At 57.9% G+C, this 57,115-nt stretch carries 50 protein-coding genes (1 of these 50 cut by a window edge); 22 read left to right on the top strand and 28 right to left on the bottom strand.

Going from position 1 to position 57,115, the window contains the following annotated elements:
• Window positions 1–43: 43 nt before the first annotated feature.
• Window positions 44–253, bottom strand: coding sequence for a DUF1471 domain-containing protein (locus ACR6A7_RS15635; RefSeq protein ID WP_434125912.1), 210 nt, complete (start codon window positions 251–253; stop codon window positions 44–46).
• A gap of 249 nt (window positions 254–502) precedes the next feature.
• On the opposite strand from ACR6A7_RS15635, the gene ACR6A7_RS15640 reads away from it, so the two are divergent.
• Complete coding sequence (locus tag ACR6A7_RS15640) at window positions 503–997, top strand: Hsp20 family protein (protein WP_434125913.1); 495 nt, start codon at window positions 503–505, stop codon at window positions 995–997.
• An 80-nt stretch (window positions 998–1,077) separates the two neighbouring features.
• Window positions 1,078–1,374 (top strand): hypothetical protein, encoded by a 297-nt coding sequence (locus tag ACR6A7_RS15645; RefSeq protein ID WP_434125914.1) that lies wholly within the window; start codon window positions 1,078–1,080, stop codon window positions 1,372–1,374.
• A gap of 275 nt (window positions 1,375–1,649) precedes the next feature.
• On the opposite strand, the gene ACR6A7_RS15650 is transcribed toward ACR6A7_RS15645, so the two are convergent.
• The 3 genes from ACR6A7_RS15650 to ACR6A7_RS15660 are packed head-to-tail and all read right to left on the bottom strand — an operon-like array spanning window position 1,650 to window position 5,570.
• On the bottom strand, window positions 1,650–3,278 hold the full coding sequence (locus ACR6A7_RS15650) for an MFS transporter (RefSeq protein ID WP_434125915.1): 1,629 nt from the start codon (window positions 3,276–3,278) through the stop codon (window positions 1,650–1,652).
• A complete protein-coding gene (locus ACR6A7_RS15655; RefSeq protein WP_434125917.1) occupies window positions 3,265–3,687 on the bottom strand; it encodes a DoxX family protein in 423 nt (140 codons plus the stop codon). Before ACR6A7_RS15655 ends, ACR6A7_RS15650 begins: the two co-directional genes overlap by 14 nt.
• 5 nt (window positions 3,688–3,692) lie before the next feature.
• Window positions 3,693–5,570, bottom strand: coding sequence for an amidohydrolase (locus ACR6A7_RS15660; protein WP_434125919.1), 1,878 nt, complete (start codon window positions 5,568–5,570; stop codon window positions 3,693–3,695).
• Between the two features lie 336 nt (window positions 5,571–5,906).
• Between ACR6A7_RS15660 and ACR6A7_RS15665 the strand changes: the two genes are divergently transcribed.
• From ACR6A7_RS15665 to ACR6A7_RS15685, 5 genes are read left to right on the top strand one after another with little or no spacing between them, the layout of a single operon-like run.
• On the top strand, window positions 5,907–6,599 hold the full coding sequence (locus tag ACR6A7_RS15665; protein WP_033755763.1) for a hydrolase: 693 nt from the start codon (window positions 5,907–5,909) through the stop codon (window positions 6,597–6,599).
• A 58-nt stretch (window positions 6,600–6,657) separates the two neighbouring features.
• Window positions 6,658–6,909 (top strand): DUF1427 family protein, encoded by a 252-nt coding sequence (locus ACR6A7_RS15670; protein ID WP_434125920.1) that lies wholly within the window; start codon window positions 6,658–6,660, stop codon window positions 6,907–6,909.
• A 2-nt stretch (window positions 6,910–6,911) separates the two neighbouring features.
• Window positions 6,912–7,166 carry a DUF1427 family protein gene (locus tag ACR6A7_RS15675; protein ID WP_312058407.1) on the top strand — a complete coding sequence of 85 codons (255 nt, stop codon included), beginning with the start codon at window positions 6,912–6,914 and terminating at the stop codon, window positions 7,164–7,166.
• Window positions 7,167–7,210: 44 nt separating this feature from the next.
• Complete coding sequence (locus tag ACR6A7_RS15680; RefSeq protein ID WP_434125921.1) at window positions 7,211–7,597, top strand: response regulator; 387 nt, start codon at window positions 7,211–7,213, stop codon at window positions 7,595–7,597.
• Entirely contained in the window at window positions 7,594–13,158 is a 5,565-nt protein-coding gene (locus ACR6A7_RS15685; protein WP_434125922.1) for a trifunctional serine/threonine-protein kinase/ATP-binding protein/sensor histidine kinase, read from the top strand. The genes ACR6A7_RS15680 and ACR6A7_RS15685 overlap by 4 nt, the downstream gene beginning before the upstream one ends.
• 65 nt (window positions 13,159–13,223) lie before the next feature.
• Here ACR6A7_RS15685 and ACR6A7_RS15690 read toward each other — a convergent pair whose 3' ends face one another.
• Window positions 13,224–13,838: a response regulator transcription factor gene (locus ACR6A7_RS15690; RefSeq protein ID WP_434125924.1), complete on the bottom strand. Its 615-nt coding sequence runs from the start codon at window positions 13,836–13,838 to the stop codon at window positions 13,224–13,226.
• A 1,267-nt stretch (window positions 13,839–15,105) separates the two neighbouring features.
• Here ACR6A7_RS15690 and ACR6A7_RS15695 point away from each other — a divergent pair.
• Window positions 15,106–15,693, top strand: coding sequence for a helix-turn-helix domain-containing protein (locus ACR6A7_RS15695; RefSeq protein ID WP_434125926.1), 588 nt, complete (start codon window positions 15,106–15,108; stop codon window positions 15,691–15,693).
• A 220-nt stretch (window positions 15,694–15,913) separates the two neighbouring features.
• Here ACR6A7_RS15695 and ACR6A7_RS15700 read toward each other — a convergent pair whose 3' ends face one another.
• Entirely contained in the window at window positions 15,914–16,384 is a 471-nt protein-coding gene (locus ACR6A7_RS15700) for a hypothetical protein (RefSeq protein WP_434126077.1), read from the bottom strand.
• Window positions 16,385–16,878: 494 nt separating this feature from the next.
• Between ACR6A7_RS15700 and ACR6A7_RS15705 the strand changes: the two genes are divergently transcribed.
• Window positions 16,879–18,378 (top strand): PTS transporter subunit EIIC, encoded by a 1,500-nt coding sequence (locus ACR6A7_RS15705; RefSeq protein WP_434125928.1) that lies wholly within the window; start codon window positions 16,879–16,881, stop codon window positions 18,376–18,378.
• Window positions 18,379–18,450: 72 nt separating this feature from the next.
• The gene (locus ACR6A7_RS15710) at window positions 18,451–19,467 is read left to right on the top strand and encodes a LacI family DNA-binding transcriptional regulator (protein ID WP_434125930.1); all 1,017 of its coding nucleotides are present in this window, start codon (window positions 18,451–18,453) and stop codon (window positions 19,465–19,467) included.
• Window positions 19,468–19,635: 168 nt separating this feature from the next.
• On the opposite strand, the gene ACR6A7_RS15715 is transcribed toward ACR6A7_RS15710, so the two are convergent.
• The 4 genes from ACR6A7_RS15715 to ACR6A7_RS15730 all read right to left on the bottom strand — a co-directional run bounded on the left by ACR6A7_RS15715 (window position 19,636) and on the right by ACR6A7_RS15730 (window position 23,766).
• The gene (locus ACR6A7_RS15715) at window positions 19,636–20,643 is read right to left on the bottom strand and encodes an alpha/beta hydrolase (protein WP_434125931.1); all 1,008 of its coding nucleotides are present in this window, start codon (window positions 20,641–20,643) and stop codon (window positions 19,636–19,638) included.
• Window positions 20,644–20,834: 191 nt separating this feature from the next.
• On the bottom strand, window positions 20,835–21,311 hold the full coding sequence (locus ACR6A7_RS15720; RefSeq protein WP_434125933.1) for a nuclear transport factor 2 family protein: 477 nt from the start codon (window positions 21,309–21,311) through the stop codon (window positions 20,835–20,837).
• 1,554 nt (window positions 21,312–22,865) lie between these two features.
• Window positions 22,866–23,441 (bottom strand): TetR/AcrR family transcriptional regulator, encoded by a 576-nt coding sequence (locus ACR6A7_RS15725; RefSeq protein WP_434125934.1) that lies wholly within the window; start codon window positions 23,439–23,441, stop codon window positions 22,866–22,868.
• A 151-nt stretch (window positions 23,442–23,592) separates the two neighbouring features.
• On the bottom strand, window positions 23,593–23,766 hold the full coding sequence (locus ACR6A7_RS15730) for a hypothetical protein (RefSeq protein ID WP_434125935.1): 174 nt from the start codon (window positions 23,764–23,766) through the stop codon (window positions 23,593–23,595).
• A gap of 37 nt (window positions 23,767–23,803) precedes the next feature.
• On the opposite strand from ACR6A7_RS15730, the gene ACR6A7_RS15735 reads away from it, so the two are divergent.
• On the top strand, window positions 23,804–24,022 hold the full coding sequence (locus ACR6A7_RS15735; RefSeq protein WP_434126079.1) for a thiamine pyrophosphate-dependent enzyme: 219 nt from the start codon (window positions 23,804–23,806) through the stop codon (window positions 24,020–24,022).
• Here the strand turns inward: ACR6A7_RS15735 and ACR6A7_RS15740 are convergent.
• The 4 genes from ACR6A7_RS15740 to ACR6A7_RS15755 all read right to left on the bottom strand — a co-directional run bounded on the left by ACR6A7_RS15740 (window position 23,950) and on the right by ACR6A7_RS15755 (window position 27,265).
• Window positions 23,950–24,786, bottom strand: a complete 837-nt coding sequence (locus ACR6A7_RS15740; protein WP_434125937.1) for an alpha/beta fold hydrolase — start codon at window positions 24,784–24,786, stop codon at window positions 23,950–23,952. The two genes, ACR6A7_RS15735 and ACR6A7_RS15740, sit on opposite strands and share 73 nt — an antisense overlap.
• A 701-nt stretch (window positions 24,787–25,487) precedes the next feature.
• Window positions 25,488–25,712 carry a hypothetical protein gene (locus ACR6A7_RS15745; protein WP_434125938.1) on the bottom strand — a complete coding sequence of 75 codons (225 nt, stop codon included), beginning with the start codon at window positions 25,710–25,712 and terminating at the stop codon, window positions 25,488–25,490.
• A 162-nt stretch (window positions 25,713–25,874) separates the two neighbouring features.
• A complete protein-coding gene (locus tag ACR6A7_RS15750; protein WP_434126081.1) occupies window positions 25,875–26,045 on the bottom strand; it encodes a DUF2256 domain-containing protein in 171 nt (56 codons plus the stop codon).
• Window positions 26,045–27,265, bottom strand: a complete 1,221-nt coding sequence (locus ACR6A7_RS15755) for an MFS transporter (protein ID WP_434125939.1) — start codon at window positions 27,263–27,265, stop codon at window positions 26,045–26,047. The genes ACR6A7_RS15750 and ACR6A7_RS15755 overlap by 1 nt, the downstream gene beginning before the upstream one ends.
• 451 nt (window positions 27,266–27,716) lie before the next feature.
• Here ACR6A7_RS15755 and ACR6A7_RS15760 point away from each other — a divergent pair, with 451 nt between their 5' ends.
• Window positions 27,717–28,856 carry a glycosyltransferase family 4 protein gene (locus ACR6A7_RS15760; protein ID WP_434125940.1) on the top strand — a complete coding sequence of 380 codons (1,140 nt, stop codon included), beginning with the start codon at window positions 27,717–27,719 and terminating at the stop codon, window positions 28,854–28,856.
• A 21-nt stretch (window positions 28,857–28,877) separates the two neighbouring features.
• Here the strand turns inward: ACR6A7_RS15760 and ACR6A7_RS15765 are convergent, their stop codons facing one another.
• The 4 genes from ACR6A7_RS15765 to ACR6A7_RS15780 form a co-directional block, all read right to left on the bottom strand.
• A complete protein-coding gene (locus tag ACR6A7_RS15765) occupies window positions 28,878–29,525 on the bottom strand; it encodes a DUF1109 domain-containing protein (protein ID WP_434125942.1) in 648 nt (215 codons plus the stop codon).
• On the bottom strand, window positions 29,512–30,066 hold the full coding sequence (locus tag ACR6A7_RS15770) for a sigma-70 family RNA polymerase sigma factor (RefSeq protein WP_434125944.1): 555 nt from the start codon (window positions 30,064–30,066) through the stop codon (window positions 29,512–29,514). Before ACR6A7_RS15770 ends, ACR6A7_RS15765 begins: the two co-directional genes overlap by 14 nt.
• A gap of 61 nt (window positions 30,067–30,127) precedes the next feature.
• Window positions 30,128–31,366, bottom strand: coding sequence for a protein-disulfide reductase DsbD family protein (locus ACR6A7_RS15775; RefSeq protein ID WP_434125946.1), 1,239 nt, complete (start codon window positions 31,364–31,366; stop codon window positions 30,128–30,130).
• Between the two features lie 23 nt (window positions 31,367–31,389).
• The gene (locus ACR6A7_RS15780) at window positions 31,390–31,953 is read right to left on the bottom strand and encodes a peroxiredoxin (RefSeq protein WP_434125948.1); all 564 of its coding nucleotides are present in this window, start codon (window positions 31,951–31,953) and stop codon (window positions 31,390–31,392) included.
• A gap of 208 nt (window positions 31,954–32,161) precedes the next feature.
• Here ACR6A7_RS15780 and ACR6A7_RS15785 point away from each other — a divergent pair, with 208 nt between their 5' ends.
• Window positions 32,162–33,088: an Rpn family recombination-promoting nuclease/putative transposase gene (locus tag ACR6A7_RS15785; protein WP_434125950.1), complete on the top strand. Its 927-nt coding sequence runs from the start codon at window positions 32,162–32,164 to the stop codon at window positions 33,086–33,088.
• A gap of 179 nt (window positions 33,089–33,267) precedes the next feature.
• On the opposite strand, the gene ACR6A7_RS15790 is transcribed toward ACR6A7_RS15785, so the two are convergent.
• Entirely contained in the window at window positions 33,268–33,861 is a 594-nt protein-coding gene (locus ACR6A7_RS15790) for an NUDIX hydrolase (RefSeq protein ID WP_434125951.1), read from the bottom strand.
• A gap of 80 nt (window positions 33,862–33,941) precedes the next feature.
• Between ACR6A7_RS15790 and ACR6A7_RS15795 the strand changes: the two genes are divergently transcribed.
• The gene (locus ACR6A7_RS15795; protein ID WP_434125952.1) at window positions 33,942–34,691 is read left to right on the top strand and encodes a DeoR/GlpR family DNA-binding transcription regulator; all 750 of its coding nucleotides are present in this window, start codon (window positions 33,942–33,944) and stop codon (window positions 34,689–34,691) included.
• Window positions 34,692–34,760: 69 nt separating this feature from the next.
• Here ACR6A7_RS15795 and ACR6A7_RS15800 read toward each other — a convergent pair whose 3' ends face one another.
• The 3 genes from ACR6A7_RS15800 to rluF all read right to left on the bottom strand — a co-directional run bounded on the left by ACR6A7_RS15800 (window position 34,761) and on the right by rluF (window position 37,286).
• Window positions 34,761–35,441 (bottom strand): type 1 glutamine amidotransferase domain-containing protein, encoded by a 681-nt coding sequence (locus ACR6A7_RS15800; protein WP_434125953.1) that lies wholly within the window; start codon window positions 35,439–35,441, stop codon window positions 34,761–34,763.
• A 95-nt stretch (window positions 35,442–35,536) separates the two neighbouring features.
• Window positions 35,537–36,142, bottom strand: coding sequence for a TetR/AcrR family transcriptional regulator (locus ACR6A7_RS15805; RefSeq protein WP_434125955.1), 606 nt, complete (start codon window positions 36,140–36,142; stop codon window positions 35,537–35,539).
• Between the two features lie 268 nt (window positions 36,143–36,410).
• Window positions 36,411–37,286: a 23S rRNA pseudouridine(2604) synthase RluF gene (rluF, locus tag ACR6A7_RS15810; protein ID WP_434125956.1), complete on the bottom strand. Its 876-nt coding sequence runs from the start codon at window positions 37,284–37,286 to the stop codon at window positions 36,411–36,413.
• 238 nt (window positions 37,287–37,524) lie between these two features.
• On the opposite strand from rluF, the gene ACR6A7_RS15815 reads away from it, so the two are divergent.
• The 5 genes from ACR6A7_RS15815 to ACR6A7_RS15835 all read left to right on the top strand — a co-directional run bounded on the left by ACR6A7_RS15815 (window position 37,525) and on the right by ACR6A7_RS15835 (window position 43,833).
• Window positions 37,525–38,967: a purine-cytosine permease family protein gene (locus ACR6A7_RS15815; protein WP_434125958.1), complete on the top strand. Its 1,443-nt coding sequence runs from the start codon at window positions 37,525–37,527 to the stop codon at window positions 38,965–38,967.
• 508 nt (window positions 38,968–39,475) lie between these two features.
• On the top strand, window positions 39,476–40,162 hold the full coding sequence (locus ACR6A7_RS15820) for a DUF1120 domain-containing protein (protein WP_434125959.1): 687 nt from the start codon (window positions 39,476–39,478) through the stop codon (window positions 40,160–40,162).
• Window positions 40,163–40,217: 55 nt separating this feature from the next.
• Entirely contained in the window at window positions 40,218–40,907 is a 690-nt protein-coding gene (locus tag ACR6A7_RS15825) for a fimbria/pilus chaperone family protein (protein WP_434125961.1), read from the top strand.
• Window positions 40,908–41,002: 95 nt separating this feature from the next.
• Window positions 41,003–43,288: a fimbria/pilus outer membrane usher protein gene (locus tag ACR6A7_RS15830; protein ID WP_434125962.1), complete on the top strand. Its 2,286-nt coding sequence runs from the start codon at window positions 41,003–41,005 to the stop codon at window positions 43,286–43,288.
• Complete coding sequence (locus tag ACR6A7_RS15835; protein ID WP_434125963.1) at window positions 43,285–43,833, top strand: DUF1120 domain-containing protein; 549 nt, start codon at window positions 43,285–43,287, stop codon at window positions 43,831–43,833. The genes ACR6A7_RS15830 and ACR6A7_RS15835 overlap by 4 nt, the downstream gene beginning before the upstream one ends.
• Window positions 43,834–43,845: 12 nt before the next feature.
• Here ACR6A7_RS15835 and malT read toward each other — a convergent pair whose 3' ends face one another.
• Window positions 43,846–46,548, bottom strand: a complete 2,703-nt coding sequence (malT, locus tag ACR6A7_RS15840; RefSeq protein ID WP_434125964.1) for an HTH-type transcriptional regulator MalT — start codon at window positions 46,546–46,548, stop codon at window positions 43,846–43,848.
• Between the two features lie 280 nt (window positions 46,549–46,828).
• Here malT and malP point away from each other — a divergent pair, with 280 nt between their 5' ends.
• Window positions 46,829–49,231, top strand: a complete 2,403-nt coding sequence (gene malP / locus ACR6A7_RS15845) for a maltodextrin phosphorylase (protein WP_434125965.1) — start codon at window positions 46,829–46,831, stop codon at window positions 49,229–49,231.
• Window positions 49,232–49,239: 8 nt separating this feature from the next.
• A complete protein-coding gene (malQ, locus tag ACR6A7_RS15850) occupies window positions 49,240–51,315 on the top strand; it encodes a 4-alpha-glucanotransferase (RefSeq protein ID WP_434125967.1) in 2,076 nt (691 codons plus the stop codon).
• A 65-nt stretch (window positions 51,316–51,380) separates the two neighbouring features.
• Here malQ and ACR6A7_RS15855 read toward each other — a convergent pair whose 3' ends face one another.
• The 5 genes from ACR6A7_RS15855 to malK form a co-directional block, all read right to left on the bottom strand.
• Window positions 51,381–51,797 (bottom strand): type II toxin-antitoxin system VapC family toxin, encoded by a 417-nt coding sequence (locus ACR6A7_RS15855; RefSeq protein ID WP_434125969.1) that lies wholly within the window; start codon window positions 51,795–51,797, stop codon window positions 51,381–51,383.
• Window positions 51,794–52,024, bottom strand: coding sequence for a type II toxin-antitoxin system VapB family antitoxin (gene vapB / locus ACR6A7_RS15860; RefSeq protein ID WP_048782087.1), 231 nt, complete (start codon window positions 52,022–52,024; stop codon window positions 51,794–51,796). Before vapB ends, ACR6A7_RS15855 begins: the two co-directional genes overlap by 4 nt.
• 143 nt (window positions 52,025–52,167) lie before the next feature.
• Entirely contained in the window at window positions 52,168–53,082 is a 915-nt protein-coding gene (gene malM, locus ACR6A7_RS15865) for a maltose operon protein MalM (RefSeq protein WP_434125970.1), read from the bottom strand.
• A gap of 117 nt (window positions 53,083–53,199) precedes the next feature.
• Complete coding sequence (locus ACR6A7_RS15870; protein ID WP_434125971.1) at window positions 53,200–54,501, bottom strand: maltoporin; 1,302 nt, start codon at window positions 54,499–54,501, stop codon at window positions 53,200–53,202.
• A 41-nt stretch (window positions 54,502–54,542) separates the two neighbouring features.
• Complete coding sequence (malK, locus tag ACR6A7_RS15875; RefSeq protein ID WP_434125972.1) at window positions 54,543–55,652, bottom strand: maltose/maltodextrin ABC transporter ATP-binding protein MalK; 1,110 nt, start codon at window positions 55,650–55,652, stop codon at window positions 54,543–54,545.
• Window positions 55,653–56,014: 362 nt separating this feature from the next.
• Between malK and malE the strand changes: the two genes are divergently transcribed.
• Window positions 56,015–57,115 carry the 5' portion of a maltose/maltodextrin ABC transporter substrate-binding protein MalE gene (gene malE / locus ACR6A7_RS15880; protein WP_434125974.1) on the top strand. The gene runs 90 nt beyond the window's last position, so 1,101 of the gene's 1,191 nt are visible here — the first part of the coding sequence; the start codon lies at window positions 56,015–56,017; its stop codon lies beyond the right edge, outside the window.

Below are 57,115 nucleotides of genomic sequence, written 5' to 3' on the forward strand. Positions count from 1 at the left end.
GGGGCCGCCCACAGGCGGCCCCTTTTCTCTGTTTTCAGCGCCGTTATTTGGTCAGGCGAGCGGTCATATGCACCTGGTTGCCTGCGTAGGCTTCGGTGATGCTGTAACCGGTGCCAGCCAGTTTAGCCTGCGCGGCGATCTGCGCTTCGGCACCGTCCAGCGTGGAGGCGGTAGCGGTAACCGTTTGGGCAAAGCTGGCAGAAGAAAGCAGGGCGAAAAGGGCAACAGCAACGAAATTTTTGATGGTTTTCATGGTCGATTCCTCAGAGATATTTTTAAGTTATGAGGCGTTCTGCCTCGATGGAATGGATAATAGAGATTCCATCGGAAGGTGAAAATCCCTGTTTGTTGCTGGATAAAGTCAAAAAATTTGATGATTAAAAATTATGCAGAAAGCCTCTTGAAAATTTTCCCGGAAACTCTATAACTGTCACTGAACAGGCGAGACGCCTGTTTCCCCGATGAGCTTTTGAATGAACGACTAATTCAGGAGGTTATCACTATGGCTTCACGTACTTTCCCCGTATTTCCTTTACTCAGCGACGCCCTGTTTTCCGATCGCTTCAGCCGCATTGACCGCCTCTTTAGCCAGCTGACCGGCGATACGCCCGTTGCCGTCACGCCCCCTTACAACCTCAGGCAGCTCGACGATGAGCGCTATGCGCTTACCCTGAGCGTGCCCGGCTGGAAAGAGAGCGAGCTGGAGATCGAAGTCGCGGGCGGCCGCCTGACGGTGACCGGCCGGAAAGAGGCGCGCGCCGAAAGCGAGGCGAACGCGGACGGCGATCGCAGCGACGGCGGCTGGCTGCACCGCGGCATCAGCCGCACCGATTTCCGCCTCAGCTACAGCGTGCCGGAGCATATGAAAGTGACCGAGGCGCGACTGCAGGATGGGCTGCTCAGCGTCGGTCTGCATCTGGCGATCCCGGAAAGCGAAAAACCGCGCCGCATACCCATTGCGCACCATACAGCAGGCGTGATTGAACATCAGGCGTAAGCGCAGCCTGACCGTACCGGGGAGGGCGCCGGTTGCGTCGCCCTCCGCTATGCATCTATCTGGAGAGCAGGAGGTGTGTCATGAACCGCATTATCGTGCCGGCAGACAGGCAGCTTTACCCGTCCGTCGCGGATGAGAGCGTGATGGCGGTCAGGATGAAGCTGGGCAATTCGCGGCTGCAGGTCAATTATCAGCGCGTGCCGGGCGGCATCATGCCGGTGGTGGCCGCTGATTTTTTCAATGAGAAAGGCAAACTCTACACGCTGCACTACCATCTGCCTCCCGATACGCCAGAGCGAACCGATCGCCGCATTTCGCTGCTGATGCGGCTGATTGAAAAAGAGGTGGGCCAGGCACCAGTGGCGGCAGCCTGCTGAGACCGGCCTTGCGCGGTTTTACCTGACAGCGAAACAGGGGGAGAAAATGCTGACCGCCTTACTGGTCAATGCGTCCTTTACGTCGACGCTTCTGGTTATGACGGCGTTTGCGCTGAAAGATATCGATAAGTGACAGCGTGTTATGCGCCGGTTTAAAGCCGCTCCGCATTAACGCGGGGCGGCTTTTGTCGGGGCGGAAAACGCCTTAACGCACGCCAGCGTGCTTTTAGTTGTGCTCAGGGCCTTTTCCCTGCGAGGGTGAATGAAAAAAGCCGTTATTCAGGCGCCACCAGATAGCGTGCGACCGGCATCTGTTCGCCCTGATGGAAGGCATAAACGCGGTTCTCGATTTTCTTATCGTTCATGGTGTAGCGCTCAAGCTGACGCAGATGCTCCATCCAGGATCCCACCACAAAGGTTTCGACGAAGATGCCCGGCTGAAGAATGTCTTCATAGACCGCCCAGTTGATGGCGCCGCCGCGACGGCGCACGCGCCTCATATCCTGCATACAGACCGTAAAGGCGTGAGCGTCCCCCTGGCGGATCTGGTACTCGTAGCTGACGCGCACCGGACCGCGGTCGTGATGGATCGCCAGCGTCGGGACCGGCTCGGCGATCTCGCTGACGTCGAGATTGAGGTCGGGATCCTGATCAAGCCGCCAGCGCAGGACCGTCAGGCAGGCCAGCGCCATGCCCAGGGTGGCGACGCAGAGCGAAACCGGGATGCCGTAGCGCGACGCCAGCTGTCCCCAGATGGCGCTGCCCACGGTCATTGAGCCGAAGAACACGGTGAGATAGACCGCCAGCGCGCGCGCTTTCACCCAGCGTGCCGCGCTGCGCTGCGCGCCCAGGTTAAGCGTTGAGAGCACGGCAATCCAGGCGAAGCCGGTGAAGAACTCAAAAGCGTTCAGCAGCCAGAAGTGGCGCACAAAGGCGAGCGCCAGCATGGTGGCGGCGAACATCAGGCTCGCCAGCACCATCAGCCGATCGGGGTTGAAGCGTTTACGCAGCCGCGGCAGCAGCACCGCGCCGCTGATGGCGCCCACGCCGATAAAGGCCAGCATAATGCCGTAGCCGCCTGGACCCAGCCCCAGCTCGCGGCGTGCCACCAGCGGCAGCAGCGCCCAGCCGGCGCTGCCGAATACGAAGAAGGCGACGGTGCGCACCAGCACGTTGCGCAGCACGGGCGCAGCGTGCACGTAGCGCAGACCGGCGCGCACCGCTGAAAAGAAGTGTTCCGGCGGCAGCCGCTGTACGCTGGGCGCCTCTTTCCAGCGATAGAGCACCCACGCCACGCCGAGCACCGAGAGGGCGTTGAGCATAAAGACCACCCACGGCCCGGCGAATGAGAGGATCAGGCCGCCAAGCGCCGGACCGATGGCGCGGCTGATGTTGATGCCGAGCGAATTCAGCGCGATGGCCGGCCCCAGCTCATTTTTGCTGACCAGATCCGGCACGATCGCCTGGAACGGCGGCGAGCTCATCGCCGCCCCGGTACTCATCAGGAAGGCGGCAATCAGCAGCACCAGCGGCGTGACGTGCCCGGTGAAGGAGAGCAGCGTCAGACCGGCGGCGGCGATAAAGACCCACAGCTGCGAGAACAGCAGGTATTTACGCCGATCGATAATATCGGCCAGCACGCCGGAGGGCAGCGCGAACAGGAACATCGGCAGGCTGCTTGCCGCCTGCACCAGCGCCACGCTCAGCGGATCGGCGCTCAGCGTCAGCATGGTCCAGTTAACGCCGACGTCGTTCATCCAGGATCCGATGTTGGAGACCACCGTGGCGATCCACAGCATGCGGAACAGCGGCTGACGCAGCGGCTGCCAGGGCGATGCGGCCGTCGCTGCGGGCGCCGTCGCTTCGCCCTGAGCGACGTTATGAATATCGTTAACCTGCGCCATAGCGAACCTCTCTGCGCGTGCCGGCGCCGAGGCGCCACTGGCCTGGGCCGGTAATCGCCAGGGTAGTAAAGATAATCAGCAGCAGCCAGCCGAACTGGCCTTCGGCGATGCTCCAGCCGGGATGGACAAACAGCATCGCTACCAGCAACACGCCGATAATCGGCAGGCAGGCGAGGCGGGTGAACACGCCGATCAGAATAAATAACGGGCAGATGACTTCGGCAAAAATCGCCGGCAATAAGCTCATCCAGGGACCGAGGCCGAAAGGATCCTCGATACGCGTCAGTTCTTCGCTGAAGTGAAACACCTTCGGCAGCCCGTGTACGTAAAGCAGCAGCAGGCAGCCGGTGAGGCGCAGGAAGAACAGCCCCGCGTTAATGCGAGGCGGCTGAGAAAAGGAGGTCGTCATGATGATCAGAACGCGAAGCAGCTGCAGCCAAGCGCGCCCCAGAAGGCGTTCTCCTCGGACACCGGCAGATTAGCGCCGCGCGCCACGTCATGGGCGTGGCTGTGCACGCCGCACGGGCCGCTGCACTGGTGCGGCATCTGCTGCATCCCCACGCGGGTGGCTGCGGTCGGCGGCGCGCTGCGGTAGTGACCTGGCACCTTGACCACCGGCGACCACTCAGGCAGCACCGGAATCGAGGGCGGCGCCTCGCTGCTGAAGGATCCGGCGGCGTAAACGATGTTGCCGTCCACCAGCGTCAGCACCGACTCGATACCTTTGATCTCCTCTTCCGGCACGCTGAAATAGTCTTTGCTCAGCACCACCATATCCGCCAGCTGGCCCGTTTTGATCTGGCCCTTTTTGCCCTGCTCGCTGGAGAACCAGGCGCTGCCCTGGGTCCACAGCATCAGCGCGGTGTCGCGATCGAGGCGTGCGTTGACGTCATACATCTGCATGCCGCCGACGGTGCGGCCGGAAACCAGCCAGTAGAGCGCGGTCCAGGGGTTATAGCTGGCGACGCGCGTGGCGTCGGTGCCCAGTCCCACCGGCACGCCGGTCTCCAGCATGCGCGCGACCGGCGGCGTGTGGCGGGTCGCTTCGATGCCGTAGCGCTCGGCGAAGTATTCGCCCTGGAACGCCATACGGTGCTGCACCGCGATGCCGCCGCCCAGCGCTTTGATGCGGTCGATATTGCGCTGGGTAACGGTTTCGGCATGGTCAAAGAACCAGTGCAGGCCGTTAAAAGGAATGTCGCGGTTAACTTTTTCAAAGACGTCGAGCATGCGGCTGATCGACTCGTCGTAGGTGGCGTGCAGGCGGAACGGCCAGCGGTGCTCGACCAGATGACGCACCACGCGCTCCAGCTCATCCTCCATGCCCGGTGCCAGATCGGGGCGCGGCTCAAGGAAATCTTCGAAGTCGGCGGCAGAGAAGACCAGCATCTCGCCTGCGCCGTTGTGGCGGAAGTAGTCGCTGCCCTGGCCCGGCGTCAGCATATCGGTCCACTTTTCAAAATCTTCCAGCTCATGTCCGGGGCGCTGGGTAAAGAGGTTATAGGCGATGCGGATCGTCATCTGCTTCTTCTCATGCAGCTCGGCGATCACTTCATAATCTTCCGGGTAGTTCTGGAAGCCGCCGCCGGCGTCGATGGCGCTGGTGAGGCCAAGACGGTTCAGCTCGCGCATAAACTGGCGGGTGGAGTTGACCTGCTGCTCCAGCGGCAGCTTCGGGCCTTTCGCCAGCGTGGCGTAGAGGATCATGGCGTTAGGACGCGCAATCAGCATGCCGGTCGGGTTGCCGTTGCTGTCGCGCTGGATCTCGCCGCCCGGCGGGTTCGGCGTATCTTTGGTATAGCCCACGACTTTGAGCGCGGCGCGGTTGAGCAGGGCGCGGTCATAGAGGTGCAGCACGAATACCGGGGTATCGGGCGCGGCCTCGTTGATTTCGTCCAGCGTCGGCATGCGGCGCTCGGCGAACTGAAATTCGGTCCAGCCGCCCACCACGCGTACCCACTGCGGCGTCGGCGTGCGCAGCGCCTGCGCTTTCAGCATGCGCAGCGCATCGGCGACCGACGGCACGCCTTCCCAGCGCAGCTCCAGGTTGTAGTTCAGGCCGCCGCGGATCAGGTGCAGGTGCGAATCGTTAAGGCCGGGGATCGCGGTATGCCCCTTCAGGTCGATGACTTTGGTGCCTTCGCAGTGGTGCTGCATCACCTCAGCCAGGCTGCCTACTTCCAGAAACTTGCCGTCGCGAATGGCGACGGCATCGGCGATCGGGTTGCCGCGATCGACGGTATGAAATCGCCCATTGGTGAGAATGACATCTGCTTTACCGAGGGTAACCATAGAATCTCCTGAATTGAGTTGTCCGACGCGGCACGGACGGCCGCGGACAGAGCATTGTCCTGCCATAAGCGCAGGCTACTGGGATGGCGGGATTATGATCGGGTGGGCTGGAAAGCGTCTAGTTATACAAAAGGATAGGTATACCGGGGTATAGGTATACGTTCGTATAGTTATACCTAGAGATAATAGTTTGAAAAAAAAAAGCTTCCTACACTGCGCTCAGACAGTGACCCACCGGTTGAGCGACGTGATGCCATCGGGGTAGCAGGGAGACTGTCCATTTACGCCGTTACTCTTTCCACGGTACTTAGCAATATAACCTCAATGGGCAAAGACATGACCAATCGCAAACTTGAAGTACTGACGCCGCAAAACTGCCAGATCATCTTTATCGACCAGCAGCCGCAGATGGCGTTTGGCGTTCAGTCAATCGATCGTCAGGTGCTGAAAAACAACGTTGTGGCGCTGGCGAAAGCGGCAAAAGTCTTCAACATCCCGACGGTACTGACCACCGTTGAGACGGAAAGCTTCTCTGGCAACACCTTCCCGGAGCTGCTGGATGTCTTCCCTGGCCAGGACATTCTTGAGCGTACCTCTATGAACTCCTGGGACGATCAGAAAGTGCGCGACGCGCTGGCGGCAAACGGCAAGAAAAAAGTTGTCGTGTCCGGTCTGTGGACCGAAGTGTGCAACAACACCTTCGCGCTGTGCGCCATGCTGGAAGGCGATTATGAGATTTATATGGTGGCCGACGCGTCAGGCGGCACCACGAAAGAAGCGCACGACTACGCGATGCAGCGCATGATCCAGGCTGGCGTGATCCCGGTCACCTGGCAGCAGGTGATGCTGGAGTGGCAGCGCGACTGGGCGCATAAAGAGACCTATAACGCCGTTATGGATATCGCGAAAGAGCATTCCGGCGCCTACGGCATCGGCGTTGATTATGCTTACACTATGGTGCACAAAGCGCCTTCTCGCCAGAAGAGCGAACACCGCACGCTGGCCCCGGTGCCTGCGAACGTTCGTTAATCTCTCCAGCGGGCCGTTCCTTCATTGGGCCGGCCCGCCATGCTAAGAAGGAGAACCTGTGAGCCCTTTATTGATCTCGCTGGGGGCGGGTGTACTCATCGGCCTGGTTTACGCGCTGCTTAAAGTCCAGTCGCCAGCGCCGCCAGCCGTGGCGCTGGTGGGGCTGCTCGGCATGATCGTCGGCAGCACCCTGGGCGGGCAGCTGTTTCACCACGACGCCACCGCGCAGGTTCCGGCAGCGGCGCAGTCGCAGGTCGTCGCTGAAGCTCACCCGACGGCGCATTTATCCATCGCCAGTCACGCAGGCTAATTATGCTGAAAACTTATTCTGTCTCGCTGGCGGTCGGCATTCTGGCCGGGCTGATTTATGCCGCGCTGGGCGTGAACTCGCCCGCGCCGCCGATTATTGCGCTGCTGGGTCTGTTCGGCATGCAGGTGGGCGAACATCTGATTCCGCTGGCGAAAAGCGTCATCAAGCGCGAGCCGGTAAAGCTGCGCTGGTTTCGCCATGAGTATCACCATAAAATCGGTGACACGCCCCCGCCCTCAGGTGACAAAGCCTCCTAAGGAAGCGCCTCTCGCAGGCCTGAGTTTCATTTAAGGAAAACAGCATGCAGCTGTCGCAGCGCATTGTCGTCGTCGATGATGAACGTTCTGTCCGCAATGGTCTGACCAACCTGCTCCAGTCTGAAGGTTATCTCACCCAGGCTTTCGAGTCGGCAGAATCGCTTCTCTGTGATGAAGCAGCGATGGCGAATGCCGCGCTTTTTATCATTGATGTGCAACTGAAAGGCATGAATGGTTTCGAGCTTTTCATCAATCTGACCCGGCGGCTGATGAACCCGCCGGGCATTATCATTTCCGGCAACGGCGATGACAGCATGCTGCGGTATGCCATTAACCTTGGCGCGGTCGCCTTTTTGCCAAAGCCTATCGAAATTGATACGTTGTTTGAACATATCCGTCAGGCGTTCTCCTCAAGGGCTACCCGCCAATGAGCATACATCCGCAGGCATTAGAGAGAGCAGAAACCGATTGCGTCGCGCTTTCAGACGATATCTCTTTTACTCCCCTGGCGCAGGAGGGCAATGTCGACTGGCTGCTGTGTCGGCATGGGGTCACCGGCGAAACCTTCGTGCTGGCGACCGCAGGCACGGAAGCGTCGCTTTTTCAGGTGACGCAGCTGCTGAAAAATGAGTACGCGCTGCGCGCGCGCCTCTCCGATCACTGGGCGCTAAAGCCCCTGAGCCACACCCTTTATCAGGGACAATATGCCCTGATTTACCGGCCGTTCAACTATCGTACGCTGGCGGATGTTTTATGTACGCCCCCTGGCACCCTGCCTGAATTTCTCGCCAGCGCCGCGATGCTTTGCAGCGCCCTGAGCCTGATGCATCAGCAGGGCCTGGTGCATGGCGATATCAAACCGGCGAACTTTTTCTATACCGAGGATGGACGAGTTCTGCTGGGCGGCTTCGGCCTTTCGTCGATCGACAGCGATCTGCTGCAGCAGCCGGGTCTGCCGGTGGCGGGCGGCACGCTCGCCTATATGTCGCCCGAGCATACCTCCCGCTCGGCGCATCCCGTCAGCCGCGTCAGCGATTTGTACAGCCTGGGCATCGTGCTGTATGAGCTGCTCACCGGCAGGCTGCCCTACGGCAGTGCCGAGGGTGGCCACGCGGAATGGGTGCACCACCATATCGCGTCGGAAGCGCTGCCGCCGCATCTGATACGCCAGGAGATCCCGATGGTTCTCTCCTCCGTCATCCTGCGGCTGCTGGCAAAATCGCCGGAATACCGTTACCAGACGGCGGAAGGGGTGCTGGCCGATCTGCGGCGCTGCGCGGCGACCCTGATGCCGGATGGCATGATCGCCTCCTTTGCCCTCGGCATGCAGGACGCTCAGACCGCAAATTTATCGCCCGACGCGCTCTGCGCCGATCATCCCCAGGCGACCGATATTCTGGCGGCGTTTGACGAGGTCAGCAAAAGCGGCAAGCACAGTCTGGTGGCGATTGGCGGCGTGCCGGGCGCGGGCAAATCCTCGCTGATCGCCTCGTCGATTAAGCTGTTGCGTAACAAAAAAGCGCTGATGACGGTAGTAAAGGCAGATCGCCACTCCCCCGTGTTGCCCTACGCGGTTTTTACCGCCGCCTTCAGGACGCTGACGCTGCACGTGCTCGGCCTGCCCACTGAGGAGATGGCGCGCTGGAAGTCGCATATCGCCTGCCTGCTGGGCGAGTATGCCGGTCTGGCGGTTAACCTGGTGCCGGAGCTGGGCATTCTACTCAATCAGAAAGCGGCCGTGCACGCCCACACGCACGCGCAGGACGCCAGAAATCGCTTTAACCTGGCAGCCTGCAACCTGGTGAAAGCCTTCACCGCGCCCGGCCGTCCGCTGGTTATTCTGATCGACGATGTGCACTGGGCCGATCGCGCCACGCTGCAGCTGCTGCAAAACCTGCTGGCGCTAAGCGACGATATCCCGCTGCTGCTGGTGATCGCCTATCTCGACAGCGTTTCGCTGCCCTGTCCGACGATTGACGACAACCTGAAGCGCATCCGCGCCTGCGCGGCGCGCATTACCGATATCACGCCGGAACCTTTCAGCGAAAAAAACATTGCGAGCTGGCTGGCAGGGCTGTTCCATACCCGCAGCGGCGAAACGGCGGAGCTGGCGCAGGTTATTCACGAAAAGACCGCCGGCAATCCCCTCGCCACCCACGACTTTATTCGCCAGGCGCTGCGCGACGGCCTGATCACCCACAATGCGCCCTTCCGCTGGGCCTATGATGCGCAGGCGCTGAGAAACTGCCACTATGCGGCCAACGTTGCCGCCAGCGTGCTGCAGCACCTCTCCACTTTGCCGCTGCCGACCCGCCATCTGTTGGGCAAGTTCGCCTCGCTGGGCAGTGCAGGGGAGCTGGAGACCATGAGCCGCATCCTCGGTGTAGCCGTGGCAGAGATCGAACAGACGCTGCTGCCGGCGGCGACGGCAAAGCTGATCGCGCTGAGCGGCAAAGAGTACGCGTTTATGCATGACAGCATGCATGAGGCGGCGCTCGATCTGCTGGAGCCGACCGACAAGGACGCCTTTCACTATCTGGCCGCGCTGCACTATATGCATCTGTCGGATCTTGAGGTGACCAACGCCGTGCTGTTCAGGGCCGCGCATCATCTGCTGTCGATCAGAAATGGCGGGCTGCTGGCGCACGACGCGCAAACCTTCTGCCAGCTGATGCTGAAGGCGAGCCGCCGGGCGAAAGATACCGGCGATTACGTTTCGGCGCTGCGCTACCTGCAGACTGCGCGCCTGCTCAACAGCAGCGTAGGCAGCGACGACCAGAGCGAGTTTCTGCTGGAGGAGGCCGAATGCGAATTCCTCAACGGCAACCTCTCGGTGGCGCTGGCGTTATGCTCGGAAATCGCGGCCTCGCCCGGTGAAATTACGGAGAAAGCCGAAGCAGCCTGTTTGATCGCTGAAATTCATATGCGCCAGTCGGACAGTAAACTGGCGCTGGAAACCGCGCTCGCCTGGCTGGCGGTGTTTGGCATTCAGCTCAACCGCTATCCGGACCGCCTGGAGTGCGACAGGGCGCGTATCGAGCTTAAAGAGGCGGTCGGCAAAAATCCCTACGCGCGCTTTCGCGCGCTGCCGCTGCTCAGCTGCAAAAAAACCGAAGCGATCATGAATCTGATGGCGAGCGCCAGCACCTTTGCCGCGTTCAGCAACCCGCGCCTGCACTTTATGATCCTGTGCAAGCTGCTGCATCTGTCGATGGCGCGCGGGCTGAGCGGCGCATCGACCCTGGCGCTCTCCTGGTATGGCGTGGTGTGCGGCGATCAGTATGATGAGTACAGCCGAGGCTTCGCCAGCACGCTGCTGGCGCGCGAGCTGGCCTATAAGCACGACTTCGTCAGCTTTAAAGCGCGCACGCTGCTGCCGCTTGACCAGGTCAGCATCTGGACGATGCCGCTCTCCTATGCGATCGAGCGCGCGAAGGCCGCCTTCGACGTGGGGGTCGAAACCGGCGACCGCACCTCGGCCTGCCTGGCGCTGCGTCATATCGTTATGAACTATCTTGCCCGCGGCGATCATCTGGAGGCGGTCCATACTTCTATTACGCGCGGCATGCTGTTTGTCCGCAAGGCGCAGTACCGCGACGTAGAGATGATCCTCGGCATGCAGCTGGACTATGTGCTCTTTCTGCGCAAGCCGCGCGGAAGCGAATTCTCAGGGCAGGATTTTCTGCCGCCGGTGCTGGACGCGGTCAGGCCGGAACAGGCGGTGGAGCCGATGTACCTGATCCAGTTCTGGTCGCGGCTTTATAAAGGCATGGCGCACTTTTTTGCGGCGGAATATGCCTGCGCGGCGCGCTACTTTGCCGACGCGGCGCCCTTTACCGATCATATTCCTGGCCATGTGCACATGCTGGATTTTCATCTCTACAGCGCGCTGGCAATCACCGTTCCGCTCACGCCGGGTCCTCTTAGCGGTCCGCTGCGCCTGCAGCTGCAGCAGCATCTCGACAAGATCGTGACCTGGGCGAACGAAAATACCAACACCTTCGCCGACAAAGAGGCGCTGCTGCGCGCCGAGCTGCTGCGCCTTGACGGCGAAGCCGGGCAGGCAGCCGAACAGTTTGAGCGCGCCATCACCCTGTCGCGTGAAGGGCAGTTTCATCATATCAACGGGCTGGCGTGCGAACTGGCGGCGCGTATGGCCTATGCGCGCAACATGGCGTTCGCGGGCGACGCCTATATTAAAGGCGCAATCTCCGCCTGGGATCGCTGGGGGGCGGGCGCAAAGGTACGCCAGCTGGAAATGCGCTATCCCTCCCTCGCCGGGCATCATACGCAAACCGCCCTGAGCACCGTCTCCTTCGAGCAGAGCGCGCTGATCAGCGATCTGCAAAGCATGGTGACCGTGATGCGCGCCCTGACCGAGGAGATTAATCTGGATCGCCTGATTCATATTCTGATGATGATGCTGGTCGAGCGGGCGGGCGCGCAGCACTGCATGCTGATCCGGCTGACCGACGGCAATATCCCGGAAATCCAGGCGCGCGCCTCTACCACCGTCGAAGGCGTCAAGGTGCGTATTGTGTGCGAGCTGCCGACCGCAACCGATCTGCCGCTGTCGATCTTATCGGCGGTGATCCGCACCGGGCAGGAGATCCGCACCGGCAAACCGGAGGTGTTTAGCCCCTTCAGCCAGGATAACTATCTGGTGGCGTCGGGCGCGGCGGTCATGTGCGTGCCAATGTTCAGGCAGGCGCAAATGGTCGGCGTGCTCTATCTTGAGAACCGGCTGATGCCCGACGTCTTTACCGCCGATCATTCGCGGATTGTGTCGATGCTCGGAGCGCAGGCCGCCGTTTCGCTCGAAACCGCGCGCCTCTATGCCGAACTGGTCGACGAGAACAATCAGCGCCGTAAAATTGAGAAGCAGCTGCGCGCCAGTCAGACCTCGCTGATGCTGGGCGAAAAAATAAGCCATACCGGCACCTGGCACTGGCACCTTGAGCCGGACATTCAGTACATCTCCGACGAATATAAGCGCATCATGGGGCTGCCAGAAACCCAGACCACCACCTCGATGGCGGAGTTTCAGAGCCGCGTGCACCCGGACGATATCGTGTCGCTGCGCGAGCTGATTGAAACCAGCGTCGAGAAGGGTGTGGTGATGCAGGCGGAGTTTCGCATCATTCGGGACGACGGCGAATGCCGCTACATCAAGGGTATTGGCGAGCCGAACGATAACTGGCCTGAGGTGGCGGAGTATTTTGGCACCCTGACCGATATCACCACGCAGCGGCAGTCTGAAGATGCGGTGAGGATCGCCCAGGCGGAACTGGCCCGCGTCGCGCGCGCCACCACGGTGGGCCAGCTCACCTCGTCTATCGCCCATGAGATCAACCAGCCGCTGATGTCGATCGTTGCTAACGCCGGCGCCGGTCTGAGATGGCTGAAGCGTGAACCGGCGCAGCTTAACAACGCCAGACAGAGTATTGAGGAGATTATTCGCGAAGGCCAGCGCGCGGGCGATATTATTCGCGGGCTTCAGGCGCTGACCCGCAATCAGGTGATGGCGTTCGCCCCGGCAAGGCTGCATCATATCGCGCGAGATATCTTAAACCTGTCGCGTCTTGAGCTGGAGCGACAATTCGTTTCGCTTGAGCTGGATCTTGCCGCTAAGAATGACGTGGTTTTTTGCGAGAGCGTGCAGATTCAGCAGGTGCTCCTCAACCTGGTGATCAATGCCATCGACGCGATGACGGATAACCCAGGCATGCGCCTCCTGCGCATCTCCTCATCGCATCCGCAGGAGGAGCTTATCCGTATCTCGGTGGCCGACAACGGCTCGGGTCTGGCGGAGGAGGTAATAGGAAAAGTGTTCGATTCGTTCTATACCACCAAGGCGGAAGGGATGGGAATGGGGCTGACCATCAGCAACGAAATCATCAGGCGTCACGGCGGCGAGCTACAGGCCGAGAACCGTCCGGAAGGCGGGTGCCTGTTCTGGTTCACGCTGCCCGTGGAGCGCACCGCTAGGTGATGAAAACGCTCCCGCCGGATCGGCGGGAGCGCGCTGCCGCATACCGCTCAACAGGGCAGGCGCGACTAGCTTTCGTTCAGGATGGCCAGCTTCTCCGCCGCCCTGACCAGATCAGACACGGTTCGGACCTCCATTTTTTCCATGACCCTGCGCTTATGCACCTTCGCCGTGATTTCGCTGATCCCCATCTCTGCGGCAATCTGTTTGTTGAGCAGGCCGCGCACCACGTACTGCATTAACTCTCTCTCTCGCGGGGTCAGCGACGAGTAGCGCATGGTAATGGCGCGTTTTTCCTGCGACGCCGCCGCGCTTTTCTCCGACAGCGCCAGCGCTTCCGCCACCACCCTCAGCAACTCATCGGGCATCACGGGCTTGGTAAGAAATTCAAAGGCGCCCGCCTTCATCGCCCTGACGGTAATGGGGATGGTGCCATAGCCGGTAAGAAAGATGGTGGGAATCGAATAACCACGCTCCGTCAGATGCTGCGAAACGTCGAAGCCGTCAAATCCGGGCATATTCAGATCGACAATCAGGCAGCTGGGGGTAAGGTAATCTGCCTGAGTGAGAAAATCAGACGGAGAGAGGAATGGTGAAACCTGGTACCCTTCGGAGCCAAGGAGATTCTGCAGCGCGCCAATGACCGATTCTTCATCATCAACGATATAAACTGTTTTATCCATAAATACTCATTCTGACGCTTATGCGTTCTGATTTTGCAGGCGATTTAATATAGCCTGAAATAAGCGCTATTGAAATCATCAATTCTTATGGGTAAAGCCGTTTATTTAACGCCGCGCTTTATTCTTTAAGACGTTTAGCATAGTCGTCTATATATCAGCCCAATTAATCCAGCTCGCCGCAGTGCCATCGCGGCGCATTTACAGACTTTTCCTGTTGCAGAAGTGCACGCCCTTCTTAGCCTGTTTATTCAGCGGGTCTGGCGCGGCGGCGCATAGCGATCAGGAACAGTGCGACCAGCGCCAGCACCAAAGCGTTTTTAAGATAATTCACCGGTTCTTCCTCCATTACGGCGCGCGGAGGCGCATCGTTTATAAATATATAATCATCATTGTCACCCTGCGACAGGTTGCAGCCGATACTACGCCACCTCTATACGGGTTAACATCGACATATCCTGTTCTAATAAATCAAAAAAGTTGAATAAGGCCTGTATGCGTAAAACCGGTCAGGCGATTTGCTGGCGGACAGGGTGAAACAGAACGCCTTAACCCACCTTAAATCAGTAGCAAAACGGTTTTTGTACACGACGCAATTTCGTTCTCAGTCAGTAGGAAACGCAGAGACACGCCTTAAATACAGCGTTTTATGGGGCGGTAATAGCCCATTTGCTTTGTTTGTCTTGCGTATCGTTCTGGCAATTATCCTTTAGTATACCTATCTGTTGGTATAACTATCCCTTTGTATAACTTTCTCTTCCTGCCGCGACCCCGGATAATTGTCGCCATATATTGTTCAGACGTTAGCTCTGTTGCAAAAAACAGGGATTTTAAAATCAGGTAAAGATGTTTTTAATGAATGCATCCACGATATTCAGGCTGAAGAGCGGTTCAGCTGGCGACTCCTCACCGGCTACAGGTTTATATTGTTATTTCGCGGGGGTTGTGCAGGAAATAGCAGCTTCCCATAAGAGGAATAAATGAAAGTAAAATATCTGACGATGGCAGATCGCATTTTAAAGGCTGACGGGCTGAGCATTACCACGCCGGAATATAAGCACTCAATTCCCGGCGTCTGAAAAACGCGCCGGACTGGCTGTTGCGCGTCTCGCCTCAGCCCATCGCCGGTAAACCGGGGCTGATTCAGTCCGCCTCGCCAGGCAAGCCAGGTGGCGTGCGCGCGCAGCATTAAAAAGCAGCCGGGTTTGGCTGCCGCTTGCGGGTTACAGCAAGCGGCTCTGGGTATTCACTCTCTGCATAAGGTCTGACTATGTTACAAACGGCAGCGCTTCATCCTTCAGTGAAACCTCGGATTTATCGCCAGAGCTTTAGCGACGTCCTGCCCCGACTTGATCTTGCAATAAGTCAGAGCCGGGTGGTGCTGAACCTGCATATTCCCGCCACTCTCCCGGAGGGAAAAGCGCGCCGGATCGATGGCGGGGCAGGGGCGCCATTACGATCCCGCGACCGCGCGGTGTTTGCGGTGATTGAGGAGATGATTGCGTGGATTGAAATCCATCTGGAGGAGACGCTCTCTGTAAAACGCATCTGCAGCAGGAGCGGCTACTCAATCTGGCATTTTCAACGCAAGTTCGCCCAGCTCACCGGCCTGAATATCTACACCTACGTTCGCGTGCGCCGCGTGATCAACGCCAGCTGGACGCTGAGGCATACCAACCGGTCGATTCTGGATATTGCCGTTGAAAATGGCTTCAACTGTCAGGCCTCATTTACCCGCACCGTCAGAAATCTCACCGGCTATACGCCAGGGAGAATACGGCGGGAGTTTGTGGATGATGAAGAGCAATGGCTGCGGGTGATGAAAAAATTGATTACGCCTTCAGCGGCGTGCGGCTAATTAATCTTCTGGCGACGGCATCCAGTGACGCGCTCATCAGCAATGGCGATGAAAACAGAAGCCGTGCCTTATTTCTGGCGGCGGGCAGTTTCCCGACGGCTGGGCGGCTGCTGTACGGCCGGGTGAATATGTGCGGCGCAGGTCGGCAATCGCCTCGGGGAAAATAAAACTGCATCTGGTTTGATGCCGCAATATACCCCGCCGCGTGCGGGTTTTTCGCCTATCTGAAGCTCCACTGCACGCTGATCACAAACACCGAGGGAAAGATAATCCCGCTTTCAACGCCGAAGTAATCTGTGAAGTTGTACTGAACCGCATGGTAGATATAGGGCGCGAAGCCGACGCCGGTGGCGTTTTTAAAGGAGTGATAAACGCCCTCGTCTCCGCAGTGGCTAAAGGCGTCCGCAAAAAATTCGCCGGTATAGCCGTAAACGCCTTTAAATGCCCATCCCTGTTCAGCGACCCAGTCCCTGCGTACCCCCAGCGCGATGCAGCGATGTCCATAGCTATTTTTCAGCGTGCCGGCCAGCAGGCTGTAGGGCGAGTCGTCGGAAAATCGCCTTTCGGCGGAAAAGAACTGATTATCAAACTTCTCGGTGTAGAGACCGTGGTTGCCGATAATATGGTAAACAAAAGATCCGGTATTAATGGAGTAAAGGTTAATTTCGCTGGCGTTTACCGCCGCAGGCATAGCCGCCGACAGCAGCCATAACAGAAATAACAATCGGGCAGACACGGTTTGCCACCTCGCTAAAAACAGTTTGTCAGAGTATAGGCGGCGGTTGCTGCGACGCGCACTCACCTTTTCGCCCGTCAGGCGGGCTACGTTTTACGCCCGTTAACTTAAACCACCGCTTAACGGGTGGCTCGCCGCTCGGTCAATCCTGAAGAGAAAACCGCATAAGCGGGGAGGGTGGCCAGCAGCCTCAGCGCGGCATCCAGACGGGGCACTCTTTTGCTCTTCAGCCGCCGTGCCATTTTGCACCTGAAGCACCGCGATGGGAAAGGAGACGCTTTTACGATCCACTTCAAAAATATCAGTAAATCCTCTGGCTGAACGGCAAATATCAGTTGCCTGTTGAGCACGCTTCTCGAATGATGAGTAGAACGTTCTAGTAGAACGTTCTACTCCTTATAACAGCACCTAAAAAGTGTCATTCAGAGTCCTAAATCGGGGAAAGCAGCATGAGCCTGTTCTCAGGATTGATAAAGTCATTATCTAAACTATCGATGATTGGCCGCGCGCTGATGCTGCCTATCTCGCTGTTGCCAGCCGCTGGCCTGCTGCTGGCATTCGGCGACAAATTCCATCTGCCGCTGATGATGAACGCCGGCGGCGTTATCTTCGATAACCTGCCGATGCTGTTCGCCATCGGCTCCGCCGTTGGGCTGGCGTCTGAGTCAGGCATTGCGGCGCTCTCCGCCGCCGTCTCGGTTTTTATTACCAATATCACTATCGGCACGGTGATGGGGATTACCCCGGAGATGGCGTCGCAAGGGGGGAAATATGCCATGGTGGTCGGCATTCCCACACTGCAAATGGGGGTGTTTGGCGGCCTGCTCTGCGGCATTCTCGCCGCCTGGTGTTATAACCGCTTTCACACGCTGCAGCTGCCTGAGTTCCTCGGCTTCTTTTCCGGCAAGCGCTTCGTCGCTATCGCCACGGCCTGCTTATCCTTTCTGATGGGGCTGCTGCTGCCCTCTGTCTGGCAGCATATCCAGTCGGGCATCGATGCGCTTTCGGTCGTAGTGAACGGCGATAATCAGGCGGCCTCTACCTTTATTTTCGGTTTAGTGGAGCGCGCGTTGATTCCGCTCGGGCTTCATCATATCTGGTACCCCTCTTTCTGGTATTCGTTCGGCGATTACACCACGCACGCCGGCCAGGTGATCCACGGCGATCAGACAATCTGGTTTAAGATGCTGGAAGAGGGCGTTAAATCCTTTAGCAGCGACTCCTATCAGAACGCCGGTAAGTTTATGCAGGGCGAGTTCCCGCTGATGCTCTTTGCATTGCCTGCCGCCTGCCTGGCGATGTATCACGAAGCGCAAACGGCCAATAAAAAAATCGCCGCTGGTATCCTCTTCTCCGCCGCGCTCACCTGCTTCCTGACGGGGATAACCGAACCGGTTGAGTTCACCTTTATTTTTGTCGCGCCGATCCTCTACGTGTTTAACGCCATCATGGCAGGCCTCGCCTACATGATGATGTATCTGATGCATGCGCATATCGCTAAATCTTTTTCCGCTGGCTTTATCGACTATCTCTCATTCGGCATTCTGCCCTCGTTTAACGGCTACCAGACCAACTTCCTCAACGCCGTTATTATCGGCGTGCCGATGGGGCTGATTTACTACTTTACTTTCCGCTATGTTATCCGGCGCTTTGATGTTAAAACGCCGGGCCGCGCCCTTGTGACGGCCAACATCAACGATAAATCGGATAACGAGATCGCGACCGAAATTATCGGCTTGCTTGGCGGGGCGCAAAATATCAATACTGTCGGATCCTGCATCACCCGTTTGCGGCTGGAGGTGGTGAAAAGCGAGCTGGTCGATAAGGATGGCCTTAACGGCGTCGGCGCGCGCGGCGTGGTCTTTGTCGGAGAGACGGGCATTCAGGTTATTTTCGGCGCCCGCGCGCAGTTTATCGCGCGGACGATGTCGACCATGATGGCCAGATAGCAGGCAGCGGCTCTCTCCGGCTTCGGCGGGAGCACGCTGGAATAATGGATCGGATTGATATCAGGAGCAGGTTTGAAAAAAGTCAGCATCATCGATGTGGCTAAAGAGGCTGGCGTATCGGTCTCGACCGTTTCGCTGGTTTTACGGCAGAAAGGCAAAATTTCCGATGCGACGATTGAAAAAGTTCAGGCCGCTATCCAGCGGCTGGGTTACGTGCATAACGTCGCTGCCGCCAACCTGCGCGCCAGCACCTCTAACCTGATAGGGCTTATCCTCTGCGACTTCAGCGACAGCTATACCGTTAAAGTCATGGCGAGCGTGGTTAAGGAGCTTGAGAGAAAGGGATTTATGCTTTTTCTCGGGCAGCCGCACGATGATGAGGCGAGCCTGGAACGCTGCCTGCTTTCGTTCAAGCAGCAGGGCGTCGCGGGCATTATCTACCTGACGTCCGATACCGTTAATCCCACCGTGCCGGAGGGGCTGCGACGCTGCCCCTTGCCGTTCGTGGTGGTCTCCCAGACGCTAATCAGCGAAACGTGCAACCTGGTGATGCGCGACAATCGGCAGGCGGCGGCGCTGGCGACGCGCTATCTGCTGGAGCGCGGCCATCGTAATATCGGTTATATCGGCGGTGAGGCGGATTCGCTGCTGCGCACGCAGCGGCTACAGGGGCTGCGGGCCAGCCTGATGCAACACGGTATTGTGCCAAAGGAGGAGTTTGCACCAGCCTGCAGCGACGATACCTCTGCGGCGAGCCAGGCAACGCGCCACCTGCTGGAAAAAAACAACACCCTCACCGCGTTGCTCTGTCATTCGTCGACGGCGCTGATTGGCTGCCTTAACGGCATTCAGCAGGTCGGGCGCACGCTGGGCAAGGATCTCTTCCTGACGCAGCAGGTCGCTCTGGTTGGCTTTGAGGATATGCTACAGGTCAATCTTACCTCTCCCTCCTTAACCTACGTCTCATCCGCGAGCGAGGAAACCGGACGGCAGGCGGTAGAGCTGATCGTCAGCAGCATCAGGGATCCTGGCTTGCCTGCGCAGCGCATCTTGCTGAGCGGCGAACTTGTCGTACGCGAATCCGCATAGTGCCGTTGCGCTGGTTCTCCTCATCGTTGCCGTCAGCCTGAGCCGCTTCCCCGCAGCCGCTAGAAACTTACGCCTCGGGAAGATAGCCGGATGCCCCTTCCACAAGGTTACCTGACGGTTATTTTACACTCAGCTCCGCGGCGACTTCTGCGGCCAGCTATATAGCGGTTATTTCAGATGTTCTTTAATCCCGCAGGCAGCCTGGCTAAGCGCGACGCGTACGGCAGGCACATCACTCAGCGCGTTCAGCAGGCCATAATCATGGATCAGGCCGTTATAGCGGGTGACCGTTACGTCAACGCCAGCGGCATCAAGCTTGCGGCCATACGCCTCACCTTCATCGCGCAGCACATCAAGTTCGGCAGTCTGGATCAGCGTTGGCGGCAGTCCCTTCAGCTGCTCGGGAGTGGCGCGCAGCGGCGAAGCCAGAATGTTGTTGCGATCGCTTTCTTTGGTGGTGTAGGCATCCCAGAACCACTTCATCATGTTACGAGAGAGGAAATACCCGTTTTCATACTGGTTATAAGAGCCGGTATTGAAATGCGCGTCAGTGACAGGCCACAGCATCACCTCATAGCGTATAGCTGGCGCTTTATGCTGTTTAGCCTGAAGGGCTACGGCCGCAACCATATTGCCGCCAACGCTGTTGCCGACCAGCGCCATACGCTTGCCATCAACGCCAATCTCTTTTCCGTGTTCTGCTACCCAGCGGGTCGCTGCATAAGCCTGATGAATTGCCACCGGGAAATGCGCTTCCGGCGATGGGGTGTAGTTCACTAAAACGGCCGCCGCGCCGGACTCACTGACAAGGTCACGCACGAGGCGCTCGTGCGTCGCAAAATCGCCCAGGATCCAGCCGCCGCCATGGAAGAACATAAACACGGGCAGGGTGCCCTGCGCGTTATGCGGCTTCACGATGTTGAGTTTGATTGTCCCGCCATCGACGTTAATCGTTTTTTCGGTGACGTCAGCGGCGGGCAGTTTCGCGCCTTTCTGAGCATTGATCAGCACCTGACGTGCATCCTGCGGAGAGAGCTGCTCAATCGGCTTGCCGCCCGCGCCGTTCAGCGCCTTCAGGAATGCCTGCACGTGACGCTCTGGTTGAGATGCATCGGCAAAGCTGTTGGCTGAGACGGCCGCCATTGTGGCAGTCAGCAACAGGGATTTAAGCTTCATAACAGGGTCCTTTTAATATCGTGCTATTACATAGCGCACTATTCATGTGGAGGCTTCATTGCCCGGGCAAGTATGCGCACCGGCAAAACGGAAAGGGTTTCCCCGCCACAACCCGCTTATTTTTTTACATTGGCTGGTTGAGAAAAGGCCCGGCTAAAACAGCGGTCGCGGGCCTTACGCGGGTGAGCGACCTACAAACCCAGATCGGACAGGCTCGGGTGGTCGTCCGGACGGCGACCCAGTGGCCAGAAGAACTTGCGATCGCTCTCTTTGATGGGCATGTCGTTAATACAGGCGAAGCGACGCTTCATCAGGCCATCGGCCTCAAATTCCCAGTTCTCGTTACCGTAAGAGCGGAACCAGTTGCCAGAGTCGTCGTGCCATTCATAAGCATAACGGACCGCGATGCGGTTACCGCCGAACGCCCACAGTTCTTTGATCAGGCGATACTCATGTTCCTTTTTCCACTTGCGGTCCAGGAAGACCTGGGCTTCTTCGCGGTTATTAGCGAACTCAGCACGGTTACGCCATTTGGTATCCAGCGAGTAAGCCAGTGAGACTTTGGCAGCATCGCGGCTGTTCCAGCCATCTTCAGCCAGGCGCACTTTCTCAATTGCCGTTTCCAGAGTGAAAGGAGGCAGCGGTGGACGTACTTGTGAATCGGTCATAGTAAGACTCCTGTAAATTTCGTTTTGGGTAAAAATTGTTTTGGTTGTGCAGGCCCCGGCGAGGGCCCCGTTACAGCAAAACCGTTGCAATCCCTGAGGTTTCGACAGAAAAGCCCACGCTGCTGGCGTTAATGCCGTTCTCAGTTCTGGTCAGTAACGGCCCTGCAGATGCCGGAATGCTTTGCCGGTATCGCCGCGTGTCCTGTCTGTGGCCTAAAGGTAGAACGATCGTTCTACATCGTCAACAATTTTTTCCGACAAAGTATTCTGAGGGCTGCCGTTACGTGGTAAAAAATTCACTTAATTACTTGTTTTGAAGGGATTAAAAACCAGCTAAGTTTGTTCGTAATTATCTTCAATGCCGGGCAATCACTCAGCATATAACCCTGTTATACCGCGTGGAGCAAAATACAAAGCCGCGGGGTAAACCGGATTACTCGAGCCAAAGTGAAGGCTTAACAATTTTTTCGATAGCGTTTTTATTTATCACAAATGGCGTTAAGCCCTCCAGAAAGCGCGAGCGCTAAACGGGCTTTGAATAAGCCAGTTTTGCAGGAAAACTTAGCGAAACTTTATACGGATTCTGCCTTTGGTATGTTCTTATACGAATTCTGCTTTCTGACGATTGAATTTTGCAGAGTCTATACACCGTGAGTTAAAGTAGGATAAAAGAGCGGCGGCCTGATGCCTCAGATGTCGAGGCCCGTCATAAAATTTTCTGTTATCATCTTCTTTGCAGGTTATTAAGTGGCGCATAGGTATGCAGATTTATTGAGGGATATTTGTATGAGAAATAATAAAGCCACCTTCGCTTTTCACACCGGACAGATTTCTCTCGTGGTAAAGCAAGCTCTGTCACAGTGCTGATTGACTGAACGTTATGTACGAATCTACTGCTGAAAAAAGAGGGTTAGCAGAAAATTATTTATACTTTTCATTGGCATACAGTTATTAGTGTGTGAATGCCGTAAATGTCGCCTCTTCATCTTTTTATTTATAAAAGTATAAAGTGAACTGCCGGGATTCTTTTAGGGTTTTCCCATGGCATTTTTTTGCTGTCGATTTAACAGGTGGATAACGACTGCCAGAAGCCTGCATGGTCGTATCATGGTCACCCTCAGTTTGTCATAATATTGATGCGCTACGCCGTTAGCTATCTCAGCTGGCGTGTTTTTTAACGTCAGTTTTCGCCTCCGACGACGTTCTGAGGCAGGGGCGAATTTTAATTTTCTGTCGGGAAATTGATGTCTGCTTATTATTTGTTTTTTAGATTTGAAGTTGACGCTTTCCGTCGCGGCTATAAAAAAAATTTTCAATGATGACTTATGAGGAAATACTCTTTCAGAAGTTGCTACGTATTCTGCGGAAAGGTCAAAGCTGACGAGGGATGCCACTGATATGCACATCAAGATACGCGTTGTAAGAGACAACCGCATGGTAGAAACGCGTCACGTGGAGGGTGATCATATAGGGCTGCAGGAATTCCGGTTCAGCGTGCAACCTGCCGGCAAGATCCCCGGGCATTGCGCCCGGGTTAAAAATAGCTTGCGACGTTTACTTCGCGTGTAAGGCCTGTTCCAGCATCATTTTCGCAATGTCCCGCGCCTTATCTGCGGCACTCCAGTCGCCCATCACGTATGACGTTGTGATTGCGCCCTCTAGCAGAATCAACAGCTGACTTGCCAGAAGCTCCGGCTCCTCGACGCCCAGCTGGCCGGACACTTCAAGAATGTAATCCAGCAGCTTTTGCTTGTGCATCTTCGCTATTCGCCGGACAGGATCTTCAGGATCGCCAACCTCCCCGGCAGTGTTGATAAACGCGCAACCCCTGAACCCGTCGGACTCAAACCAGCCTTTCAGAACGGTGAACATGTTCAGAATACGATCCTGAGGCGTCTCGCCTTTATCAGACTCTCTCCTGAACCATTGCATCCACCGTTCGTCGCGCTCAGTGAGTGCGGCCGACGCCACGTCCTCCTTGTTCGCGAAATGGCGATAAATACTCTTCCTGGCGACGCCTGAGGTCTTAACCAGAAGGTCCATGCCCATTGCGTGGATCCCGTTCTGGTAGATAAGCTGCTCGGCAGTTTGCAGGATTTTTTCCCGTGTATTCGTTGTTTTCTTGTTCATGCGCTAAAGGTAGAACCCACGTTCTACTCAGTCAATGGTTTTTAAAAAAGAATACACAAAATAATGAGGTTCAGCCCTGACGCGAACCGTGAGAGATTTCACAGCCAGGCAGTAAATTAAAGTTTCTAGCGAATTTGACGCGGGGAGGGCCCTAATTTTTCTCAGTCCACACCGTGCCTTTCCGCAGACCGAAGTGATTGGTGATATCGCAGACGCCGTCTGCCGGATCGGCAACGCGCTGAACGGTATCGCACAGCGCCTGGTGGCCGATATTCGTCGTGCCATGCCGTTCCAGGGCATTGTAGCCCTGGACAATGCTCGACAACGCCCTGGCAACCATGGGGGCGGTTCTGCCGTCAGCAATGGCCGCTCATCTGGTTTATCCGGATCGGCCAGTGATTGCCGTATGCGGCGATGGCGGTTTCATGATGAACAGCCCTGAGCAGGGTACCCGCCCGGATCCTGTCCGGGCGGGTACCTGCATTCAGCATAAAACTCAGGCAGGCGATTACTTGCGAATAAAGGCAAGCAGGTCGGCATTAATCACATCTGCATGGGTGGTATGCATGCCGTGTGGATAGCCAGGATAAATTTTCAGTTCGCTGTTAACCAGCAATTCATTCTGTAGCACGGCAGCCGCTTTATAGGGTACGACCTGATCGTCATCACCCTGCATGACCAGCGTAGGTACAGTAATGGCTTTCAAATCTTCGGTCTGGTCGGTTTCAGAGAAGGCCTTGATGCCTTCATAGTGCGCCCGAGCGCTACCTGTCATCCCCTGACGCCACCAGTTTTGAATTGTGCCCTGTGAAACCTGCGCCCCTTCACGGTTAAAACCGTAAAACGGGCCTGATGCCACATCGAGGTAGAACTGAGCACGATTGGCCGCCAGGCCTGAACGGAAGCTATCAAAAACCTCAATCGGCGTTCCCTCAGGGTTATCTGCGGTTTTCAGCATAAGCGGCGGTACCGCGCTTATCAGTACAGCTTTCGCCACGCGCTTCTGCGGCTGGCCATATTTCGCCACGTAACGAGCCACCTGACCACCACCGGTAGAGTGGCCAATATGAACCGCGTTGCGGAGATCCAGATGTTCCACCACCGCAGACACATCAGCTGCATAGTGATCCATATCATGGCCTTCACTAACCTGATCCGAACGTCCATGCCCACGACGATCGATACCAATAACACGAAAGCCTTTTGCCAGAAAGAACAGCATCTGGTTGTCCCAGTCGTCCGAGCTTAATGGCCATCCGTGATGGAAAACCACGGGCTGGGCCTCTTTAGCGCCCCAGTCTTTGAAATAGATATTTACGCCGTCGTGAGTCGTTACAAAAGCCATGAGCGTACTCCTTTGTGAGAAAAGATATTTTTTCTACTGCGGAAGCTGTTTCCCGAGAAGACTTCTGGGGAAGTTCATTCTGAATCGATAGCTTTAAAACAATAAATCTCAAATAAGACAATGACGCTGTTTATCACAGGCTGCAGGAATTTGGCGCGTTCAACGGCCATAAATAGATTCCCGGCTCGACATGCGGTAAGTTGAGCTGGCTCCCTTAATCTTGTTGAATTAATTATGTTTTCATGGAACATAGTAAGTAAATTCTTTTAACGCTTTCGACAATCTGTGCCTTTTAGGAAAATTTATTCAGCGCCTGGTTGTTAAAAAAAGTGTTTGCTAATTGAGCCTTTTATTATCTGTTTTTGCCGAGTCGGGCAGGTAAAGCCGGTATCCAAGGGACGCACTGGGCCTGCTGAATATTGTCACTGGCGACCAATATTGGATACCCCGTGTGCAGGAGGAGTGCCTGGCTCAAATCGTGCAGGCTGATTGCCCCTGCAGCCTTAGTTCGTAAAATACAAATTATGTTAAATTAAATCTGGCGTTTTATACTTTCCCTGCATCTGTTCCTGCCATTTCTCGTGCAATGCCCCGCCTGATTCGTTGTTCCATTGCGCCTGATGGCTCACAGCGCCGTTCAGCGCTTCCGGCCTTGCCTGTGCGGCGACTTCAGGGCTGCACCTGCAGCCCTGAAAGCCAGCTTACTGCGCCTGCTGCTGATTCTTCTCTGCGTCCTTTTTCTCTTTTTTATGGGCCATGTGATGGCCTACGGCGCAGCCCGCCGCCGCACCCGCGACAGCATGATCTTTGATATGCCCGGCCACGCCGCCAACCGCTGCGCCTTTGAGGCAGCCTTTTGCTTCAGCCTGAGAGGCGACCGACATCAGCAGGCCCAAAGTGATCACTAAACACGACAGTTTACGCATCTGAATTCCATCCTCATAAGAATTAACAGCACATTGCCGACAAGCAACCCGATGAGCATAGTCGCAATGTCATGCGCGTGGAGGGCAACACCCTTCGCGTTGCCTCCCTGTTGATGAATCGTTGCATTTTCACGTGAAAAGTTACCATTAGGCTTCCTTGCGTCACTCCTGGCTAACGCCTGTGCCGCGCTTTGCTTCCCGGCGACAGCGTTCGGAGCAGTACTGCACCTGATCCCAGCATTTCTCCCATTTTTTACGCCATGTCATCGGTTTTTTGCAGTTTTTACAATAACGTACCGGCAGCGACTGTTTGTTCCCTTTGAAGACGCGCATCATTGACCTCCTTCAGGTTCAGCATGGGTGCTTCTCCGCTCGAACCGGCTGCTTGCCCACCAGATAGCCAGCGCCGTCAGGGCGATAACGCCGAGCACCGCGAATGCCGTGCTGTAGGAGTAACGCGCGGCAATGGTGCCCGCCAGCGCCGGGCTCATTGCTGCGCCCGCCCCTTGCATCAGCATAATGGCTCCCTGTCCTGCATTGGTATGCCCGCTTCCTGCCAGCACGCTGACAATATAGCCCGGCACCGCCACACCCAGCAGGCCAGCCGCCAGACCGTCGAGTATCTGAACCGGTATCATTGCATAAGCGCCGGGATAAGCCGACGCGATGGCGGCACGCAGCGGCAAGACCAGCAGCGCGGCCGTGATCAGCATTGAATAGCCCGACTTCTGCGCGCGGCTGGCGGCAAACAGGGCGACCGGGATCATCACGCACTGCGAAATCACCACGGTGGCGGCTGCATAAACGCCGGCTGGCATCGTCCCGGCATGGGTCGCGGCGGCGCGCATGCTCAGCATCGGCAGCAGCGCGGCATTGCTGAGATGGAACAGCAGCAGCGTTAAGCCGGTAAAAATAATGGCGGGAGTGCGTAGAATGACCGATAGCCCTGGCAGCCCGAGCTGATTGTGGTCGTTGCCTAATCCGCGCGCAAGGCGATCGTCTATGTCGTCAGGTCGGATAGCAAAGACGGAAAGTGCCGCGCAGAGCGCCATGGCGGTCATGAGAACAAAGACCCCGCCCGTTCCCCAGTAAGCGACGGCGATCCCGGCGATAATTGCCGCCGTCATATTACCGCCGTGGTTAAAGGCTTCATTGCGGCCCATCTGGCGGCTGAATCCGTCCGGGCCGGTCAGGCCAAGCGTCATGCCGGTCAGTACAGGTGCGATAAAAGCTGCCGCGAGTCCAGTGAGGATCTGGGAACAGAGCGTCACCCATGACTCGGGGAAATACCAGAGCAGCAGCGTCGATAAGGTAATCACCAGCGATCCGGCAATCAGCAGCAGGCGTTTATAGCGAGTCGCATCGGTGATCAGCCCGGCGGGAAGGGTGGCGAATAAACCCGCCAGACCGCCGGCGGACATCACCCAGCCGATATCATCCGCTCGCCAGTGATGCTCGGTGAGGAAGATGCCTAAAAACGGGCCCAGTCCGTCCCGCACGTCCGCCATAAAGAAATTTACCAGACAGAGCGCCTGAAGCGATCGCAGCGTCATACACGTCCTCGTCAATAAGTTCAGGATCGTTGAGATAACATCCCGTTTCGTTTAAGCCTGGCACGGAAAGCGAGGATGCGTAAAAAACGGGGTTCACCGGCCAGCTAAACGATCTCCTACGCTGCTATCCGCGCTAATACGCATAAAAAATATTAATTAATAAATAAATGCATTTTCGTTAAGTAAGAAGTAATAAATCGCCTCCCGATGTAACTAAAGATGACAAATGCTGAAGCTGGATTAACTGATGAAAAAAAGTGATAAGGCGGTGAGGAAGAAATAAATATTAAGTAATTTAAATCAAAAAAGGAATTTTCCTATAATGCACGCTTTGCGCCGTTCGGTGGCGGAATTAAAACGGTCAGGATTATATAATCAGCTAGTCTGATCCTTTTTCAGCGTATCACCTGTTGCTTCCGGATTTTCATCAGGGGCTTATATGAAGATAATAGTGAGCGGGCGCGGCTACCCGGAAAAAAGAAACATCATCGTTAACGAGCAGTATACCTACCTTGATTTTCGTTATAAAAATATATGGCTCTACATTAATAAAATAAGACAGACGCTGGCGCGTGCCAATAAAGTATTTATCTTCTGGCCCTTCCGTTTTCTTATGCCAGCGGATACGCAGGTAATTCATCTGTTTAACGAGGTTGCCCAGACCCGACAGCGCTGGGTCGCCACCTTTGAAACCGAACTGCCACGCGTTTTGCCGGTACCAGGCATACCCAAACTCGCCAACCCAGAACTGAAAAAAGCGCTTAAGCTGGTCGCCGCGCCGCAGTGTGTGGCGATCGTGGCGATGTCAGAAGCCGCAAGACAGATTCAGCTAAAACTGCTGGAAGCCTTTCCCGAAGAGGCGGCAGCAATCCTCCCTAAAATGCACCGGCTGCATCCCCCGCAGCCGGTGCTTTATGACGGAGTACGCGATGCGCCTGACAAAAAGCTAATTTTTACCTTTGTAGGTAATGAGTTTTATCGCAAAGGCGGCGCCGAAGTGGTGCTCGCTTTCAGCGAACTGGCTGAAGAAGGGTTAATTAACGCCGAAACCGTTGAGGTGAATATAACAGGCGATCTTAACAATAGAATCAACTTCGCCCATGGCAAATATCAGGATGAGGCCTCTTTTTACAGAGAAATTGAACAATCGCTAACGCGATATAATATTTTCACTCAGGCTACGTCCAGACCTAATAGCGAGCTTATCGCGTTATTTAAGCGCGCCCATGTCGGCCTGTTGCCTAGCTGGCAAGATACCTATGGCTTTTCCGTTCTGGAAATGCAGGCGTGCGGCTGTCCCGTTATCACCACTAATGTGCGCGCGCTGCCCGAAATAAACCCGGATGCTGCAGGCTGGACCATTACCTGTCCCCTGAACGCGATGTTCGAACTTACCGTGGCGTCGGTCGAGGATAAATTAGCATTGAGGCGTCTGATGGTGGACCAGCTGAAAGCGCAGGTGCTGGCGATCCTGGCGGATCGGGCGTCTGTTCTCTCCCGTTCTAAAAACGCCATACAGCGAATCGAGATGCACCATAATCCGGCTCGCTTTAAGGAGAACCTCGATGCCATTTATGCGCTGGCGCGGTGACGAACAGCAGGTCCGCATGGGTCAGAGACGTGCGTCACCTTCCAGGCGGACCCAGCGACGTCCCGTTGCCACCGTGAGCGCAACCAGCGTCAGGCCTGCGGCCAGGTGCATGAAAAAATCGATCATATGCAGCTGGGTGTCGTGGCAGAGTGACAGCAGCATTGACGACATAAAAGCGATGCCGCATCCCGCCAGCGACAGGCTTTTTATCGGAAAGATCGCGCGGGTACGATAGAGGCTGAACACTGAGATCGCCATCATCGGCAGGCCCGCGCACAGCATAAAGAGATAGCAGTGTATACCTTCGCCAAAGCGCCCTGCGCCTGCGGGCGCGGCGCTCATGTTGCCGAGGTTAAGCACCAGCCACGCCAGCGCCAGCAAAAACAGATAGCGCAGCGCCGGCGGCTTCCGCCCCGCCAGGCTAAGGGTAAAGGCCCCGGCGATAGCGCCGACGCCCAGCATAAAAGACAACAGCAAGGCCGCTATCGCCAGCGGCGCGCCGGGCTGTGACCAGTCGGTGTAGCGGCTGTGCAGCGCCCAGCTGCCGAGCACGCCGCAGGGCAGCGCCGCCGCGATCCAGCCGGTGACGCGCCATGCCGTTGGCCAGACGCGTCTGACCGGCTGCGCTGACGCGCTGAGCCGATCGATAAGTTGGTCATGATTTCTCATGCTTGCCACTTCCAGATTTACGCAGGTTGAGCATTGCGCGGTGCAAAAGCGATTTGACCGCAGACAGCGAAAGATTGGCCTCGGCCGCCGCCTGGGCCAGGCTCTGTTCGCGCAGGTGAACGGACTCGACAATCTGTCGCTGGCGCGCCGGCAGCGCGCCTAAACGGTCGTTCAGCGCATCCTGGCCTCCATCGGCCTCGTTCACTTCCGTCGTCTGACGCTGAAGGGCGTCATCGTCCTGCACTTCATGCTGGCGGCCGCGCTGACGCAGGGCATCAATCGCCCTGGCCGAAGCGATGGCCGCTACCCAGGGCAGCAAGGGACGGCGCGGATCGTAGGTGTGGCGCACCCGATGTATCGCCAGCAGCGTCTCCTGAACCACATCTTCAACCAGCGCTTCGTCGGCGATCTTTTTGCGCACCAGGGCACGGATGGCGGGCACCATCGCTTTCAAAAGCTGGTTATAGGCAGCTTTATCGCCAGCCTGCGCGCGGGCCATTAACAGGGGCCAGTGCTGAGCGCGCGCGTCAGTGGCGGGCATTGTCCGCGCTTAAAGGCTGAACCATCCGTTCGGCTAAGAGATTAATCAATCATTCACCCGTTCACGTTTTCTTTCCGCTTTCAGCGGCCTGTTCAAGCGCTGAAATCACGATGCCTGGCGTCAGCACCTGCGGCAGCACTACCGGCTTCCCGCCGTTTGCCGGATAGACCACATAGAGCGGCAGCCCGCCGCGTCCAAAATCGCTGAGCGCCTGCTCGACGTCCGGATTATATTTCGTGGAGTCCGCGACCATATAAATGGTGTCGGTGCGCGCCATCGCCGTTTTCACCGCCTGAGTCGATAAAGAGGTGCGATCGTTAACCTGGCAGGTAATGCACCAGGCGGCGGTAAAGTTCACCAGTACCGGCTTGCCCTGGCCTTTAATCGCATCGACGTTCTGCGGCGACCAGGCGATGGCCGCCGCCGCTACGGCGCGCCCGGCATTCTCTTCAGGCGCGGCAACGCTTCTCAGATTAAACAGCGGCGGCACCAGCAGCAGCAGGAAAACCGCTGTCGTCAGATGCAGCGCCCAGTGGCGACGACCCATCATACGGCGCTTTTGCGCCATGCCATATAACCAGACGGCAAAACTGAGCAGCAGACAGCAGGCGAGGATCGCCGCCAGCGCCGCCGAACCCGCCTGGCGTTCCAGCACCCAGATTAGCCAGCCCACGGCACCGAGCATGGGGAAAGCCAGTCCGTGTTTCAGCGTAATCATCCAGGCACCAGGCGCTGGCAGCACGCGCGCCAGCACCGGGAAGAAGGCGATCAGGGTAAAGGGCGCGGCGAATCCCAGCGCCAGCGCGAGAAAGATCGCCAGGCTGACGGCTGGCGGCTGCGTTAGCGCATAGCCGACGGCGCTGGCCATAAAGGGCGCACTGCACGGGGTCGCCACGACGATAGCGAGCGCGCCAGTGAGCGCCGAACCCACTAAGCCGCTACGATCGCCACCCATCTCGCCAGCCCGCTGCAGGGAAAGCCCAATTTCAAACAGGCCGAAGAGATTGAGCGCTGACGCCAGCATCACCAGGATCAGCAGCGCGATCACCAGCGGCGACTGGAGCTGAAAACCCCAGCCGACCGAGGCGCCCCCCGCCCGCGCCAGCAGCAGCACCGTCACCAGCGCCAGCATGGTGGCGACGACGCCCAGCAAAAACGCCAGCCCCTCGGCGCGCGCGTGCGCCGGTTTGTCGTGATGGCGGATCAGACTCAGCGCCTTCAGCGAAATCACCGGAAATACGCACGGCATTAGATTGAGTATCAGGCCGCCAAGAAACGCGGCGGCGATAGCGGTCAGCATGATAATGTCACCTGGTTCAGGGATCAGACGGGATTGGCCTGACGATATTTCTTCACCGCGTCCATCGCCTTCTGGATATGCGCATCTGGGTTTTTGTCGGTATAGCTGAGCAGAATTTTTCCGTCCGGAGCGATCACGTAAGAGGTGCGATCGGAAAAGGTCTTCCCTTTATATTCCATGGTGCTTTTGTACTCTGCCGCCACTCTGGCGCCGGGATCGGCCGCAACGGTAAATTTATCGCGACACTCGAGCTGGGAAAATTTCGCGATCTGGTCGGTGTTGCCTGCGGTCACGCCGATGACTGTCGCGCCCTGCTTGTTGAATTCGTCAGTCGCCTCGGCGAAATCGTGCGCTTCCAGCGTGCAGCCCGCGCTAAAGGCCGCCGGGAAGAAATAGAGCACCACCGGCCCTTTTTGCAGCGCCTGCTGCAACGAGAAGGTGGTCGCTTTACCGGCCAGCGCCGCGTCGAGTTTGAAATCGGGCGCCTTGTCGCCGACCTGCAGCGCGGCAAACGCTGAGGCGGCAGGCAGGCTCAGGGCGAGCAGCGTGGCGGCCGCCAGTGTTTTCAGGTTGTTTTTCATCCGCATCTCGTTCTTCTCCGTGGGCAATCAGGCGACGTGCCTGAAGGATGTCATCAAAGGTTCGTTCGCCGCTGGCGAAAAGTTTCGCTGTCGGAAAAATTTTTTTGCGACGAGGTAATGAGCAAACCGTTCTGGCTCTATGGCGTACTGATGGGCGCCGGACCTTGTGGTACTATTCGCGCAACGGATTTCAGCTGGCATAAGGCACATGAGGATGCACAAGAACAGTACGCCGACCCCGCACGACGCAGTGTTCAAAACCTTTCTCTCGCACCCTGAGACGGCACGCGACTTTATGGCGCTGCATCTGCCGCCCGCGCTGCTGGCGATCTGCGATCTCTCGACGCTGAAGCTGGAATCCGGCAGCTTCGTCGAAGATGACCTGCGCCCTTATTACAGCGACGTGCTTTACTCGCTGAAAACCAGTGGCGGCGACGGCTATGTGCATGTCCTGATTGAGCACCAGAGCTCGCCGGATAAGCATATGGCGTTCCGGCTGATGCGCTACGCCGTGGCGGCAATGCAGCGTCATCTTGACGCCGGGCATAAAACCCTGCCGCTGGTGATCCCGGTGCTCTTTTACCAGGGCAAGCGCAGCCCTTATCCCTACTCAATGAACTGGCTCGACTCCTTTAGCGAGCGAGAGCGGGCCGCAGCGCTTTACGGCGGAAATTTTCCGCTGGTGGACGTTACCGTCATTCCGGATGAAGAAATTATGCAGCACCGCAGCATGGCGGCGCTGACGCTGCTGCAAAAACATATCCGCCAGCGCGATCTTCGCGGGCTGCTCGATCAGCTGGCCACGCTAATGCTGACGGAATTTATGACCGGACAGCAGGTGATAGCGCTGGTAAACTATATGCTTCAGGCCGGCGAAACGCCGGACGCGAAAGCGATGATTCGTGAACTGGCACAGCGCGTGCCGCAGCATGAGGATGAACTGATGACCCTTGCACAACAGCTTGAGCAGATAGGCCTGAAAAAAGGACTGGAACAAGGTCTGGCCCAGGGCCGGCAGCTTGGCGAGCGCGAGGCCAGCCTTAATATCGCTCGAAACCTGCTGAAAAACGGTATGGACATACCTTCAGTCATGAAAGTGACGGGCCTGTCTGAAGAAGACCTGCAGCAAATCCGCCACTAAGTCCTGCCTCATTACGCGTAGCCGTCGCGCCTTCTGGCGGCTACGCTGTTCCCCGCTCCCCGCTCCCCGCTCCCCGCTCCCCGCTGTTAGCTATGCCTCAAAGACGGGCAGGCTGTCGGTCGAGGTCCGAGGCGTTCGCCAGGACGCACGTTATTGTCGGCGTATGGACGCGATCAAAATCAACATGGCTTTTCCCTCTCAAAAACGGCGCTGAGCGCCAGGTGCTGCAGCAGAATAATGGTTTTGGCATCTTCGATCTCGCCGCTGCGGATCGCTTCCAGCGCGCGGGCGAAAGGCCACTCCAGCACGTCGATATCTTCGCCCTCTTCCGCCAGCCCGCCGCCCTTGCCGTGCCGATCGTCGTCATGGTATTCCGCGATGAAAAAGTAGAGCTTTTCCGTAACGGATCCGGGGCTCATATAGGCTTCCAGCACCTTCTCCGCATGCGTGACCCGAAAGCCGGTCTCCTCTTCCGCCTCCGCCAGGATGCGCGTCTCGGGCGAGGCGTTGTCGAGCAGGCCGGCCGCCGCCTCAATCAAATAGCCGCTATGGCCGTTGATATAAACCGGCAGGCGAAACTGACGGGTCAGCACCACGCTTTTACGGGCGCGGTTGTAGAGCAGGATAACGGCGCCGTTGCCGCGATCGTAGGCTTCGCGGCTCTGCGTTTGCCAGCTGCCGTCGGCGCGCTGCTGTTCAAAGGTATATTTTTTTAGCGTGTACCAGTCATCGGATAACAACTGTTCGCGCAGGTGGCGTATTTTCGGCTGCATGTTTTTTCCTCAGGAAGGTGACAAAAAACACGCTATCATGCATAATCGTGCAACATCAAGAAAAAACAAAGGCGTTTTTTATGCTGAGTTCACAGCGCAAGCAGCAGATTCTGGCGCTACTTGCAACGGAAAAACAGGTGATGTCCAGCGAGCTAAGCCAGCGCTTTAGCGTCTCAGAGGACTCGATACGCCGCGATCTCCGGGAGCTGGCGGCGGAAGGCTTGCTGCAGCGCGTACACGGCGGTGCGCTACCGGTATCGGCGGCGGTGGCGCCTTTTGAAACACGCAAAAATGTGCAGTCCGGCTCCAAGCAGCTTATCGCGCAAAAAGCGGTGGGGCTTATCCAGCCCGGTCAGGTAGTGATTATCGACGGCGGCACCACGACCGAAGCGATGGTACGGCAGCTGCCTGCGGATCTTGCCTTTACCGCCGTTACCCACAGCCCGAGCATTGCCGTGGCGCTGGTTGATTCGCCTCAGGTCGAGGTGATTATGCTTGGCGGATTGCTCTATCGTCACTCCATCGTGGCGGTGGGCACGGCGGTGCTGGAGGCTATCGCACGCATCAACGCCGATCTCTTTTTTATGGGCGTCACGGGCGTCCATAAGCGCGCAGGATTGACCACCGGCGACTATGAAGAGGCGGGGATCAAACGGGCGCTGGCGGCGCGCGCCTCGGAAACCGTGGTGATGGTGTCGCAGGAGAAGATGAATTCAGCCTCGGCGTTCGCCATCGGCGATTTGACGCTGGCGAGCACGCTGGTGATCGACGGCGAGCCGGATGCGGAGATGAAGAGGCTGCTGGCGCAAAAGCAGATTACGGTGATTTAAGCGAGAACAGCGTGAAACGGCTGGCGCACCCTCGCCTGAGGTGAAGGTGCGCCGCCGCAGAATCAGCGATTATTTCGCTAACGCTTTCAGCAGCTGCGCCGCCGTTGCCGCGGATGACCCGGGGTTCTGCCCGGTGATCAGCAGGCCATCCTGCACGACATAGGATCCCCAGTCTTCGCCTTTGGAATAGAGGCCGCCTTTGGCGATCAGCTCATCTTCTACCAGGAAAGGCACGATGTTGGTCAGGCCGACGCCCTCTTCTTCGCTGTTGGAGAAGCCGGTCACTTTTTTACCTTCAACCAGCGGATGCCCCGCCGCGGTTTTCACATGGCGCAGCACGCCCGGCGCATGACAGACCAGCGCAACCGGTTTTTGAGCTGCAATAAAGCTTTCGATCAGGGCGATGGAGTGTGGATCTTCCGCCAGATCCCATAACGGGCCGTGGCCGCCTGGGTAGAACACCGTATCGAAGTCGGAGGCGGAAACGCTCTCCAGACGCACCGTCGACGCCAGCTGCGCTTTAGCCTCCTCATCTGCTTCGAAGCGGTGGGTCAGCTCAGTCTGCGAATCAGGCTCATTGCTTTTCGGATCCAGCGGCGGCTTGCCGCCCTGCGGCGAGGCCAGGGTGATGTCGGCGCCGGCGTCTTTGAAGGCGTAGTAAGGCGCGGCCAGCTCTTCCAGCCAGAAGCCGGTTTTACGTCCGGTATCGCCCAGCTGATCATGTGAGGTCAAAACCATTAATACTTTCATGTCCGTTCTCCGCGTAGTAAAGGTGTCGTTAAAATAGTAGACCAGTCGTCTAGATTTTGCCGATAAAAATCTGGACAACCTTTATTGCTGCCTCGTCAGGAGGCAGCATTCAGCATCTGCTGCGTCAGCACCATGGCTGATTCAAACGGTCGCTTGTTGCGTACAATCTTGACCATCACGCTGGCGCCGAGCCAGAGTTGATAGAGACTTTCCGCCACCACGGCTGGCTTCTCTTTGGTGCGCAGCGACCCTTCCGCTACGCCCGCCTCAATACTCTCCGTCAGGCGTACCACAATCCCGGCGGTGCCCTTTTCCAGCGTATGGCGCATCGCTTCCGAAAGATCGGCCACTTCGGCGCCCAGTTTGACGGCCAGGCATTTACCCTGACACGCCTGAAAAGATTGCGTATCCTGCCACTGCTGCCAGTAGCGCATCAGCCTTTGCTGCATCGTGCAGTTGGGCTGGCCCAGGATCTCGTCCATCTCCGCCAGATAGTCCTCAAAGTAACTTTCCAGCATGGCGACGCCAAAGGCATCTTTCGAACCGAAATAGTGATAGAACGAGCCTTTCGGCACGCCTGCTTCCGTCAGAATTTCGTTGAGACCGACAGCCGAGTATCCTTTGCTGGCCATAATGCGCTGGCCGGTGTCCAGAATATGTTCGCGAATGTCTTCCCGGTGTTTGTGAGCGGCTCTGTTCATGAAGTCAAAATAGCTTTTATTAGACCGGTCGTCTAGAGGAGAGCATAATTTTTTTGCACCTACTCTATCACGGATTAACGGAAACAGTAAAAGTGATTATTTATCAATAGCCTCGTGCTGCAGGCGGCGTAAAAGATAGAAAATCCATCCGGCAAGGCAGGCGTCCGGGCCTGCCCGGACAGAACGACAGGTAATATCCGTCCCGCTGCGTCGGGCGCGTCTGCGCAGTTACAGCACAGACGCGCCCGACGAACTGCGTCCGTCGCCTTTACCGCCCCTTCTTCTTGCGTCCTGGCTGGACAAAGCGTTTGCGGTTGCCCGCTCGGTCATCGCTTTTCTCGCTTTTCTTCGGCGCGCTGCTGATAACCGGCTTTTTCACCGCGCTGCTTTTCGCGGGCGTCTTTTTCTTTGCGGGCTTCTCTTCTGAAGAGGAATTCTCGATCAGCTTAAACAGCTCCGCCAGTTCGGCGTCGGTAAGGTCGCGCCATTCGCCTGGCGGAATCCCCTTCAGGTTAACGTTCATAATGCGCGTGCGCTCCAGCTTCGTGACCTCAAAGCCGAAGTGCTTGCACATGCGGCGGATCTGACGATTCAGCCCCTGCACCAGCGTAATGCGGAAGACAAACGCGGACTCTTTAACCACTTTGCATTTTTTGGTGACCGTGCCGAGCATCGGCACGCCCGCGCCCATGCCGGCAATAAAATCGTCGGTGATCGGCTTATCAACAGTGACCACATACTCTTTCTCGTGGTTATTGCCCGCGCGCAGGATTTTATTCACCAGATCGCCATTGTTGGTGAGGAAGATCAGCCCCTGGGAGTCTTTATCCAGTCGGCCGATAGGGAAGATACGCTCGCTGTGGTTAACAAAGTCGCGAATGTTATCGCGTTCGCCCTCTTCCATGGTGGTGATGATGCCGACCGGCTTATTCAGGGCGATCAGCACCAGATTCTCTTCGCTGCGGGGCTCAATCAGCTGGCCGTTTACCTTGACGCTGTCACCCGGAAAGACCTGCGCGCCGACGGTAGCGCGTTTGCCGTTAATAAACACGTTGCCCTGTTCAATGTAGCGATCGGCGTCACGGCGTGAACAGATTCCGCTCTCGCTAATATATTTGTTCAGGCGCGTGGATGCGTTAAGCAAGGGAAACCTCCAAAAAGCGCGGACTATACAACAATCTTTGCGCTTATGTAGCATATTCCCGGCCTCTTTTCTCTCTTTCCTCACGCCAGGCTTGCCAGCGCCATCACAATTTCCAATGACCCGCCGCCTTGTAAGTTTTGAAACGGCATGACAACATCCGTACATGTATATACATGTAGCGTCGTAGCGGTTAACAAAGGGCAAATAATCACTCACACTTCACTCTGGCGAGGAACCTATGTCAGCGGAACTTCCTGCATCAGCGCGTTCGGACGGCGAGAGCCAGCGGCTTGCTGAAACCCGATCGATCGATTTTATTCCCCACCGCGAACGTCACGGTCATCCGTTTAGCCAGTTCACGCTATGGTTCGGCGGCAACCTCCAGATTACGGCTATCGTCACCGGCGCGCTCGCCGTGGTGCTGGGCGGCGATGTGGTCTGGTCAATTATCGGCCTGCTGGTGGGCCAGATTATCGGCGCTGCGGTGATGGCGCTGCATGCGGTGCAGGGCCCCCGAATGGGCCTGCCGCAGATGATCACCAGCCGCATTCAGTTCGGCGTTTTCGGTGCGGTGATCCCCCTGGTGCTGGTCTGTATTATGTATATCGGCTTCTCCGCCAGCGGTACGGTGCTGGCTGGCCAGGCGATGGCGAAGCTGCTGCATATCAACAACGCCGCCGGGATGATCCTGTTTAGCCTGATAATTATCGTGATTGCCGTGCTGGGATACCGGGTCATTCATAAGCTGGGCAAAGTCGCCAGCGTCATCGGCGTGCTGGCGTTCTTCTATCTGTTCGTCACCCTGCTCTCAACCCACGATTTAGCGCCGCTCTGGCAGAATCGCCACTTCGCTTTCTCGACCTTTTTACTCGCCGTCTCTCTCTCTTCGTCATGGCAAATTGCGTTTTGCCCCTACGTCTCTGACTATTCGCGCTACCTGCCCCAAGAGGTCTCCGCCAGACGCCTCTTCGGCGCGGTGTTTTTCGGTACCGTGCTCGGCACCCAGGCATCGATGACGCTGGGCGTTATCGTCGCAGCTATTGCGGGCAGCGCCTTCTCCGGCAATGAGGTGGGCTATATCGTCGGCCTGGGCAGTAGCGCCACCATGGCGATGGTAATCTATTTCGCCATCTGCTTCGGCAAGATTACCTTTACCACGCTGAACGCTTACGGCAGCTTTATGTCGCTGACCACCATCGTTTCCGGCTTCAGCCGACAAACCTCGCTGAGCCGGGGCAGACGCATTGGTTTCGTGGTGCTGATGGTGACGATCTCCTGCGGCATTGCACTGATCAGCGAGCCCGCTTTTCTTAAGTCATTTACCCAATTCCTGCTGTTCCTGCTCGCCTTTTTCGTGCCGTGGAGCGCCATCAGTCTCATCGATTTTTATCTCATCACCAAAGGTCATATCGATATTCCCGCGCTGTCACAGCCCGATGGTCGCTATGGACGCTGGAACTGGACTGGCATTGGCGTCTATTTTACCGGTGTCGTGATTCAACTGCCGTTTATCAACAACATGTTATACAAAGGGTCGTTAACCTGGATTTTTGCCGATAATGATGTTTCCTGGATTATTGGCTGGCTGGGAACGGCGCTGTTATGGGCAGCATGTGGGCGCTGGGACCGTCGGGGAAGGCTGACCGCGACACGTTATCCAGCCTCAGACAAGAGTATTTAGGCCCCACAGGCGCACAGAGAACCTCGGGCATCGTAGAGGCCGGTTAATGACCGGCTTCTACGGGCCATAAACCAGTCAAGCCCTTTCGTAAATAATATATGGCTGAATTATCAGAGCAGGGTATCAAAAATACATTCCTTTTTGAGAATGCCATTTTCTGTTTTGTTTGTTATTTTATGTAAATCATGGTCACTAAAAGAGCGTTTGATTCGATATTTCAAAAAATAAAAACATTATATTAACGAATTTATTTTATCCCCTCCAAGATGACAGCTAGTCAGCGCGCTCTTAAAATGGCGTCATAAAAACGGCGTGGTATTATGCATTCCAGTCAAATGAAGGATTCACTGATTCTGCCAGATGAATCTTGACTGAATAGCGAACTTATTTGGTTGTTTTTTATTTTAACTCCACCTGTCAGAAAGGAAGCGCCTGATTTAATTTGTCATTCACATAATTAAATCAAAGCTGATTTTTGTTAAATCATTTAATAAGTGATGAGGGAATTATGCGTAAAATTTTATTATCTTCTGCAATTGTTATGGCGATGGGTACGGCAAGCTTTGCTGGCCACGCTGCTGAATCCGCTTCGCTGGCCGTTACCGGCACTATTACGCCAGCCTCCTGCGACGTGTCGCTGAGCACAGCAAGCCTGAACTTTGGAACTGTTTCAGCGTCAACGTTAACAAACACAATGAATCAGATTAGCGCCGATCCTGTCACCGTTTCTGTCGCCTGTGATTCAGCTACCGCTATCGCCGTGCAAAGCGTCGATAATCGCTCATCCAGTGCGATGACCGTGTCAGAAATTACTGATGAAATGGGCGCAGACATGTCAAGCGCAGCGACTAGCATTTTTGGTCTGGGCACCGACAGTGCAAACGGCAAGGTTGGCGTATTACTGCTGGGTATCAATGGCGCTACGCTGAACGGCACGGTAAATAATAATCTGCTGACCAGCACTGATAAAGCGAACTGGACTGCGCATACGCTTTCTGCAACGTCCGTGAGTTCACTGGTCAACAATGGTTATTTTGCGCTAGGCGAAACCGCTGATGCAACGTCGCCTGCAACGGTGACCACAGCCACTTATAACCTGACCGGCGGTGTTGTACTGAAAAAAGCAGATAAATACCCAAGCGGTGAACAGGTCAATATCGACGGTAACGTGACTTTCTCTATCGTTTACCTGTAATTTTTAACCTCCTTAGTGAAGGCCAACAGGCCTTCACTATTTACATTTAAATGACATGAAAAAACTATTTAACACGACGCTTATTGCAGTAATGCTCTGCGCTTCTTTTTCACATGCGTTGGCGGCGGGGATGAAGCCCGAAGCTTCTGTGCTCTTTCTCGATGATGAAAATCGCGAAGCGACCATCAATGTTGAGAATACTGACAGCCATAGCGCACTCCTGCACAGCAGCCTGCAGACTATTCCGGAAGATGGTCATAACAAACTGATTATTACTCCGCAGCTCGCACGTGTGGACGCCGGGAAAAAACAGCAGGTGCGCGTGGTATTAAAAGAGGGGGTTAAAGTCGCGCGTCAAACCATGCAGCGTATTAATTTTATTTCCATTCCTCCTGAGGATGGCAAAAAGAATCGTGCGCGTGTACTGGTCGGACAAAACATTCCGGTGATTATCTCACCGTCTTCATTACCCCTAAACACCACCCCATGGAAAGGGATCAAGGCGCAGTGCGCCGGTTCCACTTTAAACGTCAGCAATCCTACTGACTATATTGTGCGGCTGACCACCCAGGTGGATTTACTGCCGGGCAAGGAGAGTCTCACCCTGCCTAAAACCTATATCTTGCCGCAGGAAACGCTCAATCTGACGCTGCCAAAAGCGAGCGTCTGTTCAGCAAAATCTATTCGACTGCATCCGGTCACCCGTTTTGGTATTTTAACGACGCCTTTTGAGGTTGCGTTGTAATTAAGGTTACGGCTGGCCTCATGAAAAAATTATTCCTTATTAGCGTTGTGATTTTCGCGGCCCGCGCGACGGCAGCAGAAACCTATGATAAGGGGATGCTGACACAATTAGGCTATGACGCCAGTGCGGCCGATTTGCTCGGCACAGGCGCACACTTCCTGCCGGGCGAGCATCCCACCAACATTATTATTAATCAGCAGAACAGAGGCATCCAGACGATCACTTTTGACCAGGCGGGATCGCCCTGCTGGACAGCATCGCTTCTGAATCAGCTGAGTATTGATCCTCGCCGTTTTGACAGCAGCAATCCGGCCTGCCTGAAACCGCTGCCTGACAGCGATATCCTTATCGAGGAGCAGGTTGAGCGCAGCAGCCTCGCGCTTCAGGTCTCTCCTGAGGCGCTACTGAACCGCATTAACTACGCTACCGGGGGTAAGGCGCTGATGGTGAACTATGATGCCAGGCGCTACCAGTATCAACCGCGTAACGGAAACGCTCATCATTCGCAGACGCTGACCTCAGAGGTGGGCGCGAATTTCGAGCAGTGGATCTTTCGCAGCGGTCAGAGCTACTCCAGCTATGACAGCCAGAGTAATTTCACACGTCTGTATAGCTATGCCCAGCGTTCCGTCCCCGGCTGGAAATCCGTTGTGCAAATGGGTGAAATTACGTCAGGCGATCCCCTGTTTTCCGGCATTAATCTCACCGGCGCGCAGATAACACCTGAGCGTGCGTCGCAGAACGGCGGCCTGAATCAGGTGACGCTGGATGTGCTTATCGCCCAGGCGGGAACGGCGGAAGTCTGGCAGGGCGGCATATTGCTAAAAACCTTCCAGGTTAACGCCGGTATGAATACCCTGACCGGCATACCCGCGCTTAACCAGCGAGATGATTTTTTAATCGTCAGTCATGACGTCAGCGGCGGTCGACAGCAGCAGACGCTGCCCTATATTCAGGCAAGACCGGTTACGACGCTTATGGACATGGGCACCTCTCTGGCGGCAGGGCGCCTGCGTTTAACGCAGGATAACTTTCCATTGGTTATGGGCTCGACCGGCGTCTTTCATAACAGGATGATGGCGCTGACGGTGGGGGCGCTCGCCAGCGAGGATTATCAGGCGGGCGCCTGGAGGGCCAGCATTCGTTTGACCGATCATCTGCTGGCGACGCTGTCACAAACCTACTCTCTGGCGCGCAATGCATCACAGGACGGTGCCAAAAAGCAGGGTCTCTATCAACAGGTCGGGCTGAGCATGCCGCTCACGCGGCGGCTGTCGCTGACGACCTCCGCAAACTTTCGCAGCCGCGATTATGTCGACACCAACAGCTCGTGGAGCACCAGGAAAACCGCTGGCGATACCGGGCAGATCAGGTCGCAATATGCCGCAGGTCTGAGCTATAACCATCCCTGGACAGGCGTTTTCACCTTTTCTGGCAGCCTGTCGCATGCCTGGCAGGGTAACGATACGCTGGGTTACACGCTTGGGTGGGGACGTGCCATCGGCGGTGTTAACGTTAATCTGGGACTACAAAAGAATCGTCTGTCGTCGGATCAGCGGCATTACGACAATCGCTATGCCTATCTGAACCTTTCCATTCCTCTGGGAAATAACCGCAACCTGCGCAGCTGGATCAATAATAACAACCAGCAAAACCGCGTCGGGGTGGGTTACGATCAAACCGTTAACGATAAGTTCGCCTGGAGCCTGTCGAGCGAAAAAAGCGAGCGAGAACAGGCTTCGCTTGCCAGCTCAGCCACCTGGACGAACAAATACACCCAGCTAAGCGGCGGCGTGTCGCGCAGCGAGAGCACCACCAGCTATAACGCTGGCGCGCGCGGCGGCGCGGTCTGGCACAGTGAGGGGTTCACCTTCACGCCGCGCACCGTAGGCGATACATTTAGCGTTATCTCGCTCAACAGCGACCAGCCGGATGTCGAAATCCGCACGCCAGGCGGCGTTGTCTGGAGCAATCGCAGTGGACATGCTATCGCCTCCTGGAATGCATGGCAGAAAAATACCGTACAAATCGATCCGCGCAGCCTGCCAAAAAATGTTGAGATCCCTGGCGGCATTATTGACATTACCCCCTACCGTGGTGCCGTAGTGCCGGTGATGCTGCCCGCATTTACCGTTCGTCGCGCGCTGGTCACTTTCGTGGATGACGCGCGCCCGGCACCTGGCAGCCCGGTAAAAGATGCGAAAGGCACGTTAATCGCTTTTGTAAATGAAGATGGCACGCTGTTTTTCGACGACATGCCGGAAGGCATGCTTTATGGACAACGGGCGGACGGCAGCCGGTGTTCTGTCAAGCTTCTGACGCCCTGGGTAGATACGCCAGGTACGCTTTATGCCGCACTATCAGCGAGATGTGTATTGTGAAACGCTATTTTTTCCCCCTGCTCACGCTTCTCTGTGGTCTGCTGTTGATCGCCACCGTCCACGCCGAGTGTCAGATTCAACTGAGCGATGCGCAGATTGCCTACCCGTCAACGACCCGCGGCGAACTGCTTCGCTATCCCGGCAATGCTCTCAACTCTGCCGAGCTGCGCTTTGGTGAGCCAAAGCGTCTGACTGTCCAGGTCAGCTGCGATCGCCCTGCTCAGCTCACGCTGGCGTTTAATGGTGCTGCAAAAGACAGCGAAAGTTATCTGTTTGGCGACAACGGCAGGGCAATCCTGACGCTGTCCAGTGTCTTCATCGATGGCCAGCCGGCGACTATCGACAACGAGGGCAGGCAGGCCTCAGAGATGAACCTGACGCCGGGGCACGTGCTGCGCTTCTGGCAAAACGGAGCGCTGGCGTCAGGCACCACGCTGCGCGGCAACGTTTCGGTTGCCGCGTGGGTTCCGGCGCAGGCTACGCGGGTAAATGAACGCAAAAGCTGGGATCTGAACGGCGCATTCGTTATCGGCAGCGCCGGCTAAGCGAGAGATTCGCTACACATACCCCATCAGCTTCAGCATTGACTGCGCCTGATGCATCGCCTCGGCACGATGCGAGACGCCCAGCTTCTGATAGAGGTTGCGAATATGGGTTTTGATCGTGGTGGCGGCCACATCCAGCTCACCGGCGATTTGGTCATTGCTGTAGCCGGAGTAGATCAGGCCCAATACCTGCCATTCGCGCTGCGTCAGCGGGCTGGTGCGGATCAGCTCCGGCACGTCGGGATGGTTGAGCAATCGGCTGACGAACCCCTCGTCGAAGTGAGCGAACTTATGGCGGTGGTATTTATTGATTTCATTCAAAATGCGGCGTGCGCGATGATTATCCAGCTCTTCCAGCGCGTTGAGCTGAATAAGCTGGCGCAGCTGCTGCGCCATCATCTCGCCTTCAATCACAAAATGGCTAATAAAGCCGGTGCCGCGCGCCAGCTTCAGCGCCTCGATGAGCGCGTGCTGCGCCTCCGCTTTGCGGCCGGTCTGCCAGTAGATCTGATTGAGCAGCAGCAGGTTACGGTTCATATCACTCATCAGACGCAGCGCGCGCGCATTTTCGTTGAGCTCTTCCAGCACCACTTCCGCCTGGCTGAGATCGCCCTGCAGGATCTGCGCCCGCGCGATATTGCGCCACTGCCCCTGCAGGAAGTGGTTATTGGCGAAGGCGGGCTTCGCGGTGTGCCGCATCCAGTGGCGGGCGCTCTGCACGTCGCCCGTCATCTGCCAGTAGATCACCCTCACCTTGTCGGCGTTAGCGATCCAGTCGCTGTGCAGGCTGCCGTTGTTGAGCAGATTCTCCAAACGGTTCAGGTAGCTGCGCGCATTATCCAGATTGCCGCGCGCCAGCGAGCACTGCACCAGCAGGCCCAGACACTGGATCTGCTGCTGCGGCGGATAGCCTTTCAGCACCTTCATCCCTTCGCGCGCCGCCTGCTCCGCCTCGTCCAGACGGCCCCACGCCCACATCAGCTGGGCGCGAATGCGCAGCAAAAACTCATGCAGCGGAAACTGCGACAGATGCTGCTCGCTTACCAGTAAAAACGCTTTCTCCTGAATCTCCCAGGCGGCCTGCAGAAATCCCTGCGCAAAAAGAATTTCGCTTTGCTGGATCAGGCTCCAGAGCGCGTAGTGCCAGGTTTCATCGCGGCGCGCCATCTGCTCGGTCTGGCGCATCAGCGCCAGCGAACTCGCCAGCTCGCCTTTGCAGTGCATCACTTCACCATGCACCGAGGTGGCGACGATGCGGCTGTAGCGGCGGCTTTCCGGCAGGGTTTCCAGCGCGAGGCGGGCAAGCTGCTCCGCTTCTTCGGTGTTGCCGTCGTTGATCGCCACCTGCGCACGCACGGCGTTGAATTCGCCCTGCAGCGCCGCGTCGATCTCGCAGCTGCACGCCTGCTCAAACGTCGCCAGCAGGCGGTTGACCTCAGAAAACCGATGCTGGCTCTGCATCAGCCAGGCCTGCAGCAGCACCAGGCGAGGATTGGCCAGCAGCGTTGCCCAGGGCAGCGCGCTCAGCGACCTCTCCAGCAGCGCCAGCTCGCTCTGATTGAACAGCGTCCAGGCGTGCGCCAGCAGAACGTCGCGCAGCATCTCGACGTCGCCCGAGGCGAGCGCGTGATGGATCGCTTCGCCAGGGAATCCCTGCGCCATCCAGCTTTGCGCCGCCGCGCGATGTACCGCGGGCAGCTCGGCTGCCAGCTCCCACTCACAGCGCTGGCGCAAAAACGATCCAAACAGCGGGTGATAGCTAAACCACTGGCCTGAATCATCCATACGCTGCAGAAAGAGGCCCCGCCGCTCAATCTCCTCCAGCCGCATGCGTCCGTTCGCCTCGCCGGTCACGCAGGCGACCAGCGCGTCATTCATCGATCGCAGCAGCGCGGTTTTCAGCAGAAAATGGCGCGTCGCGTCGTCGATATTATCCAGCACCTCCTCTACCAGGTAGTCGGCAAGGTGGCTGGCGTTGATGCCGGAGAGCCGCCGCGCGGAGTCCTGCGCCGAACCGGCGCCCTGACGCGCGGAGATGGCGATCAGCTGGAGCGCCGTCGCCCAGCCCGCCACGTCGTCGCACAGACGTCCGCTCTCTTCGGAGGCGAGCGGCGCGCTCAGGCGACAGTCAAAAAACAGTTTTGCCTCGTGATGGGTAAAGGCCAGCTGCTGGCTGCCCAGCTCCAGCAGCTGTTCACGCACGCGTAAATTGGCGATGCCGAGCTGCGGCAGATTGCGCGACAGCACCACCAGCGTCAGATTGTCGGGCTGATGGCGCAGGAAAAAGCGCATCGCCTCATGGATCGCGGGATTGGCGATGTGGTGATAGTCATCCACGATCAGCCACAGCGGCTGCCGCCATTCAGCCAGCTCAATAAACAGCTGGGCGAAAAGCGCGTTGAGGTTGACGTACTGCCGCTTCTGCGCCAGCGTTTCGCTGCGGCTGCAGCCACCCTGCGTCGCCTGCTGCAGCGCCGCGATAAGATAGTCAGCGAAGCGCTCCGGCTGATTGTCGCCCTCATCCAGTGAATACCAGCCCAGATCCTTTTTATCCGCCGCCCACTGCGAGACCAGCGTAGTTTTGCCATAGCCCGCCGGGCTGGTAATCAAAACCAGCCGGTAATTACCCGCTGCGCCGAGCTTTTGCAGCAGGCGGTCGCGCGTAACGGTGCTTTCAAGGCGAACGGGACGACTGAGCTTTGAGGGAATTAACATGGGCGCACGCTTCTCCATTAACGTTCAGCGCATCATTTTTTTACGCTTCGTAATTAATCTTCATACACGTTCACGGATTCGTTAACTGAATGCAAGCGAACCTGTAAGAGAGGCTTAACAAAAGCGAGTGTAATCACACTCCTGCTCCTGTTTCAGATTTACCCTGGCCTCTCCACCCTCATTATCCTCCCCGCTGAATTTCATGCAGGAGGAGGAGCGCCCGAAAGGCGGAGGGCACACTAGCGTGCATACCTTTTCGTCCAGACAGGAAGCACCTAATATGAATTCGCCCTCCTTCGACCACGCCCGCTTTACCGCCGCGCTGACGCGCCAGTGGCAACGTTTTGGCCTGCGCGACGCGCAGGAGATGAATCAGCAGCAGTGGTGGCAGGCGCTGAGCGGCGCGCTGGCCGAACTGCTGGCCGAACTGCCTGCGCAGCCCGCAGCCGGGCCGCAGCGCCACGTTAACTATCTCTCTATGGAGTTTCTCACCGGTCGACTGACGGGGAATAACCTGCTTAACCTGGGCTGGCATCAGGCGATCAGCGACGCGCTCGCCGCGCACGGCGTCGCCCTGAGCGAGGTGCTGGAGCGCGAAACCGATCCGGCGCTCGGCAACGGCGGCCTGGGACGGCTGGCGGCCTGTTTTCTCGACGCGATGGCCACCACCGGCCAGCCCGCCATCGGCTATGGCCTGAACTATCAGTACGGCCTGTTTCGCCAGCATTTTGTCGAGGGCGCGCAGCATGAACAGCCCGACGACTGGGGACGCGACCGCTATCCCTGGTTTCGTCACAACGCCGCGCTGACCGTACAGGTTGGCCTGGGCGGTAAGGTGGTGACGGAAGAGGGCCGCCCGCGCTGGGTGCCCGCCTTCCTGCTGCAGGGCGAGGCCTGGGATCTGCCGGTGGTCGGCTATGGCAACGGCATCACCCAGCCGCTGCGCCTCTGGCAGGCGAAACACGCGCACCCGTTTAACCTGCAGCGCTTTAACGACGGCGATTTCCTGCGTGCCGAGCAGCAGGGCATTGAGGCGGAGAAGCTGACGAAGGTGCTCTACCCCAACGACAACCATCAGGCCGGAAAAAAGCTGCGCCTGATGCAGCAATATTTCCAGTGCGCCTGCACGCTGGCCGATATCCTGCGTCGCCACCACCAGGCCGGCCGCACCATCGAGACGCTGCCCGACTATGAGGTGATTCAGCTCAACGATACTCATCCGACGCTGGCGATCCCGGAGCTGCTGCGCCTGCTGCTCGACGAGCATCAGCTCTCCTGGGATGAGGCGTGGCGCATTACCCAGCGCACCTTTGCCTACACCAACCATACGCTGATGCCGGAGGCGCTGGAGTGCTGGAACCTGCGCCTGGTGCGCGCGCTGCTGCCGCGCCATATGATGATTATCAATACGCTGAACGCGCGGCTCAAAAAAGAGGTCGAGGCGCGCTGGCCTGGCAACGAGGCGATCTGGGCGAAGCTGGCGGTAGTGCACAATCAGCAGCTGCGCATGGCGAACCTCTGCGTGGTCAGCGGTTTTGCGGTCAACGGCGTGGCGGCGCTGCACTCCCGGCTGGTGGTGCAGGATCTCTTCCCGGAATACCACGCGCTGTGGCCGGAGAAGTTCCACAACGTCACCAACGGCATTACGCCGCGTCGCTGGATCCAGCAGTGCAACCCGGCGCTGGCCGCGCTGATTGACAAATCGCTGCGCCGTCCCTGGGTCAACGATCTGGAGGCGCTCAGCGATCTGGCGCCGCTGGCGGACGACGCCGCGTTTCGCGCGGAGTATCGCGCCATCAAGCAGCAGAACAAGGCGGCGCTGACGCGCTGGATCGCCGAACAGACCGGCATCCGCGTGCAGCCTGACGCCCTGTTCGACGTGCAGATTAAGCGCCTGCACGAATATAAGCGCCAGCATCTGATGCTGCTGCATATCATCGCCCTGTGGCAGACGCTGGTCAGCGATCCGCAGGCGAACCTGACGCCGCGCGTGATGCTGTTCGGCGCCAAAGCGGCGCCGGGCTACGCGCTGGCGAAAAATATCATTTATGCCATCAATAAGGTGGCAGCCGTGGTTAACGCCGATCCGCGCGTCGGTGACCGCCTTAAAATCGTGTTTATTCCCGACTACAACGTCTCGGTGGCGGAGCGGCTTATTCCTGCCGCCGACCTCTCCGAGCAGATTTCGACGGCGGGCAAAGAGGCGTCCGGCACCGGCAATATGAAGCTGGCGCTCAACGGCGCGCTGACGATTGGCACCCTGGACGGCGCAAACGTAGAGATCGCCCAGCAGGTCGGCGAGGAGAATATCTTTATTTTCGGCCATACCGTTGAGCAGGTGACCGCACTGAAGCAGGCGGGCTATGCGCCCGCGACCTGGCGCAAAAAAGATCCGCAGCTGGATCGGGCGCTGACCGCGCTGGAGGACGGCACCTTTAGCGACGGCGACACCACGGCCTTTGACGCGCTGGTGCGCAGCCTGAGCCCGGCGGGCGGCGATCCTTATCTGGTGCTGGCCGATTTCCGCCACTATCTCAATGCCCAGCAGCAGGTGGAGGCGCTGTGGGCCGATCCCGAGGCCTGGACGCGCGCCGCGATCCTGAACACTGCGCGCTGCGGCATGTTCAGCGCCGACCGCGCCATTCGCGACTATCAGCAACGTATCTGGCAGGCCGCGCGCTGAGGAACGCCATGAAACCAAAAAACCATCTCGATCGCGCCGCAGACGACCTGATTGCGCCCGACTACATTGACGCTCACGGACGGCCGCAGCAGGTTTCCACGCTGACCCGTGAACGCCTGCTGCGGCTGATGCAGCCGCAGAATGCCGATACGTCGCCGCTGCCGCCTGCGGCTATCTTTCGCCAGGGCGAGCCGCTGGCGCTCTCGCCGGTGCTTCTCAGCGCGGCCGACTGGCAGCTGACCAGCGAAGCGGGCCTGTGCTGGTCAGGCCGCTGCGCGGCGGGCGAAATCCTGACGCTGCCGCCGTTACCGGACGGTTACCACCAGCTGACGCTGGAGCATGAGGCACAGCGCTACGGCTGCTGCGTCATCGTCTCGCCGCCGCGCTGCTATGAGCCGCCCACGCTGCTGGCGGGCGAATCGCTGTGGGGCAGCTGCATCCAGCTCTATACGCTGCGATCGGCATCTAACTGGGGCATCGGCGACTTTGGCGATCTGCAGCGAATGATCGACGAAACGGCGCGGCGTGGGGGCGCCTTTGTCGGGCTGAACCCGCTGCACGCCCTCTTTCCCGCCGAACCGGAGAGCGCCAGCCCCTACAGCCCCTCGTCGCGCCGCTGGCTCAATATTCTCTATATCGACGTCAACGCGGTGCCGGACTTTCAGCAGAGCGAGGCAGCGCAGGCCTGGTGGCGTCTTGAGGCAACGCAGCAGGCGCTGCAGGCGGCACGCAACGCGGAATGGGTCGATTATTCTGCCGTAACGCGCCTGAAGCTTGACGGGCTGAGGCTGGCCTGGCAGACGTTTCGACTGCGCGACGCGGAGGATGCGGAGGCGGCGGCGTTTGAGGCCTTTGTCGAGGCGGGTGGCGACAGCCTGCTCAGCCAGGGCCTGTTCGACGCCCTGCATGCCGAGCAACGCCAGCAGGATAGCGACAGCCACGGCTGGCAAAGCTGGCCGGACGCCTTGCAGCATCCCGACAGCGCCGCCGTGCTGGCGTTTCGCATCGAACAGAGCGATGAGGTGCGCTTCTGTCTCTGGCTGCAGTGGCTGGCGGCCCGTCAGTTCTCAGCGTGCTGGCAGCGCTGTCAGCAGCATGAGATGGCGATCGGCCTCTACCGTGACCTGGCGGTAGGCGTGGCGCGCGACGGCGCGGAAACCTGGCGCGAGCGGGAGCTTTACTGCCTGGAGGCGAGCGTCGGCGCGCCGCCCGATATTCTCGGCCCGCTGGGGCAAAACTGGGGGCTGCCGCCGATGGATCCGCAGGTGATGGCGGCGCGCGCGTTTGAGCCCTGGATCGCCCTGCTGCGCGCCAGCATGCAGGATTGCGGCGCGCTGCGTATCGATCATGTGATGGCGCTGCTGCGCCTCTGGTGGATCCCGCAGGGCGAAAGCGCGGCGGAAGGCGCCTATGTGCACTACCCGGTGGACGCGCTGCTGGCGATCCTGGCGCTGGAGAGCCAGCGCCACCGCTGTATGGTGATCGGAGAAGATTTAGGCACCGTCCCGGCGGCGATCGTCGACAAGCTGCGCGATGCGGGCGTCTACTCCTACAAGGTGCTCTATTTCGAGCAGGCGTCGAAGCAGGCGTTCCGCGCGCCGACGCAGTGGCCGCGGCAGGCGATGGCGGTCGCCACCACGCACGATATGCCGACGCTGCGCGGCTGGTGGCGCAGCGACGATCTGCGTCTGGGCAGCAGGCTGGGGCTCTATCCCGATAAAGACGTTCTTGCAGGGCTGTATCGCGACAGGCAGGCGGCGAGGAAAGCGCTGTTGCAGACCCTGCTGCGCAGCGGCGCGCTGCCGAGGCGTCGACGCTTTGAACAGGGCGGCGCGCGTATGACCCGCGCGCTCAGCCAGGCGATGCTGGGCTATCTGGCCGACACGCAGAGCGCGCTGCTCGGCCTGCAGCCGGAAGAGTGGCTGGATATGACGACGCCGGTCAACGTGCCCGGCACCACCGACGCGTACCCTAACTGGCGGCGCAAGCTCAGCGCGACGCTGGAGGAGATGTTCAGCGATCCGGCGGTCGATGCGCTGCTGGCGGCGGTCGATCGCGGCAGGAAGGGAATGAAACAGAAGTGAGACGTCAGCCCGCCATGCGCGGGCTGATGATTATGGACCGCGCTATTTCCATCACCGTCAGGCGATCATTTGCTCCAGTCTTCAAAAACAAGCCCTGGCACGCGCTCAAATTCCCTGACGTTATTGGTAATAAGAATGGCGTCAGCCGCAATAGCGTGCCCGGCAATGGCGGTATCATTCGGGCCAATGGGCCTGCCAATAGCGGTTAGCGCACGCTTGATTTCTGTGGTGGCGTCCACTGCATGGCGATCCCAGGCCAGAATAGCATCCAGGCGCGCGCAGAATGCTTCAACCAGCTCAGCATGGCGAGGCGACGCTTTCTTGCCAACGGCGCCAAACCGCATTTCCGCATAGGTTATCGCCGACACAACAATTCGATGACGGCGTAGTACAGCTTGCTCCAGCCGCATGAGCAGGGCTTCCGGCTGTTCCCGCATAATAAAAGAGCAGATATTTGTATCGAGCATATAGGTTTTAATCACAGCTCAAATCGCCCTTCATCGCTGAAAACGTCTGCACGCTCCGTCATAAAATCGGCGTCAGCCTTTTCTTGCTCGCGAAATGACCCCCAGCTCGGCTTGACGGGTCGCAGGATCAAAGAGTCGCCTTCGCGGATAATCTCCAGTTCGTTTACGCCGTCGAAATCGAGATCGCGCGGCAGGCGAATCGCCCGATTATTACCGTTTTTGAATATTGATACCGTACGCATTTTTTTATCCTCCTGTCCTTGCATATGCTAAGTATATGCAGAGGGAGGGGTGATGTATAGCCGTCCTTCATGCGTTATTTTTCTATGAAAAAAGGTGCGCCGTAGCGCACCAGGTGGGGCAACTCAGCACTGTCGGGGCAGCTTCACCCCTTGCCTTTAACACTGCTGATAAAGGTTTTGCGCGCCGACGTTGAACCCAGGCGTTCTGCCTCGTCCAGCAGCTTGAGGGCTTTGTCGATGTTGCCCTGATCCACCGCCTGACGGATGCTCTGGTTAAAGTAACTTTCGGTGTCGTCCACCAGCGGCGCCGACGGCGCTGCGGGCGCGGTACGTGCCGCCGCCTGCGCAACCGGCTGAGTGCTGCCGACCGTAACCGGCGCCGGACCTGAGGAGCCGAACAGCGGGCCAACCAGGATTGAGGAGGCGGAGCTGGTGGAGACTTTCAGCTTGATTTTGCCGTCCACGCCGTGACGCGCGACCGGATCGGGAATATCGGGCACCGCATGGCCAGTGCCGCGGGCATAGGCTTTCGCCGGATCCACCAGCGTGGTGGTCTGGCTGAGATCCTGTGCGGTAGTGAAGACCAGCAGATAGATTTTTTGCTGGCCCAGCGCCGGCGTCAGCTTCATCACCCCTTCCAGGCGATCGGCGCTCATCACGCCCGGCTGTTGGTAGGTAAAGAAGCGGCTCGGGAACCAGGCGGCGGGACGCAGATTCTCGTCGAGTACCAGCACGTTGGGGGCGAAGACCTGATTGCGCGCCACCTCGCTGCTCAGCGTTACCGTCAGCTCGCCCTGACTGGCGGGCAGGCTAAACGCGGCGACCGGCCCGGTGATGCCGCTGACGTCAAGCTGCGTGCCGCTCTGCGCCAGCGAGACGCTCTGCGGGCGCGAGGTGTCGACGGGCTGCCAGCTCAGGCGCTGCAGGCTCGCGGTCGGGATGGTTGGCGCGGCGGAGAGATCCTGCGGCACCAGGTTGATGTCAGCATGCGCTGGCAGGGCGAGGCTCGTCAGCAGCGCGGCGCTCAGACAAAGCGCGGTAAGGGTTTTCTTTTTCATTTTTATCTTCTCAACAGGCTGTCGGGCAGTCGCTGAAGCAAGGCAATGGCCGCGGCTGCCCAGAAAGCGCCGTGCGCTGAACGCACGGCGGCCGTTTGCGTTACAGATCGGTACGGTTTACCACCAGATTTCCATCTGCGCGCCGAAGCTCCACTCGTCGTTGTCGCCGCGGCTGTTGGTAAAGAGGCCGTTGCCGGTGCTGTCGCGTGAAGCCAGCGAGGTCAGATCGCCCGAGGCGTCTTTGCTGTAGCCCCACTTCTCATCCCATTTGGCGTAGGTGGCGAACAGACGCAGCGCCGGACGCGACCAGATGCTGTCGCCCGCCTGCCACTGCTGAGCGAGGGTGATTTTGTACTGGCCGTTGCGTTCGCTGACCTGCTGCGACTTCACGTTGTCGTAGCCTACTTCCAGCAGCGTGCTCATGATCGGCGTCCATTTGTACATCGGGCGCACGCCGACGGTGTACCACTCGGTGCCGCGGTTGTTGTCCAGATCGGTGTTCTGATACATCGCCACGTACATCAGGTCCCAGCGGTCGGCCAGCGAGATGGCGCCGTGATCGAGGACGCGGTACATGCTGCCGTTATTGTTGATGTTGGTGCCCTGCGGCAGCCCTTTGCCCTGTGAAGTCAGCGCATCGGTGGCGTACTGCAGCACGAACTTGTTGTATCCCTTGAGCATGCTCTGGGTATGCTCCGCCGTAAACATCCAGCCATCTTTCGACGCGCCGTCTTCGATACGGTAGCCGTCGCGCGCGTTGGCGCGGCCATAGTCGACACCCAGCTCCAGCACGCCGTCCGGGTTGGTTTCCAGTCCGGCCAGGCGCACGTCGAAGACGTCGTTGGCGGTGCTGGTGGCGTAATCGCGGATGCGATCGCTGGAGAAGGTATAGGAGCCGCCCGCCTCTGAGGAGCGCGTCGCCGCGAAAGAGAGCTTGCCGAAGCCGAGATCCACATCTTCCAGACCGGCGCCGGGGCCGGAGATATCCCAGTAGTAGAAGTCGATCATATGTACGTCGTGGCGCTGGTAGAAGCGTTTACCGGCCCAGATGGTGGAGCCCGGCAGCGCGTCGATCAGGTTTTTGCCTTTGACGTTCGCCTCGCGGAAGGCGGGGGAGGTCGCCTCCCAGTCATTCTGCTGCGCCACCGAATAGGCGACGTTGGTGTCGAAGTAGAAGCTTTTGTCGCCCTCTTTCCACACTTCCTGGCCCAGCTTCAGCTCGGCGTAAGTTTCGCATTCGTTGCCCAGACGGTATTTGCTTTGCGCGCCGGTGGCCTGAAAGCACTGCTGCTCGCCGCCGCTGCCGGTCCAGCCGATGCCGGAACGGGCGTAGCCGGTAAAGTCGACCGCCATCGACGGGGCGGCGATGGTGCCCGCCGCAATGGCGATAGCGACGGGAAGTTTGCGCAGAGTTATCATTTTCTCTCTCCTGAGGTGATTGCTTTTATTGTTTTGCAGGGCTAAACACCAGGCTCCTGATGCAGCCTGCGACAGGCGCTCCCGTCCTCGCGGAACAGGTGACAGCGCTCCGGTGGCAGGCCAATGCCCATCAGGGCGCCCTCTTCTACCAGCACAACGTCCTCCTGGCGGTACACCAGGTTCTGACGGATAGCGGGGATCTGGATATGGATTTGCGTTTCATTGCCGAGCTGCTCCACCACCTGCACTTCGCCCTCGAGCGTGACGTCGGCGATATCGCTGGAGAGCAGGTGTTCAGGCCGGATGCCTAACGACATATTGCTGCCCACCTGAACGCCTGCGCTCTCGACCGGCAGCCAGATGCGCTGATCGTTGGGCAGGCGGACCTGCACCTGATCGATCGCGGTGGCGGTCACTTTGACGGGCAGGAAATTCATGCGCGGCGAGCCGATAAAACCGGCGACGAAGCGGTTAGCGGGATAGTGATAGAGCTCCAGCGGCCTGCCGACCTGGGCGATGCGCCCGGCATCCAGCACCACGATCTTGTCCGCCAGGGTCATCGCCTCGATCTGATCGTGGGTGACGTAAATCATGGTGCGCTTCAGGCGCTTGTGCAGCCGCGAAATCTCGATGCGCATCTGCACGCGCAGCGCGGCGTCCAGGTTGGAGAGCGGCTCGTCGAGTAAAAAGACGCGCGGCTCGGCGACCAGCGTACGGCCGATCGCCACGCGCTGGCGCTGACCGCCGGAGAGCGCTTTGGGGCGGCGATCGAGCAGATGCGCCAGCTGCAGCACTTCCGCCACCTGATTCACGCGCTGCTGGATCTCGCCGCGCCTGACGCCCGCCAGCTTCAGGCCAAAAGACATATTTTCCGCCACCGACAGATGCGGATAGAGGGCATAGGACTGAAACACCATGCCGATGCCGCGCTCGGCGGGCGGCACCTCGTTCATCCGCTGGCCGCCGATCAGCAGCTCGCCGCGGGTAATGGTCTCCAGACCGGCGATCATGCGCAGTAGCGTGGATTTGCCGCAGCCCGACGGGCCGACGAACACCACAAACTCTCCTTCGCCGATGTCCAGATTGATCTCCTTTGAGACCAGGGTATCGCCCCAGGCCTTGGTGACATTGCGTAACGCGACGCTCGCCATAATGCTTTCCTCTCCGCTTGCTTATTCTTGCCTGCATCGCCGCAGGCAGACTCCGGCGCCCACTATGGGAAAGCTGGCGCGCGCGCGCATCCTCCACCGCAGGCGGTTTAGCTGGGGGATGAGAGAGGAGGAGGAGATCGTCGCGCCTCTCTCCTCAAACGCGGCGATGGGCGGTTTTTTGTGATCGACTGCGCAGAGTCGCGGCGACCGGAGTGTGCGCCAGACCGTGATAACCGCCCGGTTTTGCAACGGGGATCACGGCTTAGCGCTGGCAGGCGTAGAGCGCGGGAGGATGAGAAGCGGCAGCGGATGGTCACAATGTGCGGGAAAACGATTTCCGTTTCCGCTAACAGGATGGAGTTATGACAATGAAAACCGGCGCACGCATTTTTGCCCTTTCCGCCCTTACGGCCATGCTGTTTTCGGCCTCGGCAATCGCAAAGATCGAAGAGGGAAAACTGGTTATCTGGATCAACGGCGATAAGGGCTACAACGGGCTGGCCGAGGTGGGTAAGAAGTTCGAGCAGGATACCGGCATTAAAGTGACGGTTGAGCATCCGGATAAAATGGAAGAGAAGTATCCGCAGGTGGCCGCCACCGGCGACGGCCCGGACATTATCTTCTGGGCGCACGACCGCTTCGGCGGCTATGCCCAGTCCGGGCTGCTGGCGGAGGTCTCGCCGGATAAAAGCTTCCAGGAGAAGCTCTTTCCCTTTACCTGGGACGCGGTGCGCTTCAACGGCAAGCTGATCGGCTATCCGGTCTCGGTCGAATCGCTGTCGCTGATCTACAACAAAGACCTGCTGCCCAACCCGCCGAAAAGCTGGGAAGAGATGGCGGCCGTCGATAAAGAACTGCGCGCCAAAGGCAAGAGCGCCATTATGTTCAACCTGCAGGAACCCTACTTTACCTGGCCGCTGCTGGCGGCGGGCGGCGCTTACGCCTTTAAAAAGAGCGACAGCGGCTACGACGTTAAAGATACCGGCGTAGATAACGCTGGCGCGAAAGCGGGCATGCAGTTCCTGGTCGATCAGGTTAAAGCCAAAACCCTCAACGCCGACACCGATTACTCGATCGCCGAAGCGGCGTTCAATAAAGGCCAGACCGCGATGACCATCAACGGTCCCTGGGCCTGGAGCAATATCGACAAGAGCGGTATCAACTACGGCGTCACGCTGCTGCCGACCCTTAACGGCAAACCGTCGAAAACCTTCGTCGGCGTGCTGAGCGCGGGCATCAACGCCGCCAGCCCGAACAAAGAGCTGGCGAAAGAGTTCCTTGAGAACTATCTGCTGACCGACGCCGGTCTGGACGCGGTGAATAAAGACAAGCCGCTGGGCGCGGTGACGCTGAAATCGTTTCAGCAGACGCTGGAGAAAGATGAACGCATCGCCGCCACCATGAACAACGCGCGCAGCGGCGACATTATGCCGAATATTCCGCAGATGGCAGCCTTCTGGTAT

Origin of the sequence: Pantoea phyllosphaerae (assembly GCF_051025595.1) — a bacterium.
GTDB lineage: Bacteria > Pseudomonadota > Gammaproteobacteria > Enterobacterales > Enterobacteriaceae > Pantoea.

Bases quoted from the DNA above. Each gene is read 5' to 3' on its own strand.
- ACR6A7_RS15635 (WP_434125912.1), bottom strand. From the start codon at position 253: ATGAAAACCATCAAAAATTTCGTTGCTGTTGCCCTTTTCGCCCTGCTT.
- ACR6A7_RS15640 (WP_434125913.1), top strand. From the start codon at position 503: ATGGCTTCACGTACTTTCCCCGTATTTCCTTTACTCAGCGACGCCCTG.
- ACR6A7_RS15645 (WP_434125914.1), top strand. From the start codon at position 1,078: ATGAACCGCATTATCGTGCCGGCAGACAGGCAGCTTTACCCGTCCGTC.
- ACR6A7_RS15650 (WP_434125915.1), bottom strand. From the start codon at position 3,278: ATGGCGCAGGTTAACGATATTCATAACGTCGCTCAGGGCGAAGCGACG.
- ACR6A7_RS15655 (WP_434125917.1), bottom strand. From the start codon at position 3,687: ATGACGACCTCCTTTTCTCAGCCGCCTCGCATTAACGCGGGGCTGTTC.
- ACR6A7_RS15660 (WP_434125919.1), bottom strand. From the start codon at position 5,570: ATGGTTACCCTCGGTAAAGCAGATGTCATTCTCACCAATGGGCGATTT.
- ACR6A7_RS15665 (WP_033755763.1), top strand. From the start codon at position 5,907: ATGACCAATCGCAAACTTGAAGTACTGACGCCGCAAAACTGCCAGATC.
- ACR6A7_RS15675 (WP_312058407.1), top strand. From the start codon at position 6,912: ATGCTGAAAACTTATTCTGTCTCGCTGGCGGTCGGCATTCTGGCCGGG.
- ACR6A7_RS15680 (WP_434125921.1), top strand. From the start codon at position 7,211: ATGCAGCTGTCGCAGCGCATTGTCGTCGTCGATGATGAACGTTCTGTC.
- ACR6A7_RS15685 (WP_434125922.1), top strand. From the start codon at position 7,594: ATGAGCATACATCCGCAGGCATTAGAGAGAGCAGAAACCGATTGCGTC.
- ACR6A7_RS15690 (WP_434125924.1), bottom strand. From the start codon at position 13,838: ATGGATAAAACAGTTTATATCGTTGATGATGAAGAATCGGTCATTGGC.
- ACR6A7_RS15695 (WP_434125926.1), top strand. From the start codon at position 15,106: ATGTTACAAACGGCAGCGCTTCATCCTTCAGTGAAACCTCGGATTTAT.
- ACR6A7_RS15700 (WP_434126077.1), bottom strand. From the start codon at position 16,384: ATGCCTGCGGCGGTAAACGCCAGCGAAATTAACCTTTACTCCATTAAT.
- ACR6A7_RS15705 (WP_434125928.1), top strand. From the start codon at position 16,879: ATGAGCCTGTTCTCAGGATTGATAAAGTCATTATCTAAACTATCGATG.
- ACR6A7_RS15715 (WP_434125931.1), bottom strand. From the start codon at position 20,643: ATGAAGCTTAAATCCCTGTTGCTGACTGCCACAATGGCGGCCGTCTCA.
- ACR6A7_RS15720 (WP_434125933.1), bottom strand. From the start codon at position 21,311: ATGACCGATTCACAAGTACGTCCACCGCTGCCTCCTTTCACTCTGGAA.
- ACR6A7_RS15725 (WP_434125934.1), bottom strand. From the start codon at position 23,441: ATGAACAAGAAAACAACGAATACACGGGAAAAAATCCTGCAAACTGCC.
- ACR6A7_RS15735 (WP_434126079.1), top strand. From the start codon at position 23,804: ATGGCCGCTCATCTGGTTTATCCGGATCGGCCAGTGATTGCCGTATGC.
- ACR6A7_RS15740 (WP_434125937.1), bottom strand. From the start codon at position 24,786: ATGGCTTTTGTAACGACTCACGACGGCGTAAATATCTATTTCAAAGAC.
- ACR6A7_RS15745 (WP_434125938.1), bottom strand. From the start codon at position 25,712: ATGCGTAAACTGTCGTGTTTAGTGATCACTTTGGGCCTGCTGATGTCG.
- ACR6A7_RS15750 (WP_434126081.1), bottom strand. From the start codon at position 26,045: ATGCGCGTCTTCAAAGGGAACAAACAGTCGCTGCCGGTACGTTATTGT.
- ACR6A7_RS15755 (WP_434125939.1), bottom strand. From the start codon at position 27,265: ATGACGCTGCGATCGCTTCAGGCGCTCTGTCTGGTAAATTTCTTTATG.
- ACR6A7_RS15765 (WP_434125942.1), bottom strand. From the start codon at position 29,525: ATGAGAAATCATGACCAACTTATCGATCGGCTCAGCGCGTCAGCGCAG.
- ACR6A7_RS15770 (WP_434125944.1), bottom strand. From the start codon at position 30,066: ATGCCCGCCACTGACGCGCGCGCTCAGCACTGGCCCCTGTTAATGGCC.
- ACR6A7_RS15775 (WP_434125946.1), bottom strand. From the start codon at position 31,366: ATGCTGACCGCTATCGCCGCCGCGTTTCTTGGCGGCCTGATACTCAAT.
- ACR6A7_RS15780 (WP_434125948.1), bottom strand. From the start codon at position 31,953: ATGCGGATGAAAAACAACCTGAAAACACTGGCGGCCGCCACGCTGCTC.
- ACR6A7_RS15785 (WP_434125950.1), top strand. From the start codon at position 32,162: ATGCACAAGAACAGTACGCCGACCCCGCACGACGCAGTGTTCAAAACC.
- ACR6A7_RS15790 (WP_434125951.1), bottom strand. From the start codon at position 33,861: ATGCAGCCGAAAATACGCCACCTGCGCGAACAGTTGTTATCCGATGAC.
- ACR6A7_RS15795 (WP_434125952.1), top strand. From the start codon at position 33,942: ATGCTGAGTTCACAGCGCAAGCAGCAGATTCTGGCGCTACTTGCAACG.
- ACR6A7_RS15800 (WP_434125953.1), bottom strand. From the start codon at position 35,441: ATGAAAGTATTAATGGTTTTGACCTCACATGATCAGCTGGGCGATACC.
- ACR6A7_RS15805 (WP_434125955.1), bottom strand. From the start codon at position 36,142: ATGAACAGAGCCGCTCACAAACACCGGGAAGACATTCGCGAACATATT.
- ACR6A7_RS15815 (WP_434125958.1), top strand. From the start codon at position 37,525: ATGTCAGCGGAACTTCCTGCATCAGCGCGTTCGGACGGCGAGAGCCAG.
- ACR6A7_RS15820 (WP_434125959.1), top strand. From the start codon at position 39,476: ATGCGTAAAATTTTATTATCTTCTGCAATTGTTATGGCGATGGGTACG.
- ACR6A7_RS15825 (WP_434125961.1), top strand. From the start codon at position 40,218: ATGAAAAAACTATTTAACACGACGCTTATTGCAGTAATGCTCTGCGCT.
- ACR6A7_RS15830 (WP_434125962.1), top strand. From the start codon at position 41,003: ATGCTGACACAATTAGGCTATGACGCCAGTGCGGCCGATTTGCTCGGC.
- malT (WP_434125964.1), bottom strand. From the start codon at position 46,548: ATGTTAATTCCCTCAAAGCTCAGTCGTCCCGTTCGCCTTGAAAGCACC.
- malP (WP_434125965.1), top strand. From the start codon at position 46,829: ATGAATTCGCCCTCCTTCGACCACGCCCGCTTTACCGCCGCGCTGACG.
- malQ (WP_434125967.1), top strand. From the start codon at position 49,240: ATGAAACCAAAAAACCATCTCGATCGCGCCGCAGACGACCTGATTGCG.
- vapB (WP_048782087.1), bottom strand. From the start codon at position 52,024: ATGCGTACGGTATCAATATTCAAAAACGGTAATAATCGGGCGATTCGC.
- malM (WP_434125970.1), bottom strand. From the start codon at position 53,082: ATGAAAAAGAAAACCCTTACCGCGCTTTGTCTGAGCGCCGCGCTGCTG.
- ACR6A7_RS15870 (WP_434125971.1), bottom strand. From the start codon at position 54,501: ATGATAACTCTGCGCAAACTTCCCGTCGCTATCGCCATTGCGGCGGGC.
- malK (WP_434125972.1), bottom strand. From the start codon at position 55,652: ATGGCGAGCGTCGCGTTACGCAATGTCACCAAGGCCTGGGGCGATACC.